Annotated in this window: 47 protein-coding genes and 1 riboswitch (1 of these 48 only partly in view); of the genes, 30 read left to right on the top strand and 17 right to left on the bottom strand. The window is 55.7% G+C overall.

The features are described from left to right. Together B2R17_RS01605 and B2R17_RS01600 are read left to right on the top strand one after the other, a co-directional pair. Positions 1 to 233, top strand: partial view of a pyrimidine/purine nucleoside phosphorylase gene (locus B2R17_RS01605; protein WP_200861133.1) — the 3' portion only. It extends 49 nt beyond the left edge of the window; the window shows 233 of its 282 coding nt (coding positions 50-282); its start codon lies off the left edge, out of view; it ends in the stop codon at positions 231 to 233. Between the two features lie 324 nt (positions 234 to 557). Further along, a complete protein-coding gene (locus B2R17_RS01600; protein ID WP_339887657.1) occupies positions 558 to 5051 on the top strand; it encodes a PVC-type heme-binding CxxCH protein in 4494 nt (1497 codons plus the stop codon). Positions 5052 to 5179: 128 nt separating this feature from the next. Here B2R17_RS01600 and B2R17_RS01595 read toward each other — a convergent pair whose 3' ends face one another. Beyond that, complete coding sequence (locus B2R17_RS01595) at positions 5180 to 6625, bottom strand: Gfo/Idh/MocA family protein (protein ID WP_286762571.1); 1446 nt, start codon at positions 6623 to 6625, stop codon at positions 5180 to 5182. Positions 6626 to 7199: 574 nt separating this feature from the next. Between B2R17_RS01595 and B2R17_RS01590 the strand changes: the two genes are divergently transcribed. From B2R17_RS01590 to B2R17_RS01565, 6 genes are all read left to right on the top strand, one after another. Beyond that, the gene (locus B2R17_RS01590; protein ID WP_007326964.1) at positions 7200 to 7532 is read left to right on the top strand and encodes a HesB/IscA family protein; all 333 of its coding nucleotides are present in this window, start codon (positions 7200 to 7202) and stop codon (positions 7530 to 7532) included. A gap of 123 nt (positions 7533 to 7655) precedes the next feature. Then, the gene (gene nusB / locus B2R17_RS01585; RefSeq protein ID WP_007326965.1) at positions 7656 to 8093 is read left to right on the top strand and encodes a transcription antitermination factor NusB; all 438 of its coding nucleotides are present in this window, start codon (positions 7656 to 7658) and stop codon (positions 8091 to 8093) included. After that, positions 8090 to 8713 carry a Holliday junction branch migration protein RuvA gene (gene ruvA / locus B2R17_RS01580; RefSeq protein ID WP_008669064.1) on the top strand — a complete coding sequence of 208 codons (624 nt, stop codon included), beginning with the start codon at positions 8090 to 8092 and terminating at the stop codon, positions 8711 to 8713. The genes nusB and ruvA overlap by 4 nt, the downstream gene beginning before the upstream one ends. A 334-nt stretch (positions 8714 to 9047) precedes the next feature. Beyond that, positions 9048 to 9653: a thioredoxin family protein gene (locus tag B2R17_RS01575; protein WP_286762570.1), complete on the top strand. Its 606-nt coding sequence runs from the start codon at positions 9048 to 9050 to the stop codon at positions 9651 to 9653. 8 nt (positions 9654 to 9661) lie between these two features. Then, on the top strand, positions 9662 to 10645 hold the full coding sequence (locus B2R17_RS01570; protein WP_008661520.1) for a dihydrodipicolinate synthase family protein: 984 nt from the start codon (positions 9662 to 9664) through the stop codon (positions 10643 to 10645). Between the two features lie 109 nt (positions 10646 to 10754). Next, a complete protein-coding gene (locus B2R17_RS01565; RefSeq protein ID WP_286762569.1) occupies positions 10755 to 11816 on the top strand; it encodes a hypothetical protein in 1062 nt (353 codons plus the stop codon). 57 nt (positions 11817 to 11873) lie between these two features. On the opposite strand, the gene B2R17_RS01560 is transcribed toward B2R17_RS01565, so the two are convergent. Next, a complete protein-coding gene (locus B2R17_RS01560; RefSeq protein WP_414707201.1) occupies positions 11874 to 12743 on the bottom strand; it encodes a DUF1559 domain-containing protein in 870 nt (289 codons plus the stop codon). A 138-nt stretch (positions 12744 to 12881) separates the two neighbouring features. Then, complete coding sequence (locus B2R17_RS01555; RefSeq protein WP_286762567.1) at positions 12882 to 13718, bottom strand: tetratricopeptide repeat protein; 837 nt, start codon at positions 13716 to 13718, stop codon at positions 12882 to 12884. An 89-nt stretch (positions 13719 to 13807) separates the two neighbouring features. On the opposite strand from B2R17_RS01555, the gene B2R17_RS01550 reads away from it, so the two are divergent. Then, positions 13808 to 14821 carry an AEC family transporter gene (locus tag B2R17_RS01550; protein WP_008661512.1) on the top strand — a complete coding sequence of 338 codons (1014 nt, stop codon included), beginning with the start codon at positions 13808 to 13810 and terminating at the stop codon, positions 14819 to 14821. Between the two features lie 14 nt (positions 14822 to 14835). Here B2R17_RS01550 and lptE read toward each other — a convergent pair whose 3' ends face one another. The 3 genes from lptE to recO form a co-directional block, all read right to left on the bottom strand. Continuing rightward, the gene (gene lptE, locus B2R17_RS01545) at positions 14836 to 15387 is read right to left on the bottom strand and encodes an LPS assembly lipoprotein LptE (protein ID WP_286762566.1); all 552 of its coding nucleotides are present in this window, start codon (positions 15385 to 15387) and stop codon (positions 14836 to 14838) included. Beyond that, a complete protein-coding gene (locus B2R17_RS01540) occupies positions 15384 to 16541 on the bottom strand; it encodes a tetratricopeptide repeat protein (RefSeq protein ID WP_037252566.1) in 1158 nt (385 codons plus the stop codon). Before B2R17_RS01540 ends, lptE begins: the two co-directional genes overlap by 4 nt. Positions 16542 to 16657: 116 nt before the next feature. Next, entirely contained in the window at positions 16658 to 17488 is an 831-nt protein-coding gene (gene recO, locus B2R17_RS01535; protein ID WP_286762565.1) for a DNA repair protein RecO, read from the bottom strand. Positions 17489 to 18128: 640 nt separating this feature from the next. Here recO and tpx point away from each other — a divergent pair. The 8 genes from tpx to B2R17_RS01495 all read left to right on the top strand — a co-directional run bounded on the left by tpx (position 18129) and on the right by B2R17_RS01495 (position 28872). Then, positions 18129 to 18647, top strand: coding sequence for a thiol peroxidase (tpx, locus tag B2R17_RS01530; protein WP_008661507.1), 519 nt, complete (start codon positions 18129 to 18131; stop codon positions 18645 to 18647). 152 nt (positions 18648 to 18799) lie between these two features. Next, on the top strand, positions 18800 to 19801 hold the full coding sequence (locus tag B2R17_RS01525; RefSeq protein ID WP_286762564.1) for a phosphatidate cytidylyltransferase: 1002 nt from the start codon (positions 18800 to 18802) through the stop codon (positions 19799 to 19801). 106 nt (positions 19802 to 19907) lie between these two features. After that, on the top strand, positions 19908 to 21071 hold the full coding sequence (locus tag B2R17_RS01520) for a PhoH family protein (protein ID WP_286762563.1): 1164 nt from the start codon (positions 19908 to 19910) through the stop codon (positions 21069 to 21071). Beyond that, entirely contained in the window at positions 21068 to 23452 is a 2385-nt protein-coding gene (locus B2R17_RS01515) for an HD family phosphohydrolase (RefSeq protein WP_008661502.1), read from the top strand. The genes B2R17_RS01520 and B2R17_RS01515 overlap by 4 nt, the downstream gene beginning before the upstream one ends. Further along, positions 23452 to 24033: an rRNA maturation RNase YbeY gene (ybeY, locus tag B2R17_RS01510; RefSeq protein ID WP_286762562.1), complete on the top strand. Its 582-nt coding sequence runs from the start codon at positions 23452 to 23454 to the stop codon at positions 24031 to 24033. The genes B2R17_RS01515 and ybeY overlap by 1 nt, the downstream gene beginning before the upstream one ends. After that, positions 24030 to 25322 carry a hemolysin family protein gene (locus tag B2R17_RS01505; protein WP_008667007.1) on the top strand — a complete coding sequence of 431 codons (1293 nt, stop codon included), beginning with the start codon at positions 24030 to 24032 and terminating at the stop codon, positions 25320 to 25322. Before ybeY ends, B2R17_RS01505 begins: the two co-directional genes overlap by 4 nt. A gap of 72 nt (positions 25323 to 25394) precedes the next feature. Continuing rightward, the gene (gene asnB, locus B2R17_RS01500; RefSeq protein WP_286762561.1) at positions 25395 to 27299 is read left to right on the top strand and encodes an asparagine synthase (glutamine-hydrolyzing); all 1905 of its coding nucleotides are present in this window, start codon (positions 25395 to 25397) and stop codon (positions 27297 to 27299) included. Between the two features lie 100 nt (positions 27300 to 27399). Then, positions 27400 to 28872 (top strand): hypothetical protein, encoded by a 1473-nt coding sequence (locus B2R17_RS01495; protein ID WP_286762560.1) that lies wholly within the window; start codon positions 27400 to 27402, stop codon positions 28870 to 28872. Positions 28873 to 28878: 6 nt separating this feature from the next. Here the strand turns inward: B2R17_RS01495 and B2R17_RS01490 are convergent, their stop codons facing one another. Next, positions 28879 to 29862, bottom strand: coding sequence for a DUF4465 domain-containing protein (locus B2R17_RS01490; protein WP_286762559.1), 984 nt, complete (start codon positions 29860 to 29862; stop codon positions 28879 to 28881). 251 nt (positions 29863 to 30113) lie between these two features. Beyond that, a riboswitch (cobalamin riboswitch) is annotated at positions 30114 to 30360 on the bottom strand. A gap of 151 nt (positions 30361 to 30511) precedes the next feature. Here B2R17_RS01490 and B2R17_RS01485 point away from each other — a divergent pair. Both B2R17_RS01485 and B2R17_RS01480 read left to right on the top strand, forming a co-directional pair. After that, a complete protein-coding gene (locus B2R17_RS01485) occupies positions 30512 to 31093 on the top strand; it encodes a TetR/AcrR family transcriptional regulator (RefSeq protein ID WP_339887645.1) in 582 nt (193 codons plus the stop codon). A gap of 143 nt (positions 31094 to 31236) precedes the next feature. Next, entirely contained in the window at positions 31237 to 32064 is an 828-nt protein-coding gene (locus B2R17_RS01480; RefSeq protein ID WP_286762557.1) for a haloacid dehalogenase type II, read from the top strand. Between the two features lie 42 nt (positions 32065 to 32106). Here B2R17_RS01480 and B2R17_RS01475 read toward each other — a convergent pair whose 3' ends face one another. The 4 genes from B2R17_RS01475 to B2R17_RS01460 all read right to left on the bottom strand — a co-directional run bounded on the left by B2R17_RS01475 (position 32107) and on the right by B2R17_RS01460 (position 38092). Then, positions 32107 to 33915 (bottom strand): sodium:solute symporter family protein, encoded by a 1809-nt coding sequence (locus B2R17_RS01475; protein ID WP_286762556.1) that lies wholly within the window; start codon positions 33913 to 33915, stop codon positions 32107 to 32109. Between the two features lie 72 nt (positions 33916 to 33987). Then, positions 33988 to 36102 carry a family 20 glycosylhydrolase gene (locus tag B2R17_RS01470; protein ID WP_286762555.1) on the bottom strand — a complete coding sequence of 705 codons (2115 nt, stop codon included), beginning with the start codon at positions 36100 to 36102 and terminating at the stop codon, positions 33988 to 33990. Between the two features lie 347 nt (positions 36103 to 36449). Beyond that, positions 36450 to 36920: a hypothetical protein gene (locus B2R17_RS01465; RefSeq protein ID WP_339887642.1), complete on the bottom strand. Its 471-nt coding sequence runs from the start codon at positions 36918 to 36920 to the stop codon at positions 36450 to 36452. Between the two features lie 140 nt (positions 36921 to 37060). Beyond that, positions 37061 to 38092, bottom strand: coding sequence for a DUF1559 domain-containing protein (locus B2R17_RS01460; protein WP_286762553.1), 1032 nt, complete (start codon positions 38090 to 38092; stop codon positions 37061 to 37063). A gap of 915 nt (positions 38093 to 39007) precedes the next feature. Between B2R17_RS01460 and B2R17_RS01455 the strand changes: the two genes are divergently transcribed. The 4 genes from B2R17_RS01455 to B2R17_RS01440 all read left to right on the top strand — a co-directional run bounded on the left by B2R17_RS01455 (position 39008) and on the right by B2R17_RS01440 (position 42027). Further along, entirely contained in the window at positions 39008 to 39508 is a 501-nt protein-coding gene (locus B2R17_RS01455) for a YcxB family protein (protein ID WP_286762552.1), read from the top strand. Between the two features lie 177 nt (positions 39509 to 39685). Beyond that, positions 39686 to 40018 (top strand): hypothetical protein, encoded by a 333-nt coding sequence (locus B2R17_RS01450; RefSeq protein WP_286762551.1) that lies wholly within the window; start codon positions 39686 to 39688, stop codon positions 40016 to 40018. 178 nt (positions 40019 to 40196) lie between these two features. After that, positions 40197 to 41411, top strand: a complete 1215-nt coding sequence (locus tag B2R17_RS01445; RefSeq protein ID WP_286762550.1) for a hypothetical protein — start codon at positions 40197 to 40199, stop codon at positions 41409 to 41411. A gap of 139 nt (positions 41412 to 41550) precedes the next feature. Then, positions 41551 to 42027 carry a protease complex subunit PrcB family protein gene (locus B2R17_RS01440; protein ID WP_286762549.1) on the top strand — a complete coding sequence of 159 codons (477 nt, stop codon included), beginning with the start codon at positions 41551 to 41553 and terminating at the stop codon, positions 42025 to 42027. A 358-nt stretch (positions 42028 to 42385) separates the two neighbouring features. Here the strand turns inward: B2R17_RS01440 and B2R17_RS01435 are convergent, their stop codons facing one another. Together B2R17_RS01435 and B2R17_RS01430 are read right to left on the bottom strand one after the other, a co-directional pair. Further along, the gene (locus tag B2R17_RS01435) at positions 42386 to 43237 is read right to left on the bottom strand and encodes an IS3 family transposase (RefSeq protein WP_286762548.1); all 852 of its coding nucleotides are present in this window, start codon (positions 43235 to 43237) and stop codon (positions 42386 to 42388) included. 53 nt (positions 43238 to 43290) lie between these two features. Then, the gene (locus B2R17_RS01430; protein ID WP_286762547.1) at positions 43291 to 43572 is read right to left on the bottom strand and encodes a transposase; all 282 of its coding nucleotides are present in this window, start codon (positions 43570 to 43572) and stop codon (positions 43291 to 43293) included. Positions 43573 to 43643: 71 nt separating this feature from the next. Between B2R17_RS01430 and B2R17_RS01425 the strand changes: the two genes are divergently transcribed. From B2R17_RS01425 to B2R17_RS01405, 5 genes are all read left to right on the top strand, one after another. After that, entirely contained in the window at positions 43644 to 45182 is a 1539-nt protein-coding gene (locus tag B2R17_RS01425; protein ID WP_286762546.1) for a TolC family protein, read from the top strand. 522 nt (positions 45183 to 45704) lie between these two features. Beyond that, positions 45705 to 45944 carry a hypothetical protein gene (locus tag B2R17_RS01420; RefSeq protein WP_286762545.1) on the top strand — a complete coding sequence of 80 codons (240 nt, stop codon included), beginning with the start codon at positions 45705 to 45707 and terminating at the stop codon, positions 45942 to 45944. A gap of 175 nt (positions 45945 to 46119) precedes the next feature. Then, positions 46120 to 47622 carry an efflux RND transporter periplasmic adaptor subunit gene (locus tag B2R17_RS01415; RefSeq protein ID WP_286762544.1) on the top strand — a complete coding sequence of 501 codons (1503 nt, stop codon included), beginning with the start codon at positions 46120 to 46122 and terminating at the stop codon, positions 47620 to 47622. A gap of 110 nt (positions 47623 to 47732) precedes the next feature. Further along, positions 47733 to 51071, top strand: coding sequence for an efflux RND transporter permease subunit (locus tag B2R17_RS01410; RefSeq protein ID WP_286762543.1), 3339 nt, complete (start codon positions 47733 to 47735; stop codon positions 51069 to 51071). Positions 51072 to 51146: 75 nt separating this feature from the next. After that, entirely contained in the window at positions 51147 to 51677 is a 531-nt protein-coding gene (locus B2R17_RS01405; RefSeq protein WP_286762542.1) for a hypothetical protein, read from the top strand. A gap of 325 nt (positions 51678 to 52002) precedes the next feature. Here B2R17_RS01405 and B2R17_RS01400 read toward each other — a convergent pair whose 3' ends face one another. The 4 genes from B2R17_RS01400 to B2R17_RS01385 all read right to left on the bottom strand — a co-directional run bounded on the left by B2R17_RS01400 (position 52003) and on the right by B2R17_RS01385 (position 55727). Continuing rightward, positions 52003 to 53337, bottom strand: a complete 1335-nt coding sequence (locus tag B2R17_RS01400; protein WP_286762541.1) for a beta-ketoacyl-[acyl-carrier-protein] synthase family protein — start codon at positions 53335 to 53337, stop codon at positions 52003 to 52005. Positions 53338 to 53556: 219 nt separating this feature from the next. Continuing rightward, positions 53557 to 54894: a hypothetical protein gene (locus tag B2R17_RS01395; RefSeq protein WP_286762540.1), complete on the bottom strand. Its 1338-nt coding sequence runs from the start codon at positions 54892 to 54894 to the stop codon at positions 53557 to 53559. 144 nt (positions 54895 to 55038) lie between these two features. After that, positions 55039 to 55377: a hypothetical protein gene (locus tag B2R17_RS01390; protein ID WP_286762539.1), complete on the bottom strand. Its 339-nt coding sequence runs from the start codon at positions 55375 to 55377 to the stop codon at positions 55039 to 55041. Continuing rightward, a complete protein-coding gene (locus B2R17_RS01385) occupies positions 55374 to 55727 on the bottom strand; it encodes a 4a-hydroxytetrahydrobiopterin dehydratase (RefSeq protein WP_286762538.1) in 354 nt (117 codons plus the stop codon). Before B2R17_RS01385 ends, B2R17_RS01390 begins: the two co-directional genes overlap by 4 nt. An 89-nt stretch (positions 55728 to 55816) precedes the next feature. Here B2R17_RS01385 and B2R17_RS01380 point away from each other — a divergent pair, with 89 nt between their 5' ends. Both B2R17_RS01380 and B2R17_RS01375 read left to right on the top strand, forming a co-directional pair. Then, entirely contained in the window at positions 55817 to 56506 is a 690-nt protein-coding gene (locus B2R17_RS01380) for an RNA polymerase sigma factor (protein ID WP_008666958.1), read from the top strand. A 107-nt stretch (positions 56507 to 56613) separates the two neighbouring features. Next, a complete protein-coding gene (locus B2R17_RS01375) occupies positions 56614 to 57540 on the top strand; it encodes a YihY/virulence factor BrkB family protein (RefSeq protein WP_008661454.1) in 927 nt (308 codons plus the stop codon). Positions 57541 to 57671: the final 131 nt, after the last annotated feature.

Below are 57671 nucleotides of genomic sequence, written 5' to 3'. Positions count from 1 at the left end.
TCGAAAATGGCGAAGGCCGTGCGACGTCCGGCGTGATGCTGGTGGGCGACTACGAATTTGGAACCAGCGAAAAAGAACTGATGAAAATTGTCTCGGGCAAGTTGGAAGCCAAGCTACCCGGCGAACCTGGGTATCGGGCGTACCCAGCCGGATCCGAGTTCCGAATCGATGCCAATCAAAAGTTTCAGGTTCGAGTGATCGAGCCCACCGCGTACCTTTGCTTCTACAGCTGAGAGACTGCGGTCCGAATCTGACGCCGGAGCAGAATTTCAGTGTTCCGGTCCGCGGACGTCCCGATCGATTTCGTTTGGTTACTCGAATGCGAATCGATCGCACCGCAACTCCATGGACTTCTTGTTGGGTTACAATCGGATTCCCTGTCAGTGAATGACAACGGGTCTCAGAGCTTTCTTGTTCCGAGCGAAGGGTGAAGCGATCATCCTTGCCGCGGAATGGGGACCTCTTGTTCGACGCCTCATTCGAGTTTCGCGTCGGCCCCCGTTGTCGTTTCGCCCCGCCGGAATCCTCCCACCTGGAACCTTGGTTCTCCCGCTTCCATGAAAAATGATGTCATGCCGACCACCTCGTGGTCCTGGGTCGCCGCATTCGCGTGCACCATTCTCACTTGGAATATGTTGGCCACCACGGCCGAGTCCGCCGATGGATCTGAGAAGTCGATCCTGCTGATCGCGGGCAAACCCAGCCACGGTTATGGGGCCCATGAGCACTACGCCGGGTTGAAGGTTCTCGAGCAATCCTTGTTGGAAGCCAACCCGAATCTCAAAACCGAAGTCGTGCGTGGTTGGCCAAGCGACGCGTCCAGGGTGGAATCGGCCGACAGTGTCGTTCTTTACAGCGACGGACAAGGTCGACACGTTGCATTCAATCATCGCGATGAATTGCGAGCGTTGTTAAAACGCGGCGGTGGTTTGGTTTGTTTGCACTACGCAACTGAGATGTCGCCCGGTGAATCCGGCGATGACATGGTCGAGTTGTTGGGCGGGCACTTTGAAATTCACTACAGCGTCAATCCGCACTGGATCGCGAATTTTGATTCGTTGCCTGAGCATCCTATCACGCACGGTGTGGATTCGTTCTCGACCAATGACGAGTGGTACTTTCACTTGCGTTTTTCGGACAAAGGCAAGCTGACTCCGATCCTGCAGGCGGTTGCCCCCGAGTCAACGATGCGGCGTCCGGATAGTGCCCACACCGGCAACCCGCACGCTCGCAAGTCGGTTGCGGCGGGTGAACTGCAGACGGTCGCTTGGGCTTATGAACCCGAGATCGGCGGTCGCAGCTTTGGCTTCACCGGCGGACACCATCATTGGAATTGGTCGCACGTTCCCGTACGTCGATTGGTGACCAATGCGATTCGTTGGACTGCTGGCGACGACCCGTCAAAGGAAGCCGGTTCGCTCAAACCAATCCCAGCGAAACAGTTGATGGCAGATCAAGACTTCGATCCGCCGAAGGATTTTGATCTGAAATCAGTCGCCAAGGAATTCAAAATTCCGTTGAATATGGAAAAGGAGTCAAAGGACGGTAGCAAGAAGAAGCAACCGTCAAACGAGTCGACTTCAGCGGTTGCACCCAAACTGCTTCACGTCAGCCCACTGGTGACAACCGCGACGCCTGACCATCGCGTTTGGATCGAAGTGGACTTGGGCGGAGTCGATGAAATTGCCAGACGCAAATTGTTCTTGGTGGTCAGCGAAGGAGGCAACGACTATTCCTGCGACCATGTGGCTTGGTTGGATCCGACCTTGCATGGTGCAAAGGGAACGTTGGACTTGGTCGAACAAGGTTGGGTGACCGCACGAGCGGGGTGGGGCGACGTTCGAAAGAATGCCAACTGTTCCGGCGGTCCGGTGCTGGTTCAAAACCAGCCTGCGGGCAAGACATCGATTGGGACGCATGCTCCCAGCGTGATCGAATTTGACGTTCCGCCGGGCTTTGACAAATTCACCGTCACCGGTGCATTGGAAAGTGGTGGCACGAACCAACAAAACGGAAGCAACACCAGCGTTCGCTTTGCCATTTATGCCGGGGCCGCTCCCGACAATTTGAACGAAGTCGATGCAAAATCGGTCGATCAACAGCGTTTGCCAGAGCAAGCCGTCGCGGGATTGGAGGTGGCCGAAGGATTGGAAGTGACGTTGATGGGAAGCGAGCCGGATCTGTCCAGCTTGACCAATCTCGACATCGATCATCGCGGCCGCGTTTGGGTTTGCGATGTCATGAACTATCGCCGCAACCAAGGGGCGCGTCCGGAAGGCGATCGGATTCTGATTTTGGAAGACACCACCGGCGACGGCAAACTCGATCACGTTCACACCTACTACCAAGGCGGTGACATCGATTCGGCGATGGGGATTTGTGTGCTCGGAAACGAAGTCATCGTTTCCGCTTCGCCGACGATTTGGAAGTTCACTGACACCGACGGTGACGATGTTCCTGATTCAAAGGTTGCGTTGTTCACCGAAACGGGACAGCCGCAACATGATCACTCCGCACACTCATTTTTGTTCGGTGACGACGGAAAGCTGTATTGGAATTTCGGCAACACCGGGATGCAGGTCAAAGATGCAAACGGTGAAACGGTGGTCGACATTCATGGTCGAGCAGTTGTCGACGATGGCAAGCCTCTGTTTGGCGGGATGCCCTTTCGATGTGATCTGGATGGTTCCAACTTTGAAGTGTTGGCTCACAACTTCCGCAACAACTGGGAAACCACGGTCGACTCGTTCGGCGCGTTGTGGCAGAGCGACAATGACGATGATGGCAACCGTGGGACTCGTATCAACTTTGTGATGGAGCAAGGTAACTACGGGTACAAAGACGAACAAACCGGTGCGTCTTGGCGAGCCGATCGGATCAACTTGGAAGATGAGATCCCGCTGCAACACTGGCACCTGAACGACCCCGGTGTGGTTCCCAATGTTTTGCAAACCGGGGCAGGATCGCCCAGCGGTATTTGCATGTACGAAGGCCGTTTGTTGCCAAAACGTTTCTGGGACGAAGTCATCCACTGCGACCCGGGGCCCAACGTCGTGAGGGCTTATCCGATGAAGCCGGATGGTGCGGGATACTCAGCCACCATCGAACCCTTGATTACCGGCACGACTGACAACTGGTTTCGCCCCGCCGACGTTTGCGTGGCTCCCGATGGATCGTTGTTTGTGACCGATTGGTATGACCCCGGCGTTGGTGGACACCATCAAAAAGACAGCGATCGTGGGCGACTTTTCCGTGTGGCACCGCCGGGCGTGAAGTACTCGGTGCCGAAGTTTGATTTGTCGTCGGTCGACGGAGCCATCGCGGCGTTGAAAAGTCCAAACCGTTCGGTACGGTATCTCGCTTGGCAAAAGCTGCACTCGATGGGTACAGATGCAGAGCCCGCTTTGCTTTCGCTCTACCAAGACGATAACCCACGCTATCGGGCTCGTGCTTTGTGGTTGCTCGGCAAGATCGAAGGGCAAGGTCGGAAGTACGTTGACAAGGCTCGCGGCGATGACGACGCCAACATTCGTTGCACCGCGATTCGGCTGTGCAAGCAACTTGGGCTTTCCGTCGCGAATGTTTGTGGTGATGCGGCGAGCGATTCATCGTCCGCAGTCCGGCGTGAGCTGGCTGTCGCGTTGCGGTTTGATGAATCCGATGCGATGCCGAGCGTCTGGGCAAAGCTTGCTCAGCAGTACGACGGTGAGGATCGCTGGATGTTGGAAGCTCTTGGCATCGGAAGTGATCTGCGAGCCGCGGAGTGCTTTGCGTCTTGGATGAAGGCCAACGGAGGTAATTGGAACACGCCCGCGGGACGCGATTTGGTTTGGCGTCTGCGTACCGATGATGCGGCGGCCAAGATGGTCGAGTTGTTGGCTGGTGGAATGCCTAGTGACGAAACCAAACGTTATTTCCGGTCGCTGGAATACCATCCCGATGCCGTTCGTGGGTTGGTTCTTCGCCAGTTGTTGCCTGATGAAAACAGCGGCAAAGAAGTTGATCCACAGGTATTGGTTCGAACGGTGAAGCGGATGCCTGACTTCGATCCCGTGAAATTTCCTAAGACACAAATGGCGATCACCGACTACATCCGTAGTCGCGCCGGTGAACCGGACTTTGTCGAGCTGGTCGACCAATTTGAAATTCGCGACATGGATGACCAGCTCATCGCAACGATGCTTCGCCAAGGCGATGACAATCTATCGCTTTCCGCGTTGCGTTTGCTGTTGAAGCGAAAGGACGGATGGAACCGGTTCGTTAGCATCTTGAACAAAGACTCAACGTACGATCATGGCCAGCTCGGGCGCGTGGTGTCGCTGCTTGGGTCGCTCGGCAATGGACGTGCGATTGGTTTGTTGGCAAAGACCGCAGGCGACCCGGAGATGGACTACGGATTGCGAAGTGCTTCCGTGCGAGCGTTGGCAAAATCCGATGGTGGTGCGAGAGAACTGCTGAAAATGACGGAAGCGAAAGAGCTTCCCGCCGACACTCATTTGTTGGCTGGTGGTTTGCTCGGGCGCAACGCCAACGAAGAAATCGCGAAACGTGCGAAGGAGTTGTTGCCACAACCCGCCGCGGCGGACAGCAAGCCTCTTCCACCGCTGGACGAATTGGTGCGTCTGAGTGGCGACTCAAAGAAGGGGATGGCAATCTTTCGTGGCGTCGCGACTTGTGCGAACTGCCACATCGTCGATGGGTTTGGAAAACAAGTCGGCCCGGACTTGTCCGAGATTGGGTCGAAGCTTTCTCGCGAAGCGATGTTCACGTCGATCTTGGCACCCAGTGCCGGCATCAGTCACAACTACGAGAACATGATTGCTTTGACCGAAGATGGCCGTGTTGTGAACGGTGTTCTGGTATCCGAGACCGACGATAAGCTTGTCCTGCGAACGGCGGAAGCGATCGATTTGGAGTTCGACCAAGACGACATCGTCGACGTGAAAAAGAGCGAGAAGTCGATCATGCCGGAGAACTTGCATCACACCACCGACCAACAAGGTTTGGTCGACATGGTGGAATATCTGATGGGGCTGAAGAAAAAGTCGTAACGCGAGGCCGTCTGCATCGTCCCCAAAACCTGAAAACCTGTAGCTCGGTGGTCCCCCACCGAGACGAGTGCGATTTCACGGTGGGTACCACCGTGCCACAGGTTGTTCGAATTAAGTCTAAGTCGATGTCAGGCTTCGTAGAGATAGCCTTCGCGTGGTTCGAAGCTTAGGAACGAGTTGGCTTCGTTGGAGCCAGCGAACTGGTGCTTCTCGTTGTCCCAGGTCAATGTTTGACCGGGGTAGCGAGTTGCGATGCAGCCGAGAAGTGCTGACTGCGTCATCGTTCCGGCGATCTGCAAATCGCTGGTCAATGAATCCGACTTGCCTTCTCGGGTAGCTTGAATCCAACCTTCGTAGTGCGACTTCGAGGTCTCTTTGTTTTCCGCGGAGAGTTGTTCCATGCGTTTTCGTCCGGCTTGCCGTGCTTCGGCGAGTTCGTTGTCGTCTTCGCTGGCAACGGCGACGATTTGTGGCATTTGGTCTGGTTCGCCAGAAAGCGTCGAACCGACCAACGTCATCTTCTTGCCAACGATCATGCATCCGCTTCCACCCGCCGAATAGCCAGGTTCGCCAACACTTTCATCGGCGATGATGGTCGGCGTCTCGGGTTGTTTGCCACCGTCGTACCAAGTCAGCTTCAACCCATCGGGGCATACATCAGTCCCGTCAAATTCCATTTCGATTTGAGACCAAACCGGATAGGCGATCGACGTGGCGGTTTCGCAGTCCGCTGTGATTCGGCGAGGCAGTTGCAAACCCATGGTCGTGAAAGCTGGATCGAGCAGGTGGCAACCCATGTCACCAAGTGCACCGGTGCCGAAGTCCCACCATCCTCGCCAAGTAACGGGCAGGTAGCCTTTGCAGAACGGGCGATCCGCGACGGGGCCGAGCCACAGGTCCCAGTCGAGGGAGATCGGAGCGGTTGTCGATGTTGGTACCGACGTCATGCCTTGTGGCCACTCGGGGCGATCCGTCCAGCAATGCACGGATTCGATTTCGCCAATCTCACCCCGCTCAATGAAGTCCTGGAAGGCTCGCATGTGCAGGCTGGAGTGACCCTGGTTGCCCATTTGAATCGCCAACCCGGATTGCTCTGCAGCCGATTTCAAGCGGTGGACTTCGTCAAAGGTGCGAGCCATCGGGCACTGCATGTAAACATGTTTGCCGTGATGGATCGCGGCCAAGCCGACTGTGGCGTGGGTGTGGTCGGGCGTGCTGATGACGACCGCGTCAAATTCCTTGTCAAATTCATCCAGCATGACTCGATAGTCGGTGAAACGTTCGACATCGGGATGCTGGCAGAATGTTTTGCCCGCCCGTTGGACGTCGACATCACACAGGGCGACGGGGGTTCCTCCGGCGTGGATCATCCGGCGGACGTCGCGAGCTCCCTGGCCGCCGACGCCAATCTGAGCGAATCGAAATTGGTCGCTCGGTGGCGTTTTTCCAGGACCACCCAACACGTGCGGTGAGACCACCATCACGGATGCTGCGGCGAGCGATGAGCGTTTCAAAAAAGAGCGGCGCGTGGCCGCTGCGCCGCGACCAGTGCGGCTGGCGAGAGAATCGGACATAGAGATCACCTGACGGTGCGATAGAAGAGAAAAGGACACGCGAAAAGACTCGCTGTGATCGATCTCAGCGAATCTCCGCCTGCCGTGGAGCATTTTACCGGGCGAGCAGGTTGCGGGCCAAAATTTCAATTCTTGACGGACAGATTTCACCCGGCCGAAACGTTTGCCAACGATTCCCGGGATGTGCGGCAATGTCAAAAATGGCGGGAAACACGGTGGTGAATGCTAGCAACCCGTTATTTGGTAACTGCTTTCAGATCCTGCACATTCGGAATCAAAATGAACCGGACACTCCTTCGCTGCGAAAAGAGGTTGTTGATTTGGCTGGGCTGCGGGTACAATCGTCAATCACTAAGTAGTGGGCCGATTGGTGCAAAAACTGCCAAGTTGACTGGTTTTGGCATTGGCAAGCCGTTTGCATTGTTGAAACGATTTGCATGGCTGCGGGCGGTGAACGAACATGGTCATTGACTGGTATGTCAATGGAACAGGTTCGAACAACTCGTTCTGTGCAGTTCCGACTCGGACCTAACTTCAAACAACTGTCCATCCATTCACGAGGATCATCCGAACGATGGCAATCAAATTGACTGAGCGCGCGGCCGAAGAAGTCATGCGTTTTCGCAAGGAACACAACTTCGACGATTCGATGCTATTGCGGATTGGTGTCGCCGGCGGTGGCTGCAGCGGATTCAACTACACGCTGAACTTCGACGACAGCTTCGACATGAAGGCTGATTCGAAGTACGACTGCCACGGTGTCAGCGTCGTGGTCGACAAGAAGAGCTCGTTGTACCTCGACGGCACCGAAGTCGATTGGTACGACAGCCTCGAAAAACAGGGCTTCACGTTCAACAACCCGAACGCGGTCAAAAGCTGCGGTTGCGGAAGCTCGTTCCAAGCGTAATCGAACTTGCTCGATTACTCAGACGAATCATCAAAAGCCGGCTCGCTTCATCGAAGCGTGCCGGCTTTTTGTCATGGCCAATTTTTGCCATGGCCTAGTTGACACTTCTGAGGTGCCTGCGGGATGATCGCTCGCATGTCCACACGTCGACGCGCCCGCGAAATAGTCCTGCAGCTTCTCTACGAAGCCGATCTGAATGATTGGCGTGATGCAGCCACGTCACGCAAATTCATCCGCTCCCGTTTGCAAGGTCGAAAGGTCCTCACGGATTTTGCGGCTGAGCTCTTGGATGGCACGATGGCGCGTCGAGATGACATCGACGCGAAGCTCACCAAGCTTTCCACCAACTGGGCCCTGCACCGCATGCCGGTGACGGATCGCAACGTGTTGCGATTGGGTGCCTACGAGATTCTTTACAGTGGAACGCCCGGCCAAGTTGCGATTTCCGAGGCGTTGACCTTGGCGAAACGCTACGGCGGCGAAAACAGCCCACGGTTCATCAACGGTGTTCTGGATCGGTTGTTCAAGTATCACTCCAATCCTGAATCTGTCTCCTCATGATCGTTTCGATTGCTGGCAAACTGGTCCAAGTGGGCGAGATCAGTGTCATCATCCAGGCGGCCCCGTTTGACTATGAAGTCTACGTGGGCGATTACACTCGCCGGCAGTTGCAAAACCAAATCGGCAACGAAGTTCGGCTGCACACGCTGGACTACATCGAGGGCAACGCACAAGGCGGACGCCTCACTCCACGATTGATCGGGTTCTCGACGCTTCCCGAGCGACAGTTCTTTGACCTGTTCTGCAGCGTCGACGGTGTTGGCGTGAAGAAGGCTCTTCGGGCGATGGTTCGACCGGTGAAAGAGTTGGCCGTTTTGATCGAAGAGCAAGACGCGAAAACTTTGTCGGCGCTTCCTGGCATCGGACCAGCTACCAGTGAAAAAGTCATCGCGAAACTGCGTCGCAAGATGCCCCGGTTCGCGTTGATGGTGGCTGGCGAAGAAGTTGCCGATGCGATGGAAGTTGAATCGCCGATTGTTTCAGACACCTACGACGCATTGGTCACGCTGGGGCACTCGGAGTCGGATGCTCGCAAGTTGATCGACGAAACGTTGGCAACTGGCAAGAAATTCAAAGACACCGAGTCGCTGCTCACCGCGATCTATCAGCGGTCCAAGTAGGCGCCGGGAACCGCGTGAGTCGTTCATCGACATACGCCGCGGATCAAGTGTCGATCGGAGTCGCCGGATCTTCGACGGGCGGTCATCGGTGGTCGTTTGTCTATCCGTTTACGGGTGGATTCATCGCTTGAGGGTGGGGGCCGTTTCCCATGGAGGGGCGACGATCGAGCGTTTTAAAGACTGTCGTCATAAAAACTGCGCAAATTGCCCGATCGCTACTTTTTGACTCTTGTGGGGCCATTTTCAGACGCATAGGTTTCGACCGTTCTAGGTCCTCATGGCTTCCGTCTTTTCGCTGTGAGGGTTGTGTCTTTGCCTTACGAGGGGAAATCTCATGGCTCAGTCAGTGGTTGCGGGAAGCAACCTGATTTGTGGAACCGGCGATGATCGCCAATCGGTTCTGCCTTGCATCGGTCGATGCAATTCTTTTCTTTTTCAGTCCAGCTTTGGATGGCGGGCAGCGGCGTTGGCCGCATTCATCGGGCTCTTCACATCCACCGCGGACGCCGAGGTGCCAATCATCGGCAAGGTGGTCTCGAGTTTGTCGGCGGCGAAGGCAACTCGATCGAGTGCCACCGAACTCGTTTCGGCCGACACGCCAATGTGGCACAACGATTTCGAATCGGGATGGGCGGCCGCTCGGCGTTCCGGACGACCGATGCTGATCTTCATCACGTCGGAAGATTGCCGGTTCTGCGACGCGATGAAACAAAACACGTTGTGCGACGCGAGCATTCGGTCTCGACTCGCCAACGGTTTTGTGCCGATCATTCTGCGACCCGATACCAATCCGAATATTCTGGCTCGGATTCCCGTGACCACTTATCCGACGACATTGTTGGCCGTTCCGCGCGGCAAAGTGATCGCTCACCGAGTAGGCTATCAGCCTCCTGACCGACTCCATGAACTGTTGGGGTTGGCTCCTTCCTCTCCGAACTGACACTCAGCATGAATCGACGCATCTCCGGCATTTTGACTCCCAACATCACGCCGGTGGATGACCGGGGACGCGTTGATGAAGACAAGCTGCGTGGGTACGTCGATTGGTTGATCGACCATGGCGTGGATGGTTTGTATCCCAATGGCAGCACGGGTGAGTTCGTTCGCTTCACGGCGGAGGAACGCCGCCGAATCGTTCGGATCGTTGTCGATCAAGCCGCCGGCCGGGTTCCCGTGCTGGCGGGCGCGGCGGAGGCGAACGTCGAAGAAACGATCGAAGCCTGCAACGCCTATGGTGACATGGGGGTTCGAGCGGTCGCGATCGTCGCACCGTTTTACTATCCGATCAGCAGCGAAGGCGTTCACGCCTATTACGCCCACATCGCTCGCGACGTGCGCGTCGACGTGACTCTGTACAACATTCCGATGTTTGCGTCGCCAATCGAAGTCGATGTGGTGATCCGATTGGCGGAAGAGTATCCGCGAATCATTGGGCTGAAGGACAGCTCCGGTGATCTGCCGAACTTGATGCGAATGATGGCCGCGATCCGGCCGATGCGAGATGATTTCTCGTTCCTGACCGGGTGGGATGCGGCGTTGGCTCCCATGCTGATCGCGGGAGCGGATGGTGGAACGAACGCGACGAGCGGCGTTTTGCCTGAGCTGACTCGTGCGATCCATCGGGCTTGTGCCGATGGTGATCACAAATTGGCGATGGAGCTACAGTACATGTTGCTGCCGCTGTTCGACGCCATGATCGGTCTTGGGGAATTCCCGGAAGGATTCCGTGCGGGCGCGCGAGCCCGTGGCTGGGATCTTGGTCGAGGCCGCGTTCCGTTGTCGGATAAGCAAAAAGCGTTGATCTTGACCGCGGAACGAGAGATCGATGCGATGGTTCGCTCCACACAAGCCAAGATGACTGGTTCGTCAGAGTTGCCTTTGGAAGCGATTCAGGTGATCGCTCGCCGGGTGATGGAGCAACTCGAAAAGTAGTGCCCGCAATCGGGCGCGATGAGGCTGGTGTGTGGGACACATGAAAGCGATTTCGCGGTAGGATGAACCGCCGACCTATTTCGTTTTCATTGCACCGTGTTTTACCCTCATGGCGAACATCCGTCCGTTTCGAAACTCTGATCTTCCCGGCCTGTTTGACGTTTGGATGCGTCACTGGGAGACCGCCGGTCAGATCCCGCCGGTCAGCGTTTCGATCCTGGAACGAGCCGTGCTATCGCGGACGTTTTTTGATCCTGGCAGTCTCTTGGTTGCCGAAGCGGATGGTGAAGTGGTGGCGTGGTGCCATCAGTTTTCCGATGATTGGCAATCGCCGCCGCCTGAGTTGTTGGAAAGCGATTCACCCGCAGCCATCGCGGAAGTACCCGAAGTGGATGCGGTGCCGACTTCGTTGGTCGCCGCAATTTGCTTTGCCGGTGAAGCCGGGTTGTCGATGTGCGATTCGTTGTTGATCGAAACCATGCAACGTGCCGCGGACGCGGGGGTAAAACGAATCTGTGTCGGACCCGTTCGCGATGCTCGGAATGGTTATGGCGGATTGCCGCCGATCGGTCATGGATTGGGAGTTCCCGTGACGGACGCACGTGTGGCGTCGTTGTTGTCCCGGCATGGATTCCGTGTTGCACGGAGTCTGCAGCGTTTGATTGTGAACACATCGACTTATCGCCCGCCGGTCAATCGTGAGTTTTTGCAGTTACGTCGCTCGACGCGGATTGATCGTTTGCCGATGTTGCCACTGAACCATCGCACGGCGGTCGCGATGAGTCACTTCGACATGGAACGCAATGTTTTGGTCGATCACCAAACCAACGAGCAACTTGCCGCGATCGATCTTTGGGTGGGTGATCCGGAGGGCCAAGTCATGGACGGGGCTCGATCGATTCTGTCGCTGCGTTTGATGCATCCGGTTGAGCTGAATGGTTTTCCCGCACCGCAGCCCAAGAAGGGGTTTGTGACATCGATGGCCGAACGCGAATTGTCGACGCATGAGCAGTTTTTGGTTTCGTCAATCGTGCAGTCACTCGCGAATCGCCAGATCTTCACGGTCGAAACGACGATTGATTCCAACGCGGTGAAGCTGAAGGGGCAGTTTGCAACGCTGAAGTTCACCGAAGACGAGCAAGGTCGTCAGTGGGAAAAAGACCTCGGTTAAGGTTTGGCAGTCGACAAGCGGTTGGCTTGCAGAGCGATTGAGCTGGCTTGTTTGCGTTCACTCGGAGATCACTGCATCGGAAGCGAGTACCAGTTGGTCGTTGCGATTGACCATCGATTGAAACAGCTTTTGGTCGATCGTTTCCGAGATAAACGTTACCGCTCCATCGCCCTTGATAACGCTGGCTCCACCAAAATGTCGGCTTCCTAAACCGCCCACGAAACTCGGGTTCTCCAGTTGATCCGATTGCGGGATTGCGTTGATCGCATGCCCGGCGTTGCGAAGCGTTGCCCGCGTGCCGCTGCACCATCCAAGTTCTCCGGCGAAGGAAAGCTTTTCGCCAAACAAGATCGTCGAGGACATTCCGTCAGGGACTTCTTCTGGGCGAACCCAACCGTTGAGGAACATCAGTCCGTTGTTGGATGCGCTGATTGGGTTGGCTGCGGAATGATGCAGTCCCGCGTAGCTCGCGTTTGTGGGCAACGAATCATCCGATGGGCAACGGAAGACCGGGATCATCGTTTCGCGAATCAGGCGATTGGATTCGGAGTAGATGCTGGATGTCGTGTCGATCGATTGGGACAGGCCGACTTGATCGACGTACGGAAGCGATGCCAATGCCCAGTTGTGGTGATAGCCTTCGGGCTCGCTGACAATGGCAAGATCGACTGGCGAAGCATCGGCGTTGGGTTCGGCCGGTGATGGGACTTCGGGCCAAAACCGGAAGGTCGCGTTGTACGATGCGGTTCCCGATGGCAGGTGGGCGTTATCGGTCGAGTAGGCCTGCATCGCTAGACCCAGGCGGATCAAATTCTGGTCGCAATTGCTGCGTCGCGTTAGCTCGCGCATGTTACGAACAAACGGAATCGACAGAGCCAACAGGATGACGAGGATGAACACCACCACGATGACTTCCACCAAAGACACACCCGTGTGTCGCGGCCGTTTGAAGTGACCTTTGGCGTGAGGTGTTTTGTGAGATGGAAGATATCGGCGAGCGGAGGATGCATTCATGCTCTGATTTTATCGAGCGAACGCGTCTCCGCGAAGAACGCTGAATCGAGATCAGGCCGCTTCTGAATAGCCAGAATTTGGCCGCTCGTCGTCGAGGTCGTCATCCTCGCCGGATGAGAACGACTGCAGTGCCGTGTCGATCGAGAGCGTCGCCGGTTCGGATTCTTCGGCGTCGTCCGTGTTCGCTTCGCCGTTGTCGGAATCTTCGGCGATAGCGGTGGGGTTTGGTTCAGTGGTTTCGGTTTCTGGTTCTTCTTCTGAGGCGGCGAGCGATGGGCTGGCGTTGGTTTCCTCGGCGTTCTCAGGCGGTTCGTGTTCAGATTCCGCGTCGTTCTGCAATTCGCCTCGGGAATCGAGGTCGCGTTCTAGTCGGGCTCGCTCGCTTTCCCATTCTAGGTTCCAAGCGGCGGCGGCTTCTAATTTTGGAATTTCAGTCAGCAAGGCATCAGCGGCGTTCAGTCGCCCGGTGTGTCTCAGCACGGCGGCGAGGAGCAACAATGCGGGCGGATCACGCGGTTCGATTGACAATCCTGCTGTCAACGCCTCTTCTGCCAACGCGTAGTTGCCCGTTAAATAGGCGAGCTGTGCCTCGGCGAAGCGGTCTGGTTGATCGCTGACTTGTCGTGGCGCCAGCAGCAATGGCAATTCGCGGAACGAACGAACCGTCAGCACGACCCAGGCGGCGACGGCGATCCAGCAGGCCAGCGCGACCAGTGCCCCGGACAACCAGCCGGGATAGATGAATTTGGCGATCAGCAATGCGTTGACGACCGCGGCAAACGCGACGGCGGTGGGCAGGGCTGACAATCGTCCGCGCCACCACAATTCCGACATACCCGGCCACAGGCACGTCCAATAATGTTTCGCTTGGATCGACACGGTTTCCATCGCATCACAGATACGAAACCCGGCACCGGCGTGGCAAGTCGAAACGCGAAAACGGTGGCTCTAGACGACCGATGCGAGGGAGCTCGCACATGTTGATGGACCCGGAAGCTTTCGCCGTCATCATCAGCAGCGTGCTGGGCGTTTTTCTCGTCATGGGCGTCGGTGCGCTGTGCCGGATCCAGCATTGGCTGACGCACCAGGCCGACGTTTCGCTGGCCAAGCTGACCGCGAAAGTGTTGCTGCCTTGTTTGTTTCTGGATCGGATTCTGGGCGATTCGACATTGGATTCGCTCGCGTCCGCGTGGCTGCCGCCGGTGCTCGGGTTCACAATCACCACGTTTGGTTTTCTGGCCGCTTGGTACGCCGCGAAAACGATTGGGCCGTTCGTGGGTTTGAAAACGGATGCCCAGCAACGTGCGTTCGCTCTTTGTGCCGGGATCTGCAATTACGGGTACATCCCATTGCCGCTGGCACAGATCACTTATCCGAACGCGGAAGTCGAGATGATTCTGCACAACGTCGGCGTCGACATTTCGCTTTGGAGCGTCGGTGTGGCGATCGTTACCGGCAGCAACGGGAAGAAGCGTCCGAAGGAGCAGCAGAGTGCTTGGCGTCGAAATTGGGAACGAGTCAGCCCGGTTGCCACCAGTGCTCCCTTGATCGCAGTCATTGTTGCTCTGTCGATTCGAGCAACGGGAGCGGAAACGTTGATTCCGACTTCGGTGATGCGATCGGTCGGGTTGTTGGCATCCAGTTCGATCCCACTTGGGTTGTTGCTCAGCGGTGCGATTCTGGTCGATTTCTTGCGAGCAGCGGACTGGACCGGTTCCGCACCCGTGATCGGGTTGGCGGTTGGTTTCCGTCAGCTCTTCATGCCGATCGTGATGCTCGGGATCGCATCGGTGACGGTCACCGCGACGGATTTGAAGCAGGTGCTGTTGTTGGAAGCCGCGATGCCATCGGCGGTGTTCCCAATTGTTTTGACAAGGCTCTATGAAGGCGACACGGCGACGGCTCTTCGGGTTGTCTTGTCGACTTCGTTGCTCGGGATCGTGTTGATCCCGGTGTGGATGGCCATCGGAGCGTGGTGGTTGGCGGTTTGATCCGCGAGCTCGCATTACCAGCGGGCTTCCATCTGGCTGACGATGCGGTTTGCCAAGTCCTCGAGTGCCTTTTGAGTTGCGGTGTCGATCGACTGGCCGGCTTCGGGGACGAAGCGTTCGTCTTGGCTGAACAAGATTGTCAGATCGTCGGTCGGCACGATCGAGTTCTTCATCAGCAGTCGGCCATGTCGGTCTGACCAGGAGGCTCGGACCTGGACCGCCGCGTCGAGGGCTCGCACGTAGTCGGCATCGTTCTCGGTCAGCACGCGTTTGGTTTCGTCGATGACTTCGCAACGCAGCACGGTGTCAGCAAGCGGATCGGCGGTGACCTTGTACGGTGTTCGCAGTTCGATTTCTTTTGTGAGTGCCTCGGTCAGGCGAACGCCAAGGTCTTCACGAAATGTTGCGTTGCGAATGATGGGCACGTGCACCGTGCGGATGTTCTGCGGGAACAACGAGGCATTGCCGAGTTGATACGGCGCGCATCCGACCAGGCATCCCGCGAAAATGGTCGCGAAGAGACTTAGCAAGGCGATCGTGTATCGGCGTTGCGGTCGAAGGCTCATCGGTAGATCGACTCGCTGCGTTCGCCGGTCGGTGAATTGAACTTGGTTTCCAGAGGTGTCGAGCGCCGGCTGTCTGGGAAGATCCGTTTCAGCAACGTTGCCGAGACACGTTCGGCGGGCACATCGGGATAACTCGTGATCGCTTCCAGACGTTCGCGAGCACGTTCAGCGAACGGTGTGCTGGGGTAGTCACGCAGAATCTTTTGGTAGTGCAATCGAGCGGCTCCGTATTCGGATCGCTTCTCGCGATAGATCGCTCGGTCGTTCAGCTTTTCAGCTCGGCGGAAGGCGACTTCGGCGGCGGCTCGGGCGACCATTTCGGATGTCTCAGGATCTTGCAAGCGATCGGGAAAACGTTCGCGAGTTTGGCGGACGAGTTTGTCGGCTTCTTCCAGCATCAAACCGCTGTACTTGGGGCCCGCGAAAACTTCGAGTTTGCAGCGGATGCCCATCAGGTGAGCGTTGAAGAAGTGGTCGCTCTCGGGAAACGTTTCGCGAAGGTCGGTGAGGAACTCGTCAGCGGTTTCGAAATCGCCTTGTCGCATGTATTCCACCGCGGCGGCCATCGTTGCATCGTCGGCCAGTCGTCCGGTCGGGTTGTCGTAGCGAATTTGGTCCAGCACGCGAACGGCGTGGCCTTCGGCGTCCAGTCGAGGTCGGCTGGCATCGAAGAGGTTGAACTTGAACCAGTCGTCTTGGGTCGCGACTTCTGTGTCGATCCAGTACTGGGAGATCGCAAAGGCTCGAGCGGCCGCCTGGTCAACGTGGCGGTTGTTGGGGAATTCTTTGTTCAAACGTTCGTAAACGTCCGCTGCGTCGGGCAATTGATCGGAAAAGAACAGGCTTTCCGCTTGCATGAACATCGCGTCTTGAGCGAGCGCGGTGCCGGGTTGTGCGTCGGCGGCTCGAGCGAACAATTTCGCGGCGCGAGCAAAGTCTTTCTTTTCGGTGCCTTCGGCTTCGCCGTCTCGTTGCGTTTGATTGACGCGAGCGGCGGCGGCACGAAACAGCTGATCGGCTTCCTGGTACAAATCACGGGCTCGTTCCGCGTTGGGTTGCTCACGCATGGTGAGGAACCGCATGGCACGGTCGGTGGTGTCTTTGGTGGAATCCCAAAATCCCGTTTGGGCATACAGGGAATCTGGCACCAGCACTGGGCAGGCACAGACAGCAGCGGCGAATAAAAGCGAACGGCAAGACGTCACGAGCAACTTCCTTCGGTCAAGTTCGAAATGACTCGTTGGAGATACTCAACCTGGACGTCACAACGCTAGAGCGAATCGAGCTTGTCAGGCAGGAATGGTTGCATTCGAGGCTTCTGGCCGGCCAGCGATTCCAGGGTGCGATTGAGCAGTCCCCGAAGGTCTCGATAGATCGCAGGAGTCATCGCGGGAAACAGGCGGCCGATCGGGAAAGAGGTCGGCGGCGGTTGGCTGGGATTGTCCGCGTTCTCCTCGGCGGTTGAGGGCGGCGACTCGGGATCGCTGGCCAGCTCACGCAGCGCGTCCAGAGCATCCCAGCTGGCCGTCATCAAGTGACTTTGCGACGGGCGGCAGTTTTCACACACGACACCGCCACCGACCAACGAAAACGAAGCTCGCCGGCGGCTCCGTTCGGCATCGCGTCCGCATACGGTGCAGCGCCGCGTCGCGGGTGCATGTCCCAGCAACCGCAGGCATTGTGCATCAAACGCTAGCAACGTTCTTGCGACATCGCCTTCGCCATCGATCATCCCCATTGCCGACAGCGTCATGTCGAACAATTCGCGGTGCGGGTCATCGTCGTCGACCAGCAGCCGAAGCATTTCCGCGATGTAGTAACCGGCATGCAGACGTTCCAAGGATCGTTGGGCGCCGCGAAAACGTCGGCGAAGTTTGGATTCGGTCAGTAAGTCCAGCGTATCGCCTGGTTTGTCGATCAGCGTGATCGCGCAAACGGAAAGCAGATCGAGTGATCCCTCAAACGGTCCTTTGAGTCTGCGTGCACCCTTTGCCAGTGCCGAGATTCGGCCCAGATCCTTGGTCAGCAACGTCACAATCAGGCTGGTTTCGCTGAAGTCCACCGTTCGCAGGACAATCGCCGTGGTGGATTGATTGGTCATAGTGGCAACGAAGAGGGATCCAACCCTGTTTTGAGCGTCGATTCAGCGACTCATCGCGAAGAGAATTCACGAGTGAGTTGATTGCCGCGCTGGACCGAAATTGCGGTCAGAGAAAGCGTTGCGACATTGTAGAAGCGAGTTGCGCCCGGAGGGAGTGCGAGGAACCTTGAAATACGCAGCCGTTACATGCAAATCCCATTACTCCTGCGCACCCCGTCCGGACGCAAATCACCGCAACGAACTTGTCGCCACGACCAGTGTGTTCCATTCGAACACACGATGCAAACGCCATATTGGTTGGGGCATCGTGATGGTTAGGCGTATCCCACCACCGCTTTGCGTAGTCTAGCTCGTTGTGGGTTTAGGGAAACCTGCGTCTAGCCGAATTGTCCCATTTGCGCATTCCTGAGAGCACTTTGCAACCTGAATCCATGTGCATTGCATCAGATACTGCTCCAAATTCACAAAGAATTCAGCTGATCTTTTTGGCCGTTGATGGACACGGTCGCTGGAAGCATCAAATTGACGGCAGAGTGGAGTGTTTCGAGCAGGCGCATCGCCCGGGGTTCACGACCGGATCGGCGATGCGCATACTGCCGACTTCCCGTCCGACCTGTTCTCTCAATCAAAGTGAATTTCGATGAGTCAAAGTGGTGTGATCACGTTCAAAGGCAATCCGATGACTCTCGCTGGCAGCGAATTGGCCATCGGTCAGGCAGCTCCGGATTTCAGCCTGCACTACGCCCACGAAGGTTTGAAGGAATTGAAGTTGGCTGATCTGAAGGGCAAACCTTCGATGATCAGCATCGTCCCCAGCTTGGACACGCCAACTTGCGCGACTCAAACCAAGAAGTTCAACGAGCAGTTGGGCGAATTGGGCGACAAGATCAATGCCGTGACGGTCAGCCGCGATTTGCCATTCGCTCAGGCGCGTTTCTGCGGTGCGGAAAACGTTCAAATGCGAACCGCCAGCGACTACCAAACACACGCATTCGGTGAAGACTACGGAGTCGAAATCGAAGAGCTGAAATTGCTGAGCCGCGCCGTCATCGTTTTGGATGCCGAAGGCAAAGTGGTTTACAAGCAAGTTGTGTCCGAAGTTACCGAAGAACCAAACTACGAAGGTGCCCTGCAGGCTCTTAAAGATTTGGTTGGCTGATTGAACCAACGCCCTGGCCGTTGGCGTATTGGGCGTTGATGTTTGAGTCGCAGTTGTTTGAGCCGCACGGTGATCGTTCGTTGGAATGACGCTCGCCGTTTGGGGCTCACACGGACAATTTTGAATCTGACTTTTCGCAAGGATCCCATTCATTGTTGATCGACCGGCTTCGCAGCGCAGCGGTGTTGATTGCGATCGCATTGGGATGCTTGTTCGTTGACGCGAAATTCAGCACGCCCGGAACGGAAGGTTTGCTTCTCGTCCCGTTGCTGCTTTTCTTCGCGTTGGGAACGACCTGGGATGTCACATCATTGTTGTTGTCGTCCGGTCGAGATGTTTGGCGAGCCGGGTGCATGATTGCCGTGGGTGCGATCAGTCTTGGTCCCGCGATTCCGGCTTTGGTCAACGCGGCGTCGCAGCTCAGCGGAGGTGCGATTGGTGCCTACCCGAAAGATTGCCCCATCGGACAATTGGGGTGGGTGATCACGATGGCAATCGCGTCCCTGTTTGCACTTCTGATTCGCGAGATGCGAACTTACGGCGCGGTTGTTCCTGAGCAGTTGGACGCATCGACGGCAAAGGCGGATGCAGTTGTTTTACCGGCATCCAGCAGTATTGACCGAACCATGCGGGCAGCGTTTGTCTCCCTGTACGTCGGGTTGCCAATGAGTCTGCTTTTCACGATTCGCGGTTTGGGAAGCGATGTCAGCACGTCCTGGGGATTGGCTGCGTTGCTGACCATGATTGCGACGACGAAGTCGGCCGATGCGGGGGCATACTTCGCCGGCAAAGCTCTCGGTCGTCACAAGCTGATACCGCGACTGAGTCCGGGCAAGACTTGGGAAGGAGCGGTCGGTGGTGTTGTGATGTCGACTTTGGTGGCGATGGTTTGTTTGCGGTGGTTGTTCCCAGCGTTGGTGTCCGACGCGATTCCGTTGAGTTCGCTGCCTTCCATCAGTTGGGCGTTCATCCTTGGCCCGGCCCTTGCAATCACCGGAATCGTCGGTGATTTGGCGGAATCGATGTTCAAACGAGACTGTGGGGCAAAAGATTCCGGAAATTGGCTTCCCGGTTTGGGGGGAGTCTGGGATGTGACGGATTCGTTGATTGCTGCGACTTTGCCGTCTTTTCTGTGTTTAGCGGCCGCGGCATGACGGCCCCTCGGCCTCCCGTGAATTCTGCTCAATCCAATGTCGCACGATGGTCGGACCACGTGTGGGACGGTTAGAATTAGTCACTCCTTATGAAACGCTCTGACGCATGTCGGTCCAATCTGCAATGAACGAAGCCACGCTGTCGACAGCGGGTCCCAATGAAGTCCTGACGTTGTTCGGTCCTCGCGATCAACACGTGCGCAAGCTGCGACGGCTGTTTGGCGTCGATATCACGCATCGAGCTGGGAAAATCCGCGTCGCCGGAGAAGAGACCGGCGTCGGTGCCGCGATGCGCACGCTGGAAAAATTGCGTTTGCTGTGCCGCAAAAAAGGCTCGCTCAGCATTGGCGACATCGAGACCGCTGCGGCAGAAGAAGGTGCCAAGATCGAAAATGGTCGACCACCAACACCGAGCGGCGAAGCGATCAACTTGCAAAACGCGGGTCGCAAGATCGCGCCGCGAACTCCCGGGCAAGCTCGCTATGTCGAAGCCATCCGGCAGAACGATCTGACGATTGCAACGGGACCGGCCGGCTGTGGCAAGACTTACTTGGCCGTGGCCACCGCGGTCGAGGCTTTGCGAAACGAATCGATCAAGAAAATTGTGTTGGTTCGTCCCGCGGTCGAAGCCGGCGAAAGCCTCGGTTTTCTGCCTGGTGACCTGCGAGCGAAGCTGAACCCTTACTTGCGACCGCTGCTCGATGCGCTCGGCGAAATGGTTGACTACGACCAAGCTCGTGCATTGATGGAACAAGATGTCATCGAAATCGTTCCCTTGGCGTACATGCGAGGTCGGACGCTCAACGACGCGTTCATCATTTTGGACGAAGCTCAAAACACGACTGTTGCCCAAATGAAGATGTTCCTGACCCGGATGGGTGAACGGAGCAAGATGGTGGTCAGCGGCGACGCAACACAGCTCGATTTGCCGCGTGGCGTTCGCAGTGGACTTCACGACGCGGTGTACCGCCTGAGCAGCATCAAGGGAATCGCGCAGATTCGTTTGGGAGCTGCGGACATTGTGCGTCACCGTTTGGTGCAGCAGATCGTTGCCGCGTACGAAGCCGACTCGGAGAAAGCCGACTCGGAAAAGGCCGATTCGGACGGCTCTGCGACGGAACGATCAGACGAAGGTTTGACCGAAGTTCAATCAGGTGATTCAGAGACGCTTACAAAATCGCAGAAGCGACCCTCCGGCGATTCGGCAGCGTCCAGCTCGACATCCGAGCCGATCACGAACTCTGATTCGGAGACTCAACCGAGCGAATGAGCGGTGCGAGCAAAAGCGGGACGACCAAAGGCAAACAACGTGCGGGCAAAGAACGCATTGAGTCGCTAGGGATCCCGAAGTCCAAATGGGCGACTTGGTGGGACCGCAAAGACAAAGCTGAATGGTCGCTTCGCGTCGGAATGACATTGATCGCCGCGTGCACGATTTTGGTTCTGTGCTTCACGTGGAAACCGGCGTTCAGTTACCGAAGCGGTGCGATTCCCGCGCGGGATTTGATTTCGCGAGTGGACTTCCAGGTCGCAGACGCGATCGCCACCGGTGATTTGAAAGAACGTCGTCGTCGTGAAGTGATGACGCTGTATCGAAATTCGCCGCAGCGTTTGGAACAGTTGCGAGCGGCACTGAAGAACCGCCTGTTCTTGGTCCTTGGTGCGGCCAACTACGAGCAACTTGGAAAAGAAGAACGATCCGCTCTGACGGAATTCTATGAGGGCAGCGAGACCGCGCCCGATGGCGAGTCCCCCGCCGAAAGATTCGCGTTGCTCAAGCGAGTCTTCAGTAAAGACAAGGACCTGGCGACGTTGGAAGCCGCGGTCGATTCCGCGATGCTGAAGCTCTACAAAAACGGCATTCTGCAAGCCCCGCAGCACCCACCCGAAAAGGGTTCGCAGCGGATGATTCGTGTCTTCACCGGTGACCAAACTGATGAAGCCGTGCCGGTGGAACTGTCGAAAGTCATCATTGCCGAAGCTGGCAACCAATTGGTCAAAGAGCTTCGTGACCAATTCCGTTCACGCTTTCCCGGCGACGAAGGTTTGATTGCGGCGGACATGATTGGTGACTGGTTGCGAACACGGTTGCCTGAATTCGAGACTTTGAAATACGACGACGAAGCCAGCCAAAAGGTTCGCGATCAAGCGGCCGCTGCCGTTGAAGACGTGATGATGACGTTTTACGCCGGCCAAACGAAATTGGCTGACGCGGGCCAACCGTTGACCGGTCGCGAATTGGGGCTGCTTCGAAGTGAGTGGTCGAAACTGGTCGAATCGATGCGTTGGGGCGACCGAGTCGCTCGTGTCGCGGCCTACGCTGGAATGATCGCCGCGTTGTATTTGCTATGCGGTTCGTACATCTGGTTTGTCGATGATCGATCGTTGCTGTTGGATCGTAACAAACTGGTCAAGCTGCTCGCATTGATGGTGGTCACCATTGTGTTGGCTTATCACGCGTCACGAGATGCTTGGCGAGCCGAACTGGTGCCGCTCGTTTTGGCATCGATCACCGCCGCGGTCGTCTACGGTCGCGAACTCGCAATCTTGCTGCTGGCGTCTGTCTGTTTGTCCGTCATTCTTTTGCTGGGAGCTGACATTCCCAACTTGGTCGTCGTGACGGCGGCCTGCACCACATGCACCTTGTTGACCGGCCGCATTCGTTCGCGAACTCACTTGGTCACGGTCGGTCTGATCTCCGCCACAATCACCATGTTCACGGTTGTGGGCGTTGGAATCGTGACGGGACAAACGCTTTCGTCTGGTGCACCGGGCGGCAACTTGGAAGGAATGCTCAGCGGCGGTTCGCTCAATCACGTCGTCAACGGTTTGGTTGCCGAAGCCGGTTGGGCGGGCGTTTGCATTTTGTTCTCGTCCTTGGCGATGACCGGTTTGTTGCCTTTGGTCGAGAAAGCGTTCGGCGTGCAAACCGACCTCAGTTTGTTGGAACTCGGCGACGCATCGCACCCGTTATTGCGACGTTTGGCACAGCGTGCACCGGGGACTTACAACCACTCGATCAATGTCGCGTCAATTGCAGAAGCCGCCGCGGATGCGATCGGTGCGAACGGTTTGCTGGTTCGCGTGGGAGCGTACTTCCACGACATCGGCAAAATGTTCAAACCGGAATACTTCATCGAAAACCAATCAGCGGGAATCAACCAGCACGACTCGTTGCAGCCTGCGATGAGCACGTTGGTTATCATCGCCCACGTAAAAGATGGAGCCGATTTGGCCCGCAATCACCATTTGCCTGAGCCGATCATCGATTTCATCCTGCAACATCACGGCACGACGCTGGTCGAATACTTTTACCGCGAAGCCGCGAAACGTAGCGAAGAAGATCCCAATCGTGAAGCGGTCAGCGACAAAGACTTCCGCTATCCGGGGCCAAAGCCGCAAACTCTCGAAGCCGCTGTGCTGATGCTCGCCGACACGGTCGAAAGTGCGTCGCGAACGTTAGTCGATCCGACGCCGGCTCGCATTCAAGGGTTGGTCGACGCGATCGCTCAGAAGAAGGTTGCCGACGGTCAGTTCGATGACTGCGGAATTACTTTCGCACAGTTGCATCGTGTTCGACAAAGTTTGGTGAAGTCGCTGACGGCGATTTACCACGCACGCGTGAAGTATCCTGGACAGCAATCGGCGTGATGGAACAGTCTCCAACGAACTTGACCGCGGATGTCCTCATTGATGAGGAAGCGGAGCCCGACTTATCGATCTGGTTTGGCAGCCTTGAAACCGCTTGCACGGAACTTGCCCACGCGGCGATCGCTGCCGCATCGGTGGAAGGATGTGATCGTGGTTCCATCGGAGTCCGGATTTGCGATGATGCGACGATCCATCCCATCAATCGCGAATTTTTGCAACATGATTATCCGACCGACGTGATCAGCTTCCCGTATGAGTTGGAACCGCCGATGGTTGAAGGAGAGCTCGTCGCCAGTTTTGAAACGGCGATCGAAAACGCCAGCGAACCCAGCAACCCGTTGTCGCCTCGCGAAGAGTTGTTGCTCTACGTTGTTCATGGAACGTTGCACATTGTCGGTCACGATGATCAGTCGCCTGCACCTCGTGCCGCGATGCGTCGAGCAGAAATTGCCGCGATGAAATTGATGGGGATCGATTTGCCGCTGAGCAACGACGAGGACTCAGCGTCGGGACAAGACGACTCGTTTGATGACGACGCGAGTGATTCCTCCGGTGGAATCATGAGTGGAGGAGTGTCATGAGCGAATTGGCGGATTTGAACGCAATGCCGCTCGCTGCGGTGGGCTTTGTTCTTGGCAGCATCGGCGGGCTCGGAAGCGAACTGCTGGATCGGTTCGCGGGGCGTTCTTTGGAGATCTATTGCCGCGTCAAGAAGAATCGAGACCGGTTTGGATCGGTTCTGGATCACCAAGACACAGTGATTCGAGCGGGTGCGTACTTGCACGTCATCGGCTCGGTGATGTTCGTGTTGTTTGGGACGATCGTTGTCGTCAACCGCGTCGATGTGGATCTGAACACGCTTCTCGCTTGGGGAATCGCGGCGGCCGGTTTGACGATGTTGACTCACACTTGGTTGCCCAATGCGGTGACGCGGTTTGCCTCGGCTCCGTTGCTCTACCACACATGGCCGTTCTGGCGAACGATGTCATTCGTGATGCGTCCGCTTCACGCACCTGGTGAGTTGCTTGAAATCATTTCACGCCGGTTGGCTGGCGTCGAAGAGACCGAGGATGAGGACGAAGAACAACTTGAAGACGAAATCCGAACCATCGTGGCGGCGGGAACCCGAGAAGGTTTCTTTGCCCCCGGGGTTCGCGAAATGATCCAAGGCGTGATGGAGCTGCACGAAGACACGGTCGGTCACATCATGACGCCGCGAGTCGACGTCAACGCGATTTCGGTCACCGCGACTTGGGAAGAAGCCATCGAGTCAATCATTGAGACCGGGCGGACTCGTTATCCGGTTTACGAAGACACCATCGACAACGTGGTTGGTGTTTTGTTCGTGAAAGACTTGCTGCCGTACTTGGCTGGTGAGGGTTTGCCCAATAAGCCGTTGCTCGACCTCTGCCGCCGGCCATGGTCGGTTCCAAAGGACCGCAGCGTGGACTTGTTACTGCGAGAGTTTTTGCACAGCCGATCGCACATGGCGATCGTGCTCGACGAGTTTCAACAAACCGCGGGTGTGGTCACGATCGAAGATGCTTTGGAAGAGATCGTCGGCGAGATCGTCGACGAATCAGACGAAGAAGAAGAATTCGAAATTCGCGTGATCGACGACGACACCATCGATGTCGACGGACGTGTCATGATCGACGATGTGAACGATTTGGTTCACTGGGATTTGCCCGAGAGCGATGACTACGAAACCGTTGCCGGTTGGGTGCTGCATCACACCGGAATGATTCCCACCGCCGGGCATTTACTCAATGTCGGTCATTGGGAAGTCGAAGTGTTGCACGCGACCAATCGAAAGATCGAAAACATGCGAATCCGTCGAACCAACGGTGAAAGCCAACGTGTCGGCTAGGTCGCGATCAGGCGGTCCAAGTAGCACCCCGTCATTTGAAATTCCTTCCTGACTTTAGCCCTCTCGTTTTCTATGTGCGGTTTTACCGGTGGACTCTGGCAACGCGACGACCAAGCGATCAGTGCCGATCTGTTGTCCAGGATGACCAACGAAATCGCTCATCGTGGTCCGGATGATTCGCAGACCTGGATGGACGCGGAACATCGCGACGCGACGGGGCGTCCGATGGGCGTCGGCTTGGGCTTCCGACGGCTATCAATCATCGACGTGGAAGGCGCACGCCAACCGCTTTCGAACGAAGACGGCCGGGTCCGAATGGTCTTCAATGGCGAGATCTACAACTACGAAACGCTTCGCAAACGCTTGCAGGGTGCCGGCCACCAATTCGCAACCCAGGGCGACGGTGAATCAATCGTTCACCTTTACGAAGACGTCGGCACCGAGTGTTTTTCGTCGCTCAACGGAATGTTCGCGATCGCGATTTGGGATGCCAGACGCAATCGAATCGTGCTGGCTCGCGACCGGATTGGTCAGAAGCCTCTGTATTATTCCTACAAGAATGGGCGTTTGGTTTTCGCCAGTGAGTTGAAGGCGTTGAGGTTGGTGCCCGGTGTCTGCGAAGAGGTGGATCCCAACGCGATCGACGAGTTCTTGACCTATCAATACATCCCGCATCCCGGCACGATTTTTAAAGGCGTGCACAAACTGCCGCCGGGGCACTTCGCGGTGTTGGATGAGCGTGGGTTGCGGGTGGAACGATATTGGAATTTCGATCCATCGATCGAACGTCCGCTCGGTCGAGAGGAAGCGATCGAGAAAGTTCGTGATCTGTTGACCGATTCCGTTCGTCTGCGAATGCGAAGCGACGTTCCTCTGGGATCTTTCTTGTCCGGCGGCATTGATTCGTCGTTGATCACGGCTTTGGCGGGCGATCACACCGACACGGCACTGCGAACGTTCAGCATTGGTTTCCCCGTCGCAGATTTCGATGAGACTCGTTACGCGGCCCAAGTCGCGGAGCACCTGCAGACCGACCACACTCGGTTTGAGGTTCAACCCAGCGGCATCGATATTCTTGAGAAGCTGGTTTGGCACTATGACGAACCTTACGGCGATTCATCAGCCGTTCCGACTTGGTACCTGTCCAAGCTAACTCGCGAAAGTGTGACGGTGGCTTTGTCTGGCGATGGTGGTGATGAACTGTTTGCTGGATACGAACGTTACCGGGCGTTGTGGATGAGTCAAAAAATTGCTCGTCTGTTTCCGCTGAACAAGTTGCCCGGCATTGGACTGGTTCAGCGATTGCCTGATTCCAATCGTCGTCGTTCCGTCATTCGTCGTGCCAAGCGGTTCTTAGAAGCGATCGACCAACCCGTTGTTCGGCGGTACATGAATTGGCTTCAGATCTTTCCAGAATCAATGCGAGCGTCGATGTACAACGACGAGTTCGTTCAGACGTTGCCGGGCCACGATCCGGTCGATTTCTTGGAATCCGTTTGGGCTCGCAGTGAAGGACGCGATGTTGTCACGCGAGCATCAACCTCAGACATCCAATCGTATCTTCCGTGTGACCTGTGCACCAAAGTTGACATCGCATCGATGGCTCACGGATTAGAAGTCCGCCAACCGATGTTGGACCACCGATTTGTTGAGTTGGCGGCATCGATGCCCGTCGAACACAAATTCCGAGGTCGTCGCGGCAAACTGATTCTGCAAGATGCGTTTGGCGACCGGATACCTTCATCGATCTTCACGCGACCCAAGATGGGTTTCGGTATCCCGATCGGGCAATGGTTTCGTGAAGATTTTAAGCCGTTGGTCCACGACACGATGTTGGCGTCGGATGCTCGGATCAACGCGTATTTTCGTCCAGAGGCGATCGCGGATCTGGTCCGCAGTCACGAAACCGGCGAGCAAAATCACGGCTACCGGTTGTGGAATCTGCTGGTGCTGGAGACGTGGTTGCGGCAGCTGTAAAGAAGATACAAACCGAGGATGGTCTGCCTGGTAAACTGCGGGCTTTGTCGACTGAACTCCGGTTGGCATCGTGCTCCCGCGACCATGGTTGTTACCTCAGATGAGTCGATCTTCTTGCTGGTTGGTGCCAGCTCTACTTTTGGGATGTTGCTCCGTTGTCGGTGCGGAAGATTTCTTTCTGACAATTGGTGGCGGCTACTCTCCGTCCGGCAACCAGGCATCGCTTGAGAACAACGTGTTGTTTGCGCAGCGTGCTCTCGGTGAACAAGGCGTTTTGGGCGAACACAACGACATCTTCTTTTCCGATGGTGATGCGGTCGGGAAAGACCTTCAGGTGATGGATCCGAGTTCGGTTCCCAAGGCCAATCGGTTGATGGCGGAGTTCTTCGGTAGCAGCAACGACTTGGGGCTGTCTTACCGGAACCACAACATTCCAAATGTGAAGGGCAGCACCGAACCGGACAACATCCGGAAATGGTTTCGTGGTGTGGGACAGACCATGAAATCGGGCGACCGGCTCTACGTGTATGTCACTGCTCACGGCAGTCGAAGCAGCGATCGCCAATCACCCTATGACACGACCATCGCGACTTGGAACAACAGTGCGATTCGCATGACTGAGTTTGTCGAGATGTTGGATGGATTGCCCAAAGGTGTCGATGTCGTTGCGATCATGGTTCAGTGTCATGCGGGCGGTTTTGCGAGGTTCATTTTCGAGGAAGGAGATCCCGACCAGGGCTTGTCCGACCAAAATCGCATCGGCTTCTTCGCAACGGTTCACGATCGTCCCGCATCGGGATGCACGCCCGAAGTCGATGAGGCGAGCTACGTCGAATACAGCACCTACTTTTGGGCGGCACTATCAGGTCGAAACCGTTCCGGACGGTTGATCGAACGTCCAGACTACAACGGCGATGGTGTTGTTTCATTTGATGAAGCACATGCGTACACGGTGATCACCGCCGACACGATCGATTTGCCCGTGATGAGTTCGGGCGAGTTTTTGAGTATTCATAGCTTCTTCGATGAAGATGATCCCAAGTTGTTGAGGAACGATGAGTCATATGCGTTGATCCTGAGCTTGGCGACTCATTCACAACGAGCAATCTTGGAAGGTTTGTCCGAGCAACTGGAGTTAAGCGGAGATCAAAGAATCACCGACGCTTGGAAGACGACGCAATCCGATCAAAACCGAGGTTCGAGTCGACGCCGCCGACGTTCGCCACCCGAAGAAGGTTTGCGTCGGCGGATCACACGCGACTTGGAACGGAAATGGCCCGAGCTTGCGAACGTGCTGAACCCGGTATCTATCGAGTTATTGACCAGTCGCCAGGACGAGTTTGTCGAAGCGATTGAAGATCACCCGGACTACCCGAGGTATCGCGAATTGCTTGATGAATCGGAGACGGACCAAGCGAAGACGAAGGTCAAGTACGAGCGTTTTGTTCGCATCGCCGACAATGTTGCGTTGGCAGAAAATCTGCGTCGGCTCGGCGATGAAAAGCTCATTTCCCAATTCAATGCGATCGTGGCCGCCGAGAATGGTTCGTTGAAGCAACGTACGGAGGAGTGACGTAGGTCATTCGAGTGCCTTCCCGGTGGAATTTTGCACGCGTTTGAAACGCCGACGTCGCCGGATGACCGTTCCCAGCAACACGCTTCCAATAATCGCGAGGGAACTTGGTTCGGGGACCGCGGTCACGGTGGCGAAGTTGTCCAACGCGAAGTAGCCAGGCGTATTCATTCCGTACGGTCCAACGTCGCTGGATGAAAGATTGAAGTGCAAACTTCTTGCATCGGACATCGAACTGAGATCGATCGTCACCCAGTCATCCAAGATGTAGTCCTGAAGAGAATCGGTGAATCGAAAGTCAGCCAAAAACACATCGATCGTTGTGTCGAGAATTTGGTTGTTCGCATCGATCCCAAAGATCGAAAGTTTGAAAAAGTCAGGGTCTGATCCCGCAACGCCACCAAATTGTTTGGCAAACGAGTCTCCATCACGCATCGACAAACCAGCGTACGTTGCGTTGGTTATGTCTGCACTGCTGGCTTGTTCCCCGTCCGGCAGATAAATGCTTGGCAAGGCAGTTAACGTGTTGATGTTGGTCGGCGTGGAATTGGTGTAGCCAAATGCGACCGCGTAGTTGTCGGATCCGCCCGAGCCAGAACCTGCATAGGCACTGAATTGGTTGGAGTATCCCGGCGTCGAAGTATCGGTGTGATTGGAAACCGCGAAGCCGCTCCAGCTTCCGTATAGGTCATTGTGGCTGTTTGAAAAGTCGACACCATCGGCGGAGAAAACACCGATGTGATCATTTCCTCCATAGGCACCTGGAACCACGTCAGCGTTTGGAACAGGTCCGTTGTAGACACCCGAACTCCCTAGGTCCTGGCTCTCAAAACCAACGACCACATCAGCTTTCGCGGGCGATGCCGCAATCTGCGAGAGCGATAGAAGTGTGAAAGCGACCAGGAAGCGATCGCGTGTGCTGCATATGGACTGGGGGGCTTTGATTAGATTTCGCGAGCGGAAACGAAGAATTGAGGGAAGCAGGAACATGAGTGAAATTCGAAATGGGATCCACTTTGAATCGAATTCCGACGGCGCATATTCTCCTCGAAGACTCCACGTCCGCTGCTGAAATTTGCAACGCGAAAGCGAGACGATTTGCGTAGGAAAACGCGTTTGTCGGGAATAGGATTCAGAAGTTGGTGACGGAAATCCAACGTGTCGACCATTGCAAGTTCAAACAAGAACTCTGCATCATTGCCGATTCACGTTGCAACGTTCGCCTCAATCCAAGAAGGCACCGAAACGTCTTGTACGAGGTAGGTCTTCTGACTCACCACCATTTCGTTTGCTCATGGCCTTCTCACTCACGATCACGTCGAAACGCGAAAGCACGAGCAATGGCTAAGTAGAAAAGCAAACAATGAGACTTCGCTTGGAAGATCTCTGGCGGCACACAGCGGCCGGACCGTCCCGGAATTTCACCGGAGTTCCCTGTTCACCGACTTGGCAGAAACCAAGTCGGTCACCTCGGACGTCGGCGATTCTATCTGCGAGGCTTTCGCTGTCAACGCATTTTTGAACGCTTTGAATCGGCCCGTCAAACGAGTGGTTTGATGACTGCAAGTTGGTGATTAACAGTCAATGCTCGCCATCAAGCTGGGCAACACGAATTGAGTCCACCGCACGAGGAACAGCAATGCCCTGGGAAAAGTCATTCGATAAGTCCGACGTGATTGAGCGGACGATGCATCTGTTTTGGGAGAAGGGATATGCCGCCACGTCAATCTCGGACATCACTCGCGCAACCGGAATTCAACGCGGCAGTCTGTACAACGCGTTCGATGGCAAGGATGAATTGTTTGTCGAGTCGTTGTTGCGATACGACCAAGCCACACGACAATCAATCTTGGCGCGTTTGCAAGTTGTCGACGATCCAAAACAGGCGATCCTGCTGTTCTTTGATGGTGTGGTGAAGGATTCGTGTGAGGATCCATGTAAACGGGGATGCTTCTTGGTGAATACCGCTTTGGACTATTCCCGACACGAATCAAAGGTCCAAGAAATGGTGTCGGCCGCTTTCGAGGAGATCTTGGACTTCTTCGAAGCATCGATCCGCCGTGGACAGAAATTGGAAGCCATTCCCGCAACCGTCGAACCTGCACCGACCGCGAAAGCGTTGATTGCGATGCTGGTTGGTATCCGAGTTCTTGGGCGAGGTGTCTTTGCAGAAACCGCGTTGAAACAGGTCGCGGATCAGGCCGAAAGAATGCTTTCTTGAACGACAACGAATCACACGGCGCGACATGTGCGTTGGAAGCGAATCCGGCGGTTCTCCCAAAGCGAAACTCATTTCAGAAGTCAGCGAGCGACTACATAAGCGTTGCGCGTATTCTCTTCTATCGATTTCCTGTTGGTGCTTTCATGTCCATTCGAACATCTCTTTTTATCTTGCCCACTTTGATGTTGGCTGGATTCGCGAATGTTTCTCATGCGCAAGAAATTCCAACTACTGCTGAAGACGCCAAGCAATCGTCCGCCGTGATCCAAACTGAGAAGGACTCGATGATACCAGCTCCCAAAGTGATCGTGTTTGATGTGAATGAAACGTTGCTTGATCTCGCGGGGCTGAAGGAGTCGGTTGGCGAGGCTCTGAATGGTCGAGAAGACCTTCTGCCGCTTTGGTTTTCGAATATGTTGCACTACTCGCTGGTGGAAACTCTTTCGGGCGAGTACCACGACTTCGGTGAAATTGGAACGGCCGCGTTGATGATGGTGGCCGAGCGAGAAGGGATTGAGCTTGATCAAGAATCTGCGAAGGCTGCGATCGTCAATTCCTTGCGATCGTTGCCCGTTCACCCAGACGTTCGCGAAGGATTGGAACGGCTTTCAGATCAAGGTTTTCGATTGGTGAGTTTGACGAACTCTTCGAAGGTTGGCGTGGAGACGCAATTGAGCAACGCTGGGCTCACCGAGTTGTTCGAGAAACGGTATAGCATCGACCAAATCAAGAAGTACAAGCCTCACCCTGACACGTACCAGATGGTTCTGGATGACTTGGGTGTTCAGCCCGGCGAGGTGCTGATGGTAGCCGCCCACGCCTGGGATTTGGCTGGTGCAGAGAACGTTGGATTGCAGACCGCTTTTGTGAAACGGTCTGGTGCGACTTTGTATTCCAACGTTCAAAAGCCCGACGTGATCGTCAAAGACTTGAACGAGTTGGCGGACGTTTTATCGAAAGCGAAGCAGTGACAATTGCCTGTTTCGCGATCGGCCATTTTGCACCGTAGTTCATCACGACTGGTCAGATGCATTTGCTGGCCCGCCGATGTTCAGCGACGGCCAAGTCTTCCACAATGCGATCGCCGATACGACGCACACACTCAGGCTGATCGCTAGGCAGACCCACGATTGGTAGAGCAAGTACCCCGTGCTGAACAATGCGGAATAGACCAGGAACGTCGATGCCATCATGGCTTTCAATCCCGCTGTGATTGAATCGCCTGTTTCGACAGGAGTTCCGCTTTCTGCCAACTCTTCGCGGATTGACTTCCATCCCACGCCGCCCGGACGGATCTTTAAGACGAATCGTTTGAGCGTTTCTCGGTCGGTCGGCGGCGAAAGGAAAGTGACTAGCATCCACGACGTGGTCGTGATGACGACGCCGGTCAAAAGCTGTTGCCATGAGTTCAGTTCGGGCAGCCCCGTGTGCGAATATCCAAATTTGAAGAACATTGCGATCGCCAATGAGACCGCCATGCCGGTGATTTCTGTGAACGCGTTGATCCGCCACCAAAACCATCGCAGGATGTAGATTAGCCCGGTGCCCGCACCGACTTGAAGGATGATGCCAAAGCTTTCCATCGCACTTTCCAGTGTCAGCGCAACCGCGCCGGCGACGATCATCAATCCGACCGTCGCCCAGCGTCCTGTTGCAACCAAGCGTTGTTCGGTTGCGTCCGGATTCACGAATCGTCGATAGAAATCGTGTGCAATGTATGACGCACCCCAGTTCAAATGCGTTGAAATCGTCGACATGAACGCAGCAATCAAACTGGCGATCACGATTCCCAGCAAACCACTTGGCAAGAAGGTCAGCATCGCTGGATAGGCGAGATCATCTTGGACAATCTGTGGATCGATGTCGGGGAAAGCCACCTGAATGCTTTCCAAGGTTGGGAACACAACGATCGATGCGAGCGCCACGATGATCCATGGCCATGGCCGCAAGGCGTAGTGGGCAGCTTGGAACAGAAGCGTTGCCAATGTCGCATCTTTCTCGCTGCGTGCACCCAGCATTCGCTGGGCGACATAGCCGCCTCCGCCAGGTTCCGACCCCGGGTACCATCCGCTCCACCATTGGACGGCCAACGGAATGATGATCAGCGGTATCAACGCGTCCATGTCGCTGAAGTCGGGCAGCAAAGCGGTCTTGGAACGGACTTCTTCGTGTTGAAGCAGGTTGGGAAAACCGCCGACTTCGGGCAAGTTGCATACCACGTACGCCGCCGCGATCGCGCCGAACATGGCGACAACGAACTGAAAGCAGTCCGTTAAGATCACGCCCCGCAATCCTCCCAGCAACGTGTAGACAACGGTGACGATACCGGTGATCAGAACGACTTGGATGGGCGTTGCTCCGACCAGGACGCCACCCAGTTTGATGCCGGCCAAAATGACGTTGGCCATGACCAAACAGTTGAAGATGACTCCCAGATAGATCGCACGAAATCCGCGAAGGAATCCGGCTGTCTTGCCACTGTATCGAAGTTCGTAAAATTCAAGGTCCGTCGATACACCGCTGCGTTTCCATAGCCGTGCATAGACGAACACGGTCAACAAACCTGTCAGCAGAAAGGCCCACCACACCCAGTTGCCGCTGACCCCATCGCGTCGAACGATGCCGGTGACCAAGTTGGGTGTGTCGGCGGCGAAGGTGGTTGCGACCATGGAGATGCCGAGCATCCACCAACTCATCTGACCGCCAGCGAGGAAGTATTCGGCAAAGCTCTTGCCCGCCCGTCGGCTCGCGAAAAGTCCGATCGAGGTTGTGATGACAAAGAACGCGATGATGATCGCGTAGTCGACGTATGAAAGTGCCATGTCCCTGCACAGGTTGATGATTGGAGTGCGAGCGGTGACGGAACCTGCGGCTCGCAAATGGGTGCAACGGTCTCAGAAGACTTGCACTTCGACGATTTTTGAGAACGAATCGAAGACGTAGCCCTTGTTGCCATGCGTTCGGATACGAACATAGCGAACTTGCCGTGGCGAAAAACGATGCTCGACCGGAGAAGTTGGGTCTTCGGGCTTCTCCAGCCGTGACGCGACCTCTTCAAAGTCGACTCCGTTGGTCGACGTTTCGATGCTGTACTTTTCAAAGGAGCCCGAAACGCTGTAGGCGAACACTTTGACTCGCTCGACCGACTGAACGTCTTCCAAATCGATCGTCAATAGAATCGGGTCAGGGTCAGCGGGGTACCCCAAGTAGAAATCGAGGTTGTTCGTGCCACCATCGGTGATTCTTTGAACCGAAAACGGCGGTCCCGAGGTTGTGCTCGAGGTGACTGGTTTGTTCAACGCAAGGTTGGGATGGCCGTTCACCAATGTCAGGTTTTGTCGGCTTCCGTGGCCAATTGGTGCACCAGCGATGAATGCGGTCGCGCGAATGGTTGCATCGTCTGTGAGCGTGAATGGCTCTTGATACAGAGTCGAATCCTTCGTTGGTTCCGACCCATCGGTTGTGTAGCGAATTTCTGCCTCAGTTTGCGCTGAGTCACTGTTGCTGGTTCGCATTCGAAGTGACACCTGCGTCGATTGATCGAATACGCCATCTTGATCCAGGAGCATTCGTGTTGATTCAACGGATACCGGATAGAACCCGGCCATACGAGCAAGTTCGGTGTGCGACGTGCGCTCTTGGAAATCCTGGTAGTCACGTTCGATCTGCTGATTCCACGCGACTTCAGCAAACGGGATCAATCGTGGAAAGGTTTGCTGGACAAAGTTCTCTTCACGACCTTCCCACCATGGCATGCAGAAACCAATCAGTTTGTCGGTCGGATCAACCTCGATCGGTTTCGAATAGGTTTGAATTTGGGGATTCACATGTTTGTACGTCGTCAGCGACATCGTTTCATAGATGTGCTGGGGCGACGTCATCGTGAAATTGGTTCGAGGGTAGTGGTCGACCAAGTACAACGGGTCCCACGAAGCGTTGATGACTCGGTGTCCATTGTTAACCATTTGGTCGGCGGGATAGTTGATCGTTCGCCAGTTCAGATGGATCACATCCGGATGGACTCGGTTATCGCCTGAGCCGGCAGCGGGGCCTTCCCAGACCAATGTTTCTTTGCCGCGAGTCTTCAGGTGCGCGTGCAATTCGTTGATCAGATCACGCTGCAAGTCTTCAGGAACACCAAACGCCTCGTCGCCACCGATATGAATGAAAGGGGAAGACGGGAAGAGGGCGATCATCTCGTCCAGTAACGTTTTGATACCTTCGATTGCCTTGGGTGACTTCGTGAGGTCTGTCCCCGTTTTGCCAAAGACCTCGGGATAGTTTCGTCGTAGCAATTCCGAGTGGCCGGGGACTTCTAGCTCGGGGATGATCGTCACGCCTCGCTGGACCGCATAGCGTTCAAGTTCTTTAAATTCCGACCGTGTGATTTTACCGTCCCATAGTTTGGGAAAGGCGGTCGAAGGGAATGCGATTCTTTGGTCATCGGTGAGGTGCAGTTGCACGGAATCGATCTTGTAAAACCACAGCAGGTCGATCGTCTCTTTCAACAATGCGACGCTGTGAGGATTGCGTCCCATATCGATCATGAAATTGCGATACGACAGCTCCGGGGCGTCTTCGATACGCATCGCAGGAATCGAGCTGGATTGGTTCCCGCCGATCAGTTGCAAGAGTGTCGCCGTGGCGTGTGCGAGACCTTTGATCGATGATGCTTCGATTTGAATTCGCGTTTGATTGATTGAGAGCGTGTAGGCCTCCGGCGAAAGCTTTGGTGCGTGCGATACCAGCAGCACCGAATCGTTTTCGTCTGAAGTTTGCAGCTGATGCTTCCCGGCAGTCATGCGTCCGAGATGCTCGCCAAAAATCTCTAGATGATCGCTCCAGCCCGGAATTGGCGGTGACTTTGCGGTGATTGTGGTTGGCAGAATTAGGGCGGCGCCGCCGGTCGGCTCAACTTTGGTCGGCAAAGGAACGACGGATAACTCCGCCGCGGTGATGAAAGTGGCGGAGGCGAGGGTGAGGTACGCGAGAAGGCAACGAACGAGCATGGGCAATCGATGGAACTTTGGATGCGGGATCAATGGTGCGAATTCAAAAGTGGGATCGTGTCGAACGGTTTGGGCTCGAGGTTCAACTTGCTTCGCGAAACAACGATGCGAGCGTGCCTGAGGCTAATGAAAATTTGTCTCCATCAACATCAGACAGAGCGAACTTGCCATCGAAGAAGACGTTTTAAGCGAAGCGACTTTCCAGTTCAGTTGCTGGTGGCTTGGCGAACGTCCAATTTATACGCTGGGCGTTCATGCTGCACTCGTTTCGCTCGACACTGAGCTGAGCGAACTCGCAATGGCGTGGCCTATCCTGACGGAAGGCCAGGGTTTGAATGGCGAGGCTTCTATCGCCGCTTTGCTGGAACCGTTTCGCGTTTGAACTCGAGCTTGATTTCATCGTCCGATCCGGTCACCTCGAAATCGGATGTGAAACTTTCTTCGGATGGCGGGGCATCTTTCAGAGCTTGGTTGATGGCAGTGCCCACGGCCGCTTTGTTGCCTCCTTTCAAGAATGTCAATTGAGCCTTGGGCGTTCGGTCAGCGGTAACGCTGACACGCAGATCGAATTCGCCTTCACGCAGTTGCGACTCAGGCGGGATCGTGAAGTTGCCATCGATGATGGGTGCCATGGCTGTTGGTGAGTCAACGTTTGCCTTGGGAACCAAGCTGATTTTTCCTTTCTCGATTGGCGATCCGTCAATCGTCGCGGTACCTGAAAGAGAGATGCCCGATGGACCGCAGGCGACGAAGGTGCTCAAACAACCGAGAAGCAACACAGCACGAAGGCAATTTGGGACGGAAGTCATTGGTAACATGGATTTGGTGTGGTAGCCGAGAAACGTGTTCGAAGTAAGGGAAAGACTGGCGTTCAAAAAGAGACGCCAGGAAGCTTGCGTTTCGCTAGATCGATACCCGGATAACGGGGATTTGATAGCGAACGATCCGTGCGTTCGAGCTATTCCTGATAAGTGTTGACCTCGTGACCTGCTTTGGTCAGGAATGCTGTCAGCACATCTTGGGCGATCGAGTACGTGACGAATTTGGTCGAGCCATCGGCCATAACGAAGTGTGAACCGCCGGGGTGGTAGCTGAAAAAGAAGTGCTCGTCGTTGTCGGGAAGATTTCCCAAGCCGCCAGTCAAATCTTCGTCGTCCAAGATGCCGCCAACGCCGTCCGAATTGACGGGAAAGCCGTAGTAGGGCACAAATCCACCGCCTGCTTCATCGGGCGAGTCATAGCAAAGAACTGAGTGTCCCATTCCAAATGGTGCGCCGGTGTAGGTCGTCAACCAACCCCCGGTTTGCACCGACCCGGCTTTGGCGGGGAAGAGTCCGCGTTCACCAATCAGCAACGTGTTGCTTGTTCCGTCGATCACCGACGCGAATCGAACAGGCCCGAATGCTGATCCCTGGCTATGGAACATTCCGTCTGCTGAAAACTGAAACGCGGCCGGAAAACCGCGAAAACCGGAGGCGTCTGTTCCGTGATACTGATTGGACGAGCGACCATAGTGGCCAGCATTTCCAAAGTAGTTGGTTCCGGCGCTGGTGGCGATCACGGTGCTGCCAAAGCCGACATTGACTGGCGTTTGCGACAACGGGTCGCTAGGGCAATTCAGCATTGGCACCTCGGTAAGGATGGCATCCGCGTCGAAGGTTGGACCGTAAAGCATCAAGTCATCGGTATCCAAAGCGGACTGCTCGACGTACGGCAAGATGCCTCGAATCCAAGTCCGACCGACACCGACGAAATCGCGGTTATCGGCTGATGCGGGAAATTGCTTGTAGCTGCTTTCGTAGTTGTGGCAGGCGAGCGCCAACTGCCGCATGTTGTTGCTGCACTGCATCCGACGAGCGGCTTCCCGGGCGGACTGAACCGCTGGTAGAAGAAGCCCGACGAGGACGCCGATGATGGCGATGACCACGAGCAGTTCGACAAGTGTGAATGCGGCGCGAGTTTGTGAAATCGAGTATCGAGTGATGCTCACCAGATTTCCCTTTCAGTAGGCATGGATGAAGAACAAGTTGAATGCGCGACCACAACAAAACGGCAAGAGGTTGTTTGTTTCGTTGATTGGATGACGGGCACGCCATCGCGGATGGTCGCTTCGGACCGAGCCAGTTCATTGGTGGTCTCGCAGCAAAACGCGGTCTTGGGACGCTCCGTTAAGCAACGGGCGGACCGTTCAGATCGACCCGGCGGGTTTGTTCGTGGTCCATAGACAACATGGAATGACTGCGGGGATCAGTCTCGCCTAAGGTTTGATTACAGCTGACTGGATTCACTGCGTTACTGCGACGGCCAAGTCTATATTTGGCGAATTGCTGAACTGTCCAAAGTTCTTCGTTTGCCACGTGCGAAGTCTGTTGATTTCGGACGAAAAACGTTGATCAGAAAACCCGCAGGGATGCTCAAAAAGAACGCGAGGTTGCCTAGCGCACGGATGAGGCGGGGGGCTAAGTTTCCGTTCTTCCGACCGAACGCGTCGTCCAGCCGAAGGAGATGCATCGACAGCTCCAGTTGAATCGCGAACTGGTTCGACGAGTTGGTTCGGGTCGTGCCATCAGGTCAGTCCACTTGAAGAGTAATTTCGGGCTGGCAGTAGGTGACATCGATGGCAGTCAGGATCTGATGGGGACGTCGCTATGAAGGAAAGTTGAGCGTCGGCCAGGCGAATCGCCGCACCCACCAAATCATCTTGGCGATCAGTGCAACGTACCTTGGTATGGCGGCACTCATCCGATTAGCGGCACAGGAGTCGACGCGCGGGCAACGAGAACGGCAAGTCACTGATGAGCACAACCGCCATCCAGCAATCCATGTCCGGTAGAATTTGGGAATTCACCACACGACTGGACGGCATGTTGTTGTCCAGTTCCTCGTTGTGCGACCTCGACTTGCTATGAATTCACCTGTAACCACAACGTTTACCTTCACTCGCGACGAGTACATTCTCGCAATGAAGCGGCATTACCGCTCGGCGCTGAACGTTGGGCGGGATGTGGTTGCTGGACTGTTGGCAGTGGCGGGCGGCATCTTCTTGGTGATGCGCTCATCAGGTGGATGGACCGCGTGGGCACTGTTGGTGGCTGGCGTCGTATTGCTCTCGATGGTCGCGTATGCCCTCTTCGTGTTGCCCTCCATCCTCTATCGTTCGCAACCGAAATTGAAGGATGAGTACTCGCTTCGGTTTGCGGAGGACGGAATCGGTTTTAAAACCAGAAGCATCGACTCCACCCTTCAATGGTCCATCTATCAGTCGTGGCTATTCGACAACGATTTCTACATCATGTACCACGGCAAACGTGATCTCTCGGTCATTCCGAGACGCACGCTGTCCGCAGACGATGACTTGCGTCTCCGCCAAATGCTGACTGCCAAAATTGGACCGCCCCGCAATTGACGGGTACGCAACAGGCCTTTTGCGCCAGGCCCTCGGCGCACCTGTCTTCGTTGTTTGTTGGGTGATGTGGGCTGGCCTTAGTGGATGTGATTGTGACTGTGGTTGTGGGATTCGATCCAGGTGGTTTGTGGAAACTTTTTGCATGTTCGAGGTCGCAATTCAGTGGCTGATCCATCGATGAAATACGAGAATGAACGCTTGCTTGTCTGTGCACTGTTTGTCTCTCCTGTCGTGACGATCGTCTCGGCGATTGTGTCTCTGGCGTGCACCATGTTTTTCGTGCCACGTCGCTCGACTGGAAATGTTGAAGTTCCGGATGTCAGTTGGCCGGCCTACGTTTTCATCGGCAATGGACTTGCAATTGGTCTTTCGTTGCTCGTCCTTGGTTGGATCTATCGTTCTCGCCGTGAACGCGTTTTGGCATGGCTCACCGCGGCCGTGTTTCTCTACTTGGCTCATGCCACCTTTCTAACGACGTTGTTGCGACGAGACTTCATTGGGAAGTTTTGACCTATGAACGACGGGGTGGAGTTCGTGTGGTTGTTCTTTGTCTTGTTTTGTAAGTGGGGCATTGGCGAAGTTTGAAAAAATTTGTTTTTGGTTGAGGGAAAATTGGCTGGAAATCGCAGGAGAGTATGAGGCGGGGCTGCACCGCTGATTTCTTCTCTTTTGCGACGGAACCAAACCAATGCTTTTCAAGAAAACATTCCTCCAAACAGTCATCCCGGTTGTTCTCCCAATGGCGTTGGCGGCCGCGATGCTGCAACCGACTTTCGCCCATTCCGCTCCCGTATCGGCGAAATCGGAATCAGCGACGATCCAATCGGGGCAAGTGGATCCGCCAACGAAGTTGCACGAACAGCTTTGTGAAGTGAATCCGAATTGGGCCGCTATCTTGGGTTCAGGGGCCTTTGACCTCGCCAGTGAAGACGTGGTTGGCGAAGTCAAATTGCTTCAGAAACACTTTGAACTGGTGATCGAGCGACTCGGCAATGCGAAGGTCGATGACTTGAACGTATCGCAAATGAAGCAGCGAGTGGCGAATATTCAGCGGCTTCGCGAATACGCGGTTGGTGGTGTGTTCCCTCAAAACATCTTTGTGCCCGGACGCCGACCGGTGTTCATCGACCCATGGGGGACTCACTGTGCGGTTGGCCATCTGATCGCGACGTCAGGGCACCCCGGACTGGCACGACGGATCAACCAGGAGTACCAATTGGACGAACTCGGAGTCATCACAACCGATGGACTGAAGGAGTGGCAATTGGCGTCGGGGCTTCGTATCGAAGAGCTCGCCTTGATCCAGCCCCATTATCAGTTTCGATTTAACAGCCAAACCATCCAGTATCCATCCGAAATTGAATCACTGATCCTGGGTGATTCGTCGGCTCTGTTGGAGGCGTTGGAAAAAGGCGAGGTGCAGGTCGAGAGCCGTTGCGGAGGCAAGACGCTTTTGCACTTCGCCGCTGCAGCGGGTGATCTGAAGCTCGTGAAACGCTTGGTTGAAATGGGAGCGGACTTGCAAGCGGTGTCAACGTTGGGATGCGACGAAGATGAGATCGCCCAAGGTGGAAAGCATTCACGATTTGAAGTTCGGTGGGATGGTTCCACACGAGTGACAAGTGCAAACCATTATTTGTCGAAAGGACGTGTTTACGAAAGCGTCCGCGGCTCATTCGTTGCGGATGTGCTGCAAGATTTCTACGGAGGCATGGATGGCAAGAACGCATTGGAGTATGCGACTGCCGACCCACGACCGTCGAAGCATGGTGTCTCAAAGCATGCGTACTACGGCAAGCGACTTCCGTTTGGGAACTCCGACAAAGAAAGTAACCCGCTGGACGAGGTGAAGAACGGCCGAGCCGAAGTTGCAAAGTGGCTTCGTGAACAAGGCTTGAAATAGTCCTTGCGTCAATGGTCGAGCGACACGGCCGTCCGTGTCGCTCGCGATGATCCAATCGCCGATACTTCTATGCGGTGAATGAAATCGGCGAAGACCAAACCCGAAGCTTTTCACGACTACTCAGACGAGATGAATTCACATGACCAACTTCATTGCCTGCCCAATTCTTGCCGTCCTCGTTTGTTTCGCCACCGGTTGTGCCCCATCAAAGATCGACGAGCTTCCGATCGTCGATGGGGAGCACATCCCGGTTCGGCAAACAATCAACGTCGGCCGAGTGACGTCGCCTGGCGTTCACTTGATCCAGTCGGTCGATGACTTTGTTCAACTGACGGGGCAGCCGTCTGAGTCAGTCTCACAGGCTTTTCAGTCGGTCGATTTTTCGAGGGAGACCGTCGTGGTCGCCGCCCTTGGTGAACGCAACACGACGGGATATTCGATCCGGATTGTCGGCATCGCTTTGCGGAAAGATGTTCTGAACGTGTATCTGCGAGAAAGTTCGCCGAGCGGGAACGGGCCTGTTGGTATGGCAATGACATACCCGACTCACGCGATTGTCGTTTCAAAATTGCCCGACGCGGTTGATGTCGTTCCGATCAAACTGACGGATGAATGATCGGTTGTTCGGGGCGAGTGGATCGAGTCGTTGGTGGAGCGGATTCGGCTCGGAAAGGAATGCGGCTCGCCGGCTGACAATGAATGGCAAAGTGGAGTAGGAGGGGCGTCGGGGTTCGTTGACCGGAATAACCGGTACAGACGGACGTTCCGATGAGATGAATCGTTCGGGTTGTCGCAATCATGCCTGATACATCCATCGTGTTGGACCGATGGAATGATCGGGCTAGTTGCGATTTTCATGGAAGGTGTCGTTGTGCAAAAGCATTCGGAAGTCGATGGGCGGAAGCGAATTGCGAAACGCTTGCTGTTGCTGGCTGCATTGGGGATTGGGATGCCCCCATTTTCTGTACCAGGCGTTATGAAAGATTGGGTTGGGGAATTGGGATCAGTGATTCGCAGTGCTGCTGGAGTGAGGCCGTAGGCCGAACGGAAGCAGCACTGCGAACCGCGAACTCCGTTGGGGTCAGGTAGCCAAGCGAACTGTGCGGGCGGCGTGTGTTGAAGTCCTCCCGCCAAGCTCGTGCTTTCGTCCGTGCGTCGTCTTCATTGATCAAATCCGTTTGATGCAGGTACTCATCGCGCAGTCGGCTATTGAAACTCTCGCAGACGCCGTTCTGCCAAGGCGAACCAGGTTCGATGTAAAGGATCTCGACGCCGATCGTTGCCAACCATTGCTTGATCGCCGTCGAGATGAATTCCGGACCGTTGTCACACCGAAGTCGTTTTGGAACGCCGTGCATCGCGAACAGCTCAGCTAGCGTGTCGATCGCATCTTCGCTCGTGATGCTACGTCCAACCTTGATCGTCAAGCATTGCCGTGTGTATTCGTCGACGATGTTCAAGAAGCGAATGGTTCGTCCATCGAGCGTCGAAGACTGCACGAAGTCCCACGTCCAAACGTCGTGGACGAAAGCCGCCGTTTGAACGTCGCACGCATTGCCGCGGACGCCATTCGCACGCTTTTTACGGCGTTTTCGCGGCACCTTCAGTCCTGCCGCTTTCCAAAGTCGATACATCTTCTTCATGTTGATGGTCTCACCGTCGCGGCGAAGGAGTTGGCAGATACGTCGATAGCCCCAGCGAGGACGCTCGCGAACAAACTGCAGAATCCGCTTGGTCAATCGCTCGTCTTCATCCTTGGGTTTCCCCTCAAATCGCTGACTCGACCGAGGTTGATCGAGCACGCGGCAAGCACGTCGCTCGGACACGTCGAACTTCTCTTGAAGCTCTTGCACCGCCGCGCGTCGCGATCGAGGGGTCGTCAGTTTCCCTTGGTGATCTCCTTCAGCATCGAGATGTCCAAGGCTTGGTCGGCCACGATCTTCTTGAGTCGGTTATTCTCTTCCTCAAGTGCTTTGAGCCGCTTGGCCTCTTCGCTCTTCATGCCGCCGTACTGGCTTCGCCATCGGCTCAGCGTGGCTTCGCTGACCTCGAGTGCTTGCAGGACTTCGCCAACGCTATTGTCGGCCGCCAGCATGGCATCCGCATCACGTAGCTTCTTGATGATCTGTTCAGGTGAATGTCGTCGTCGTTTCTTGCTCATGGAAAATCCTCGGCCGGAATTGGCTCTAGACTTTCATAACCCCTGGATCAGGTTTTGGGGAGCATTCCAGGATGAGCGGTGGCTGTCAAACCATCGGGGAAACTCGCTCGGATCGATCGATCGCGGCTTCGGAGCCCGTTTCGAAAACGGTCGCGGAGTCGAAGGTTTTGGCGGGCTCGAATCCGCAGGTAGGAGTTCAGCAAGTCGGCTTTGACGAGTGGTCGTTAGCCCGTGAAACAGAGCCGGATCCAGTCGCGGTAACAGCGCCACCGGAAATGAATGCGGCTGACGACCAGGACTTCACGCTGGTCATCGAGCCCCAAACATTGCGCGATGCGATGGCGTTGGAAGCTACGACGAACGAGGTTGAGCCATCGCAGGACCAAATCTCTTCGTCTTTGGCTTCGGGCTCCCTGTCTGAGGACTCACCGTCTGCTGGTCCTGTTCAACAAAGTGGATTGACGCTGTCGTCGGTGGAGGCGATGGCATTGGGGACGCACCCGGCCATCGCGGAAGCGCGAGCGCGGGTTGCATTTTCAACTGGACAAGCCGTCCAGGCTGGTTTGCCATTCAACCCTGTGCTGCAGTATCAGTCGGATGAGATTGGCAATGAATCCTCGTCTGGATTGCACACCGTCCAGTTGTCGCAGCAGTTTGTGACCGCGAACAAACTGGAGATCGCTCAGCAGGTTCAGGCTCACGAAGCGCAACGCCGGCGTTCTGAGTTGCGAATGGCGGAGTTGCGTGTGTTGACGAACGTTCGGTCCGCATTCGCCGCGGCGATCGTCGCTCAACGTCGGGCTCAGATCGCCAACCAGATTGTTGATTTGGCGGAAAAGTCATTGAGCAGTGTCCAGGATTTGTTGAATGCTCAAGAAGTTTCACGCGTGGTTTGGTTGCAAGCACGCGTCGAAGCCGAGCAAGCTCGAATCACCGCAGAGAATGCGGCAACGCAATTGCGGGCCAACCGCGGTGTGCTCGCCGCAGCGGCGGGACTGCAAACTTTGCCGGCGGATGCGTTGGTGGGTGAGGTCGGTGAAGGCTTGATCGAAACACCCTGGGAGTCGTTGCTCGCCGAAATCACCGCGACCAGTCCTGAGATCACGGCGGCTGGATCGGCGTTGGAACGTGCACGTTGGTCATTGCGTTTGGCTTGCGCCCAAGTCACGCCCAATATCACCGGTCAAATTGGTGTCGGAGTCGATGCGTCGACGGACGACACGTTCGCTAGCGTTGGCGTGAGCGTGCCACTTCCGTTGTGGAATCGCAACCAAGGCAACATTCGAAGTGCTCGTGCCAGCATCGCTGAGGCGTCGGCAGCGATTGATCGAACGAGACTCAGTCTGGAAGGACGACTGGCCAGTGCGGCTGGTCGATATCAAGTCGCGCTCGAGCGTTACCGCCGATTGAATGACAGCGTTTTGCCGACCTCAGAAGAGACGTATCAGCTTTCTCAGCGAGCGTTTGAGGCCGGTGAAACGGACTACATCCAGCTGCTTACCATTCAACGAACATTGTTCAACACGCGTTTGAGCGTCTTGGAAGCCGCCGCGGATGCTCGACGAGCCGCTGCGGAAATCGAAGGATTGCTGGTGACCTTGGACGGTTGATATGAGTGACCGGCACCGCTGAACACCTCATTGCCGCAACGTTTTAAGTTTTTAGTGGAAAACCAATCGCGACGAATTCTTCGATCTGGCCTTCGCCGTCGGAACAACCGATAATACTGGCAACCTTTCACATTCAGAGAATCCGTGTCCGCATTTTGTCGTCTTACCACCGCCGTAGCATTGTTGCTGCACCTGTTTTTCGGGTGTTCGATGCATCATGCAATTGCGTGTGAGGGGCATGTGCACGACGGTTGTCATTATGTGAATGCGGCCGACGAATCGCCAAGTGTCCACGCTGGGCATGATCACGATTCGGCACTGCATGGGACGTGTGATCATCAGAACAAAGGTTGTGACACCGAGCGGTTGAAAGAGGATTCAGCCATCGCTGACGGTTCGGTCTGTGGTGTTGGGTGCGATTGTCAATCGGATCCCTGTGACGATGACCATCCCGGGTGTCACGGCGGGGCGGGGTGCAGTTTTGTGAATTCGAATGACGTGCAGTTCGTCATCGAAATGCCAATGCTCGCCTATCTCGATACGCATTTGAATGGCGACGAACCTCAGAGTTCGGCGATCAAAGCGGGGGCGGTCGCTGACGATTTCGGCTGGACTGCGATGGGATCCCGGTACCACTGTGCGTTGCTGTGCACTTGGGTGATTTGTGTTTGGGAAGCTTCGCGATGGTTTGTTCGTGAGTGTGGTCATGCCACACCAACGATTCAAACATCGTTCTGCTTTCATCCCCAAACCATTTTCTAGATCGGAACGAGCAATCGTTCGTGATTGGCACTGAAGGACGTTTTGCGTTGGCTCGATGTATCAGCCTCGCAAGTCCATTCTTTTCCGACGCGAACTGAGATGCTTGGCATGACGTTCGGCTTTGCCGCTGGACCTGATAGTCATCCGATCGTTCACTCAGATTCTGTGCAGTGTCATGACTTCATCCAATCAGTGGCTCGCGTCGCTTCGCACTTCGATTCTTTCGTTGTTAGCTGTCGTGATCGCGGTAGTGGCCGGTCTCTACTTCTTCACCGATTTCGGACGTCGTTCGACTGCCGAATCGAACACGATTGTCGAGTCGGATGACCATGCCGGCCATGATCATTCAGGTGGCGGTCATGAAGGTCACGATCACGAGGCCCATGACGAAGCGAATTCGCTTGAGCTGAGTCAGCAGGCGCGAGCCAATTTGCGTCTTCGCACCGAGCCAGTCACCGTCGGTCCGTACACCAAATATGTCGAGGTTCCCGGCATGGTGACCGCGTGGCCGGGAAAGACGCACATCTCCATCACGTCGCCGCTGACCGGGGTGATCAACGCGATTCACGTCTCGCGTGGCGAGCTGATTCAAAGCGGTGCCCCGATGTTTCGGCTGCGACTCACGCACCAGGATTTGGTCGAGACGCAAGAAAGCTTCTTGCTGCAGTTGGGGCAATTGGATGTGGAGGACCGCGAAATTCAGCGGTTGTCAGCGATCACGAGTTCGGGGGCGGTGTCCGGCAAAACGCGGTTGGCTCGCGAGTACGAGCGAGAGAAATTGCTGGCGGGGATCCGTGCGGCGAAGCAGTCCATGTTGTTGCATGGTTTGACCGAACAGCAAATCGAGTCGATCGAGCGTGATCGAACTTTGATTCGCGAATTGGTCGTTCGGGCCCCTTGGGTGGAGGAAGACAACTCGTTGCACCACGAGTCGCTCAGCCGGGCCTATAACCGGATGGCGGGCAATCCAGACGCGCGAATCGCTTCGATGCAGCCTCCTCCACTGGACGACCATGGGCACACGCACATTGATGCTGAATTCGTGGTTTCGGAGCTGGACGTGCGACGTGGCGAGTCGGTAACGGCAGGCCAGCAGATTTCGCAAATATCTGATTTCTCCCAGTTGTTGATTGAAGGACAAGCGTACCAGCGCGACGCGAAATTGCTTCGTCAGGCGGCCGACACGCATGCGGAAGTGCAGGCGACCATGAGCGGTGCGGACGGCGAAGTCGAGATGTTGGATGGATTGAACGTGGTTTACATCGGCAACAAAGTGGAGGCCGAATCTCGTTCGCTCGCGTTCTATGTGGGACTTGAGAATGAAATCGAAAGGGATGAAACGCGGAGCGAAAAGCGGTACGTCAGTTGGCGTTTCAAACCGGGGCAACGATTAACGCTACGTTTGCCAGTCTCGCGAATGGAAAACGCGATCGTCGTTCCGAAGGATGCGGTGGCCGAGGAAGGATTGAATCGATTCGTCTTCATCGAAAACGGTGATCACTTCGATCGTGTTCCGGTGGAAGTGATGGCTCGCGACAGTGTTCACGTCGCACTGAAGAACGATGGGCAAGTTTGGCCTGGTCAGAGAATCGCGGTTCGCGGCGCTCATCAGTTGCAAATGGAAATGAAGAACCGTGGTGGCGGCGCGATCGATCCGCACGCCGGACACAACCACTGACCTCGTTCCATACCGACTCGCGTTGAGATTCTCTCCGTGCCGGATCCATGCGGCAGACCTTGTACGCCGCGTCACGTCACTGCGCCAAAACATTCCACTCAAGATTCACGATGTTAGACAAGATCATTCAATTCTCGCTGAGGAACCGCCTGCTGATCCTGGTGGCCGCCGCGATCATGCTCGGCGTGGGGACTTGGCAAGCCAGTCGGCTTCCGATTGATGTGTTTCCGAATTTAAACCGGCCACGAGTGGTTGTGATCACCGAAGCCCACGGGATGGCGCCCGAAGAGGTCGAGACTCTGATCACCTTTCCGTTGGAAACGGCTTTCAACGGGGCCAGTGGTGTGGAAGCGGTTCGCAGCAGCAGCGGGATCGGTTTGTCGGTCATCTATGTCGAGTTCGGGTGGAACACCGACATCTACAACGATCGGCAAATCGTCAATGAAAGACTGCAACTCGCGTCAGAGCAATTGCCCGATGGTGTGAAGCCAACTCTGGCACCGATTTCGTCGATCATGGGCCAAATCCTGATGTATGGGATGTGGAGTGAAGGAGGCGAAACGGAGCCGATGGAGGTGCGGACGCTGGCCGATTGGGTCGTGCGTCAGCGATTGCTGACGGTGCCAGGTGTGTCGCAAGTCTTCACGATGGGCGGCGGTCGAAAGCAGTATCAGGTTCTGATCGATCCGGACAAGTTAATTCAGTTTGGACTGACCATCGAAGACGTTCATACGGCGGTGGACGAATCCAACATGAACGCGACGGGCGGCTACTTGGACGACCAAGGTGCCAATGAGTTGCTGGTGCGAGGACTCGGACGCATCACCAGTCTGGACGAACTCAAGCAGATCGCGATCACGATGCGAGCGGGCCGCCCGGTGACGTTGGCCGATGTTGCACGAGTGGTTGAGGGAGCTCAAGTCAATCGTGGTGACTCGTCGGCATTTTTGCGAGACGAAGCGGGCAATGTCGAGGGCGGTCCCGCCGTGGTGCTGACGATCAACAAGCAACCCGGCAGCGACACGCGAAAAGTCGATCAGGCGATTGTGGAGGCGCTCGAAGAGCTTCGAGTGTCGCTTCCGGATGACATTCGGATTGCTAACGTCTATTCGCAACGCTCGTTCATCGATCGTGCAATTGAGAACGTGGTCGAGGCATTGGCCGACGGCGGCGTCTTGGTGTTGGTGATTCTGTTTTTGTTCCTTCTGAATTTTCGAACCACGTTCATCACCCTCACCGCGATTCCGCTGTCGATCATTTCGACGGCCTGCGTCTTTGCGATCTTTGGCTTGTCGATCAACACAATGACGCTGGGTGGATTGGCGGTAGCGATTGGCGAGTTGGTCGACGATGCGATTGTGGACGTGGAAAACATCTTTCGTCGATTGAAAGAGAACCGGCAATCGGACAGTCCTCGTCCGGTGTTGCGAGTGGTTTACGACGCCAGTGTCGAAGTGCGAAGCAGTGTGGTTTATGGCACAGCGATCGTGGTGTTAGTGTTCATTCCATTGTTTGCGTTGGAGGGAATGGAAGGCAAGCTCTTCGTTCCTTTGGCGATGGGGTATGTCGTATCTCTGATCGCGTCCTTGGGCGTGTCGCTGACCGTGACACCAGTCCTAGCGTCATTACTGATGGTCGGAAAGCGAAATTGGCAAATTGTCGTTCCCGTGTTGGCATTTGGGGTCGCAGGATTGACCGTCACTTGGGTCTTGCCTCGGTTGTCGCATTGGTTCATCGAAGGTTGGCAGCTACCGGGAAGCCAACTCGCTTGGACGCTTTTGTTGACGCCGGTGTTTTGGATTTTGATCCAAGTCTCGGAATGGATGTTGGGTGGTGAAGACGCTGAAGAAGGGCGTTTGCTCGAGGGATTGAAGGGAATCGCTGGACTGGCGATTCGGTTCAGCACGAGATTGGCTGTTCCTGTTCTCGCAGCCACCGCGGTTTTGGTTGTCTTCGCCGCAATCGCACTTTCGCGGCTGGAGCGTGACTTCTTGCCACCGTTCAATGAAGGTGCGGTCCAGGTCAACGCGTTGTTGGCTCCGGGGACGTCGCTGGCGACGAGCAATCAAATTGGTGTTGCGATTCAAGAGGAGCTGATGAAGATCGACTCAGTGAAGTCGGTCGCTCGCCGGACCGGTCGGGCGGAGCTGGATGAACACGCCGAAGGAGTCAACGTCACCGAGATGTTTCTGGAAATTGACGATGGTGCCAATCGCGAAAAGACCATCGAGACGGTTCGCGAAACGATGGAGGACTTTCCCGGTGTGGTGTCGAGTACCGAGCAACCACTTGCTCACTTAATCAGCCACATGATTTCGGGAGTGAAGGCTCAAATCGGGATCAAGCTTTACGGCGATGATTTGGACTTGTTGCGAAACAAAGCCGAGGAAATGAAGCGACGGATTGCCGATGTCCCCGGCTTGGCCGACGTGATGATCGAGCAACAAACAAACATCCCGCAACTACGAATCGATGTGGATCAGCTTGCACTGACTCAAAACGGATTGCGTCCCGCGAATGTGATGGAGTTGGTCGAGACCGCGATGAACGGGCAAGTCGTCAGCCAAGTGGTGATGGGGCAACGGACGTTTGATTTGATGCTTCGGATGGATGAACCGTATCGCGAAAACATCGACAAGCTGATGCGATTGCCAGTTCCATTGCCAAATGGCGGAACGCTACCGCTGGACGAATTGGCCGATGTTTATCGAAGTGACGGGCCAAACATGATCAAGCGGGAGAAAGTGCGTCGCCGAATCGTGTTGCAGGCCAACGTGTCCGACCGTGGTGTGGTGGACGTGGTCAACGACATCCAATCGAGGTTGGAGGATTTGGAACTGCCGCCGGGATACTACTTGGAATATGGCGGTCAGTTTGAGAGCCAACAATCCGCGACTCGTCGATTGATGATCTTGTCGGGTGTCGCTTTGGTGGGAATGTTCCTGGTCCTCTACACGCTCTTTGGCAACGTCAACTTTGCCATGCAGGTCTTGGTCGCGTTGCCCACCGCGTTCGTGGGTGCCGTCGCGGCTTTGGTGCTCACTGACCAGAACCTAACCGTTGCCGCGATGGTCGGATTCATATCGTTGTGCGGGATCGCCAGTCGAAATGGAATCCTGTTGCTCAATCACTATCTGCACTTGGTGCGCCACGAAGGCGAATCATGGACGCATCAGATGGTTGTGCGAGCGGGGCAAGAACGCATGGCCCCGGTGCTAATGACGGCGCTGACGTCTGGCATTGGATTGCTGCCGTTGGCGTTGGCGGCGGGCGAGCCCGGCAAAGAGATTCTGTATCCAATCGCGACCGTGATCGTTGGAGGGTTGCTCAGCAGCACGCTGGCCGAATTCTTCGTTCGGCCCGCTTTGTTTTGGGCGATCGGTCGAACGGCCGGACAGCAAATGGTGGCCGAGACGGCTGGAGAACTCAGCGAGCCCTTCGAGAATTGAAACAGACGCGAGTGACTTTGGTGTGGGGCGATTCAGGTGTCACTGAGTCGATCAAAGCCAAATGTTGAGATGTTGATGTCCCTTCCTTTTGTCCCTGGAGTTGTGGTGAAGTTTGCATGGAGTTTAACGGCCCTGGCTTGTTTGTTTTCAGTTGGTTGCGGTGCGAAGCCTGCTGAAGATTCTGGAGCCGATCCCGACACGGTGGTGATGGAAGGAACGCCACCGGACTCGCACGCCCATCCGGAACATGGGCCCAACGGCGGTGAGCTGATTGAATTGGGCAAAGAAGCTTTCCATTTGGAAATGCTTCATGACGATCAGTCGGTGACGCTGAACGTCTTGGATGGAGCCGCATCGGAGACGGTGGCGATCGATGCAGCCGAGCTGTCGGTCAGCTTGAAACACGACGACGAAGTGAGGACGTTTGCTCTGCCCGCATCGAACCCAACGGACGGCAAAGCTTCGTCATTCACGATCGCCGATGCCGAGATGGCTGGATGGATGAAAGAAGGTGCGGAGGGAGCCGTGACATTGCAGATCGATGGCAAGTCCTACACCGGAAAGATTTCGCACGATCATGACCATGAGGGACACGATCACGATTGATCGCGAAACGCGGCAGGCGTTTGCAAAGTGAGTTTCTCGAAAACGGGTGCAACACGCTTGCAATCGGTTCGAGAGATAGAAGATTGAGTCGGTGGAGGGTGTTCCGAAACCGGCGAGGCTCCCGGTCCGCGATTCGACTAGCCCTCGAGCGACCGGGAGCCGCTCTTTCTTCAGTCGTCCAGTGCGAGCGACAACGCGCCTAAGCACGTGAGCGGGAGTCTTTGGGCTTTATCACGTAGCGGCGTCTCTCCGAGACGCTGTCATTTGCGAGTCTCAGAGAGACTCGCCTACGTGAGGTTCTACCCGATCATTCCTGCCGAACTGCTTAGCGAGGTTTGGTGATCCAAACGGCCGTGGTTTGACCCTGCGGCGTGATGTTGAGATTGATGAAATTGTCACCGGCGGATTGGTCGCCCGACGTCACGGCCGCGATGGGGCAATTTTCGTCGAGTTGTTCCAGGTTACGGATCGGGAACAGTTCATTGCCCAGACTTTGTAGGCTGGCGATCATTTCGACCATCCCGCTGCCGGCACCGATGTTGCCGAGGTGCCCCTTGGCGGTCGTGACAGGTGGTTGGCCGTCTGCGAATCCAAACACGTCGGCGATCGCGCCGGCTTCGCATGCATCCGTGTCTACGTCGGACAGTCCATGAGCATGGATGTGACCGACGTTGATCTTTCCTTCGGCGGGAGCAAAGCCATTTTCACGACCGGCGTTGATCACGCCTCGCAGGACGTTGGCGAAACCTTTTCGCATGGGTTGGTCCCCGGCGGCCGGGCCAACTGCACTGGAACTGCAGGCGACGATTTCACCATAGATCGTCGCGCCTCGTTTTTCGGCGTGTTCCAATGATTCAAACAAGAACGCGCCGGCTCCTTCGCCCACGACACTGCCATCACGGCTGGCGTCAAATGGACGCGACATGCGGCCGGGGTCTTCCGTGTCCGATGCCAGTTTCTCTTGCATGGAAGCATGCAGTGTTCGCAACGTGTGAACTCGCGAGCCGGTGGAGCCAACAACCAAAGCGTCGGCATGGCCACGGGAAATGGTCGAGACTGCTTCGGAGATCGCCGCACCGGCGGATGCTTCGCGAAGGGTGATGGAATTGTTGGGGCCGCGAAGGTCGTTGTAGATTGCGATGTGGGAGGCGGGCATGTTGGGCAAGTACTTCAGCAACCACAGCGGGTTGACTTTTGGAAGTCCCAGGTCGCCCCACTTGGTGAAGTCGAACTCGCCATCGGTTGTGCAGGCGGCGATTCCCTCGGCGTATTCTTCGGGAAGCGACATGATGTAGTCGCATCCGTAAACGACTCCCGTGCGATCGCGATCGAAGTCGTCCGGGTTGTGACCGCCGTTGTGCAGTGCCAACTGAGCCGCCGCGACGCCCATTTCGATTTCGCGGCACATGACTTTGCTGCCTTTGCGAATCGTTCGTTGCAACGATTTTTCGAGCGGGCCGTAGTCGCTAATGTGGCCGGTGAACGCACTCGCTTCTGCGCCGTTGCTGATGGGCAGAACGTCGGTCGGGATTTGCGTGAACGGAGCGATGCCGCTTTTGCCTTCCCGCAATCCGCTGAGGAGTTCTTCGGGAGTGTTACCGAGCGGACTGATCACGCCGATGCCGGTGATCACGACGCGTTGGGCGGAGGTAGCTGGCATGAATGACAATCTGGATTGGTTCGTACCCGGTCAGATCAGACCGAATGGAATCGAAGCAGGAATGGAGGACTTTGCGGGCCGGCGAAGATAGCAAATCCGTCCGCGAAGCGGGAGCGGGACAGTGCACGTGAACGTCGGAACCCACTGCGGACCCGCGTAAAGGCGGGTAAGAGTGGGCAAAACGTGAGCTGCGGCTTCAATCGAAAGCCGGTGGGCACATCAATAGCGGCCGCGATTGGGGGCCGACACGCGAGATCCGATTTGTGGCACCAATGGGGTGGTGGTCAAGTTGTCAGAGGCACGGCCTCGGAATTCAACAAACATCAACGCGTCGGCTCGGCCAGCGGTGGTGCCGGTGATTGAACTGAGGTTGAACAGCGGCAAACTGGATTGTGGTCGCTCGGGGCTGGCAACAACACCGCAGGAGAGCAGCAGCACCATGTCCGACGGCCAACGGAATCGTTCGTGCAAACGCCAGCTCACAAGCTGCGGCACTTCGATCTTGGTGCGGTGGACTTGGTTGTTCGGAAGCGGTAGGTCCAGTTCGACGGGCACAAATTTGTCGACTTGGTCGATGTTGGCGTTGATCACGCAATCGAGCGTGCGACCGTCGACGCTGAGAAGCGGGCTGACTTCGATTTGGAAGCCTTCTTGGATCTCACCGGTTTCGGGTTCGTAGGGAGGCCAGTTGGCCGGCGAAGGTTTGACATTGAGGACGTAGTTGCGACCGCGAGTGCTGGCGAGCTTTTCTGTTTGACCATTGTTGGTGATCAAGTCGACCGCTTGCACTTCGCGAACGTCGGTTCGTGAACGAAGCATGTTCATGACCAGTGCGGCGTTTTCCTTTGTCAGCAACCAAGCTTGCAGGCCGGGCGATTGAACGTTGACGTGCTGCATCAACATGTGAGCGTTGCTGCGCCAATTTGGATTGCCGACGGTCATCAACCGGAGGTTCATGACTTGAGGTTCTTTGTCTCCGGCAACGAAGCGTTCGACGATCCCGCCGATGACCTGGTGCATTTCGTTGGTGTGGTAGACCTTCAGTTCGTCTCGATCGGCACTCATGAACCCGAATGGTTCGGTGTGCCAGACGTCGGTTCCAGTTTCGCGAACGATCCAGTCGACGATGGCTTGGTGAGGACGGTCGTGTTTGGTCAGGTAGCCGGTGTAGGGGCTGATGTTGTAAACGCGATGCTCTTGGCCGGCCTCGCGAGGCAGTTGGCCTCCGTTGGAAAGCTGGCCGGTGGGAGCGGCGCCGCCAGCGGGCAACGCATTTCGATTGGCGGTGGTTTGCGGCGGTGTTTGCAGGCTGGGCGGCGTGTTTGCTGCGGTCGGGCCAGCGGCTCGTGGCGTGAAGCCTTGCGGAGCGGATTGTGTTTCAGCCGTGGACGGTCCTCGAGCGACCGAATTGGATGGCAGGGCGAATCCACCCTGGGCGTGCACATGATCGCTCGTTGCGGCGGTGCCGGCAGCGAAGAGGCAGGCGGAGGCGAGTCCGCGAACGATTCGCGAGCGGAAAAAGAAAGGGAGACTTCCCGGAAGGTTTGCTTGAGCCATGGCGGGTCGCGTTTGAAAAGACGGGCATTGGTCGTTAGCAGTACGTTGGACCGCTTGCGAACACGCCTATACCGCATCGATGACTTTCGCAACAAGTCCGAAAGAATTGCGTCTTTTGCTTCAAGTGCCGTTTCCGCGAGCGAATTAGCCTTCGAAAACTGCGTCCTTGATGTTTCGCACGAGCGATTGGCGAGTCAGCGAAATGGACTGGATTGATTCCACGTTCACGCCCAATTGCTTGCCGAGTTTGACCGCCAAATCGACGTCTCGGACCCCGTGATACTGGTTGACCACCCGACGGCCCGCGGGGTCAGGGACCGATATGGTTTGGTCGCGAAATCGATAGCTGGTTTCGAAGGCATCGGCGAGCTCGTCGATCCATTCTTGAGGGACCCGCCGAAGTTGACAGTGGTCAACGCTCCAAAGATCGTCGCCGTTGCATTCGTCCAGTAGCGCCAGGGCTCGGTCGTAGGAAACGCTCACGAGACAACCTGGTCGATGCGGGCAGCCATCACAAAATCGTTTTCGCTCAATCCACCGATCGCGTGCGTTGTCAGGACGATGCGAAGATGTCGGTAGCCGGTCAAATGCAGATCGGGATGATGTTGCTCCGCCTCTGCCAGTTCGGCGATCGCATTGAGATGCCGAACCGCGGTTTGGAAGTCGCCCGTGTTCAACTTGCGTGAAATTTGTTTGCCCTCCTCGTCGAGCGACCAATTGGGAAGCTCGCTCAAATACTGCTTCGCGGTTTCGGCGGCGATGCGATCGATACCTCCTTCGCAGGGAACGCAGTGGCGGCTGGACCAGTCCGTTGATGTTTTGGATTCATTCATGCGTTGATTTTACCGGTGTGGGAATTGGATTCGTAGGTGAAAATCGAGGTTGATCGACGCATTTGCGATTTGCATGTAGTCTGGTGCTCATGAATGCTTCCGTTCCCTCGCCGTCCGCCGCCAACGATCCTGATCGCGAAAATGAGATTCGTTTGATCGGTTCGATTCGCGAGGGCGATTCGCAGGCGTGGCAACAATTGATCGATCAGTTCGAAGGTCGTTTGTTGGCATACGCTCGTCGGCGGATTGGTGATCTGGCAACGAGCGAAGACATCGTGCAAGAAACCTTCGTCGGTTTCCTCGTTTCGCTTCCGAATTACGATTCGCGACGAAAGCTCGAGAGCTATCTGTTCTCGATCTGCAGTTACAAGCTGACCGATTACTTGCGGCAGTCTGGGCGTCGTCCCGAATTGCCGTTGCTGGGACGCGGCAGTACGTCGGGCTCTGGTAGCGGCGACAATGTCGAAGCCGATGGGATTCGGTTGCCAAGTTCGATCTGTCGCAGTGCAGAACGTCGAGAGTTGGAACAAGACTTGGTCGTCGAAGTTGTCCTCGAACAGATTGAGAATTGGCAATCGCGTGGCAACTTTGTGAAGCTGAAAGCGATCGAGCTGCTTTTTGTGATGGGCCGTGGCAATCGCGAGGTGGCCGAGCAGCTGAATCTGACTCAGCAGCAAGTCGCGAATTTGAAGAGCGATTTTCTGACTCGAATTTCGGCGGTCATCAAACGGCGTGAACTCGATCTGGATGTGTTCCCAGAGCTCCGCGAAAACGACTGATTCGTCCGCCGAATCCGCTCGCGGGCAACTTGCGAGCCAATCGGCACATCGATTGCTGGTGAAAGGAGTCGACGTGGTCGTTTTCCTTTCAATCGAGTGGTGGAGTCGTGGGTTTTCTCAAGCAGACATTTTCGGAGTTCTCAAAGGATCGATGCAGCACGCTGGCGGCTGCGTTGGCGTACTACACCGCGTTCGCGCTGCCTCCGCTGCTGTATTTGATGATGACCGTGCTGACATTCAGCTTGTCGGTGATGTACGACAGCGAGCAGGCCACCGAGAAGGCTCAGGGAATTTTGCAAACGCAGGCATCTCAGATGATCGGCAACCCTGCGGCGGTCGACCAAATCGAGACCATCATGGAGAACCACGAGCAAACCTCGGGGAAGTGGTGGAAAACGCTTCTGAGTTTCGCTGGGATTTTGGTTGGTGCAACGGGAGTGGTCTCCGCATTGCAAGCGGCACTGAATCAGGTTTGGGAGGTCAAGCCCGACCCGGAAACCAGCGGCATCAAAGACATGATTGCGAAACGATTCCTGTCTTTTGGGATGATCTTGGGACTTGGTTTTTTACTGCTGGTCTCTCTGGTCGTCTCTTCGATCTTGACCGCACTGGGTGATCAAGTGGGCAGTTGGATTGGAATGTCAGAAACGGTTGCTCACCTAGCCAACTTTGCCGTTCAGGCTTTGGTTGTCTTCGTCATCTTCGCGTCAATCTTCAAGTTCATGCCCGACGCGATTACCAAATGGCGCGATGTGGCCGTTGGAGCCGCGGTCACGACGATTCTGTTTCTGGTCGGCCGTTACGCGATGCAGTTGTATTTCTCGATGAGTGAACCTGGAGCACAGCTCGGTGCGGCGGCCGCTTCGTTGGCCGTGTTGTTGGTGTGGGTCTACTACACCGCGATGATCGTTCTGCTCGGTGCGGAAGCGACGCAGGTCTATGCGGTTCGCTACGGCGATGGAATTCGCCCTGAACCCAAAGCCGTTCGCGTGGTCGAAGAAATCAAACGAGATACCAAAGCGACCACGGCGTAATGAACTCAATCTGTTCGCGGGCTGATACGCCAGGCGAACTCTGCTGACTAAAGCAACCCGCTTTTGCGATCATGGTCGCGGCGGGTTGCTTCTTCGATGGCTGGTAGAATGTCCTTCGACAACAGCCCGGA

The sequence above is a fragment of the Rhodopirellula sp. UBA1907 genome (assembly GCF_002337565.1).
GTDB lineage: Bacteria > Planctomycetota > Planctomycetia > Pirellulales > Pirellulaceae > Rhodopirellula > Rhodopirellula europaea.
Note: the sequence above shows the minus strand (reverse complement) of the source record. Positions and strands in the feature narration are given on the sequence as shown.

Coding starts and splice junctions, on each gene's coding strand:
- B2R17_RS01600 (WP_339887657.1), top strand. CDS start 558: ATGAAAAATGATGTCATGCCGACCACCTCGTGGTCCTGGGTCGCCGCA.
- B2R17_RS01595 (WP_286762571.1), bottom strand. CDS start 6,625: ATGTCCGATTCTCTCGCCAGCCGCACTGGTCGCGGCGCAGCGGCCACG.
- B2R17_RS01590 (WP_007326964.1), top strand. CDS start 7,200: ATGGCAATCAAATTGACTGAGCGCGCGGCCGAAGAAGTCATGCGTTTT.
- nusB (WP_007326965.1), top strand. CDS start 7,656: ATGATCGCTCGCATGTCCACACGTCGACGCGCCCGCGAAATAGTCCTG.
- ruvA (WP_008669064.1), top strand. CDS start 8,090: ATGATCGTTTCGATTGCTGGCAAACTGGTCCAAGTGGGCGAGATCAGT.
- B2R17_RS01575 (WP_286762570.1), top strand. CDS start 9,048: ATGGCTCAGTCAGTGGTTGCGGGAAGCAACCTGATTTGTGGAACCGGC.
- B2R17_RS01570 (WP_008661520.1), top strand. CDS start 9,662: ATGAATCGACGCATCTCCGGCATTTTGACTCCCAACATCACGCCGGTG.
- B2R17_RS01565 (WP_286762569.1), top strand. CDS start 10,755: ATGGCGAACATCCGTCCGTTTCGAAACTCTGATCTTCCCGGCCTGTTT.
- B2R17_RS01555 (WP_286762567.1), bottom strand. CDS start 13,718: ATGGAAACCGTGTCGATCCAAGCGAAACATTATTGGACGTGCCTGTGG.
- B2R17_RS01550 (WP_008661512.1), top strand. CDS start 13,808: ATGTTGATGGACCCGGAAGCTTTCGCCGTCATCATCAGCAGCGTGCTG.
- lptE (WP_286762566.1), bottom strand. CDS start 15,387: ATGAGCCTTCGACCGCAACGCCGATACACGATCGCCTTGCTAAGTCTC.
- recO (WP_286762565.1), bottom strand. CDS start 17,488: ATGACCAATCAATCCACCACGGCGATTGTCCTGCGAACGGTGGACTTC.
- tpx (WP_008661507.1), top strand. CDS start 18,129: ATGAGTCAAAGTGGTGTGATCACGTTCAAAGGCAATCCGATGACTCTC.
- B2R17_RS01520 (WP_286762563.1), top strand. CDS start 19,908: ATGTCGGTCCAATCTGCAATGAACGAAGCCACGCTGTCGACAGCGGGT.
- B2R17_RS01515 (WP_008661502.1), top strand. CDS start 21,068: ATGAGCGGTGCGAGCAAAAGCGGGACGACCAAAGGCAAACAACGTGCG.
- ybeY (WP_286762562.1), top strand. CDS start 23,452: ATGGAACAGTCTCCAACGAACTTGACCGCGGATGTCCTCATTGATGAG.
- B2R17_RS01505 (WP_008667007.1), top strand. CDS start 24,030: ATGAGCGAATTGGCGGATTTGAACGCAATGCCGCTCGCTGCGGTGGGC.
- asnB (WP_286762561.1), top strand. CDS start 25,395: ATGTGCGGTTTTACCGGTGGACTCTGGCAACGCGACGACCAAGCGATC.
- B2R17_RS01495 (WP_286762560.1), top strand. CDS start 27,400: ATGAGTCGATCTTCTTGCTGGTTGGTGCCAGCTCTACTTTTGGGATGT.
- B2R17_RS01490 (WP_286762559.1), bottom strand. CDS start 29,862: ATGTTCCTGCTTCCCTCAATTCTTCGTTTCCGCTCGCGAAATCTAATC.
- B2R17_RS01485 (WP_339887645.1), top strand. CDS start 30,512: ATGCCCTGGGAAAAGTCATTCGATAAGTCCGACGTGATTGAGCGGACG.
- B2R17_RS01480 (WP_286762557.1), top strand. CDS start 31,237: ATGTCCATTCGAACATCTCTTTTTATCTTGCCCACTTTGATGTTGGCT.
- B2R17_RS01475 (WP_286762556.1), bottom strand. CDS start 33,915: ATGGCACTTTCATACGTCGACTACGCGATCATCATCGCGTTCTTTGTC.
- B2R17_RS01470 (WP_286762555.1), bottom strand. CDS start 36,102: ATGCTCGTTCGTTGCCTTCTCGCGTACCTCACCCTCGCCTCCGCCACT.
- B2R17_RS01465 (WP_339887642.1), bottom strand. CDS start 36,920: ATGTTACCAATGACTTCCGTCCCAAATTGCCTTCGTGCTGTGTTGCTT.
- B2R17_RS01455 (WP_286762552.1), top strand. CDS start 39,008: ATGAATTCACCTGTAACCACAACGTTTACCTTCACTCGCGACGAGTAC.
- B2R17_RS01450 (WP_286762551.1), top strand. CDS start 39,686: ATGAAATACGAGAATGAACGCTTGCTTGTCTGTGCACTGTTTGTCTCT.
- B2R17_RS01445 (WP_286762550.1), top strand. CDS start 40,197: ATGCTTTTCAAGAAAACATTCCTCCAAACAGTCATCCCGGTTGTTCTC.
- B2R17_RS01440 (WP_286762549.1), top strand. CDS start 41,551: ATGACCAACTTCATTGCCTGCCCAATTCTTGCCGTCCTCGTTTGTTTC.
- B2R17_RS01430 (WP_286762547.1), bottom strand. CDS start 43,572: ATGAGCAAGAAACGACGACGACATTCACCTGAACAGATCATCAAGAAG.
- B2R17_RS01425 (WP_286762546.1), top strand. CDS start 43,644: ATGAGCGGTGGCTGTCAAACCATCGGGGAAACTCGCTCGGATCGATCG.
- B2R17_RS01420 (WP_286762545.1), top strand. CDS start 45,705: ATGCTCGCCTATCTCGATACGCATTTGAATGGCGACGAACCTCAGAGT.
- B2R17_RS01415 (WP_286762544.1), top strand. CDS start 46,120: ATGACTTCATCCAATCAGTGGCTCGCGTCGCTTCGCACTTCGATTCTT.
- B2R17_RS01410 (WP_286762543.1), top strand. CDS start 47,733: ATGTTAGACAAGATCATTCAATTCTCGCTGAGGAACCGCCTGCTGATC.
- B2R17_RS01405 (WP_286762542.1), top strand. CDS start 51,147: ATGTCCCTTCCTTTTGTCCCTGGAGTTGTGGTGAAGTTTGCATGGAGT.
- B2R17_RS01400 (WP_286762541.1), bottom strand. CDS start 53,337: ATGCCAGCTACCTCCGCCCAACGCGTCGTGATCACCGGCATCGGCGTG.
- B2R17_RS01395 (WP_286762540.1), bottom strand. CDS start 54,894: ATGGCTCAAGCAAACCTTCCGGGAAGTCTCCCTTTCTTTTTCCGCTCG.
- B2R17_RS01385 (WP_286762538.1), bottom strand. CDS start 55,727: ATGAATGAATCCAAAACATCAACGGACTGGTCCAGCCGCCACTGCGTT.
- B2R17_RS01380 (WP_008666958.1), top strand. CDS start 55,817: ATGAATGCTTCCGTTCCCTCGCCGTCCGCCGCCAACGATCCTGATCGC.